Source organism: Streptomyces sp. NPDC046465 (assembly GCF_040646035.1).
In the GTDB taxonomy this organism is placed as follows: Bacteria; Actinomycetota; Actinomycetes; order Streptomycetales; family Streptomycetaceae; genus Streptomyces.
Genome location: NZ_JBEYZK010000028.1, coordinates 55713 through 113383, shown reverse-complemented (window position 1 = coordinate 113383; position 57671 = coordinate 55713). Strand labels below are relative to the sequence as shown.

45 protein-coding genes and 1 pseudogene (1 of these 46 only partly in view) are annotated in these 57671 nt (G+C 70.6%); 30 read left to right on the top strand and 16 right to left on the bottom strand.

Annotated elements, in window-relative coordinates; translation table 11 throughout:
- The 9 genes from ABZ953_RS33650 to ABZ953_RS33610 all read left to right on the top strand — a co-directional run.
- A protein-coding gene (locus tag ABZ953_RS33650; RefSeq protein ID WP_361732173.1) for a VOC family protein crosses the window boundary here: on the top strand, positions 1 to 173 show its end. 199 nt of this gene lie to the left of the window's left edge; only the last 173 of its 372 coding nucleotides appear in the window; the start codon falls outside the window, past its left edge; the stop codon is at positions 171 to 173.
- A gap of 46 nt (positions 174 to 219) precedes the next feature.
- Complete coding sequence (locus ABZ953_RS33645) at positions 220 to 1878, top strand: amidase (protein ID WP_361732170.1); 1659 nt, start codon at positions 220 to 222, stop codon at positions 1876 to 1878.
- Positions 1879 to 2270: 392 nt separating this feature from the next.
- Entirely contained in the window at positions 2271 to 2915 is a 645-nt protein-coding gene (locus ABZ953_RS33640) for a DUF4232 domain-containing protein (RefSeq protein ID WP_361732167.1), read from the top strand.
- Positions 2916 to 3077: 162 nt separating this feature from the next.
- A complete protein-coding gene (rph, locus tag ABZ953_RS33635; RefSeq protein WP_361732164.1) occupies positions 3078 to 5687 on the top strand; it encodes a rifamycin-inactivating phosphotransferase in 2610 nt (869 codons plus the stop codon).
- Positions 5688 to 6015: 328 nt separating this feature from the next.
- Positions 6016 to 6609, top strand: a complete 594-nt coding sequence (locus tag ABZ953_RS33630; protein WP_361732161.1) for a chemotaxis protein CheB — start codon at positions 6016 to 6018, stop codon at positions 6607 to 6609.
- A gap of 162 nt (positions 6610 to 6771) precedes the next feature.
- Positions 6772 to 7563, top strand: a complete 792-nt coding sequence (locus ABZ953_RS33625; protein WP_361732201.1) for a fused MFS/spermidine synthase — start codon at positions 6772 to 6774, stop codon at positions 7561 to 7563.
- Between the two features lie 308 nt (positions 7564 to 7871).
- Positions 7872 to 8318: a polyprenyl synthetase family protein gene (locus tag ABZ953_RS33620; RefSeq protein ID WP_361732159.1), complete on the top strand. Its 447-nt coding sequence runs from the start codon at positions 7872 to 7874 to the stop codon at positions 8316 to 8318.
- A complete protein-coding gene (locus ABZ953_RS33615) occupies positions 8239 to 8952 on the top strand; it encodes a polyprenyl synthetase family protein (RefSeq protein ID WP_361732156.1) in 714 nt (237 codons plus the stop codon). The genes ABZ953_RS33620 and ABZ953_RS33615 overlap by 80 nt, the downstream gene beginning before the upstream one ends.
- Positions 8949 to 9869 (top strand): UbiA family prenyltransferase, encoded by a 921-nt coding sequence (locus tag ABZ953_RS33610; protein WP_361732153.1) that lies wholly within the window; start codon positions 8949 to 8951, stop codon positions 9867 to 9869. Before ABZ953_RS33615 ends, ABZ953_RS33610 begins: the two co-directional genes overlap by 4 nt.
- A gap of 113 nt (positions 9870 to 9982) precedes the next feature.
- Here the strand turns inward: ABZ953_RS33610 and ABZ953_RS33605 are convergent, their stop codons facing one another.
- The 3 genes from ABZ953_RS33605 to ABZ953_RS33595 all read right to left on the bottom strand — a co-directional run bounded on the left by ABZ953_RS33605 (position 9983) and on the right by ABZ953_RS33595 (position 13416).
- On the bottom strand, positions 9983 to 11083 hold the full coding sequence (locus tag ABZ953_RS33605; protein ID WP_361732150.1) for a hypothetical protein: 1101 nt from the start codon (positions 11081 to 11083) through the stop codon (positions 9983 to 9985).
- A gap of 157 nt (positions 11084 to 11240) precedes the next feature.
- Positions 11241 to 12299, bottom strand: coding sequence for a hypothetical protein (locus tag ABZ953_RS33600; RefSeq protein WP_361732147.1), 1059 nt, complete (start codon positions 12297 to 12299; stop codon positions 11241 to 11243).
- A 61-nt stretch (positions 12300 to 12360) separates the two neighbouring features.
- Positions 12361 to 13416, bottom strand: a complete 1056-nt coding sequence (locus tag ABZ953_RS33595) for a hypothetical protein (RefSeq protein ID WP_361732144.1) — start codon at positions 13414 to 13416, stop codon at positions 12361 to 12363.
- Positions 13417 to 13512: 96 nt separating this feature from the next.
- Between ABZ953_RS33595 and ABZ953_RS33590 the strand changes: the two genes are divergently transcribed.
- The 4 genes from ABZ953_RS33590 (at position 13513) to ABZ953_RS33575 (ending at position 19201) form a co-directional block, all read left to right on the top strand.
- The gene (locus tag ABZ953_RS33590) at positions 13513 to 13956 is read left to right on the top strand and encodes a DUF4442 domain-containing protein (protein ID WP_361732198.1); all 444 of its coding nucleotides are present in this window, start codon (positions 13513 to 13515) and stop codon (positions 13954 to 13956) included.
- A gap of 284 nt (positions 13957 to 14240) precedes the next feature.
- Positions 14241 to 16763 (top strand): glycoside hydrolase family 3 N-terminal domain-containing protein, encoded by a 2523-nt coding sequence (locus tag ABZ953_RS33585; protein ID WP_361732141.1) that lies wholly within the window; start codon positions 14241 to 14243, stop codon positions 16761 to 16763.
- A gap of 5 nt (positions 16764 to 16768) precedes the next feature.
- On the top strand, positions 16769 to 18412 hold the full coding sequence (locus ABZ953_RS33580; protein ID WP_361732138.1) for a carboxylesterase family protein: 1644 nt from the start codon (positions 16769 to 16771) through the stop codon (positions 18410 to 18412).
- Between the two features lie 87 nt (positions 18413 to 18499).
- Positions 18500 to 19201: a DedA family protein gene (locus tag ABZ953_RS33575; RefSeq protein WP_361732136.1), complete on the top strand. Its 702-nt coding sequence runs from the start codon at positions 18500 to 18502 to the stop codon at positions 19199 to 19201.
- Positions 19202 to 19256: 55 nt separating this feature from the next.
- Here the strand turns inward: ABZ953_RS33575 and ABZ953_RS33570 are convergent, their stop codons facing one another.
- Positions 19257 to 19790: a gamma carbonic anhydrase family protein gene (locus tag ABZ953_RS33570; protein WP_361732133.1), complete on the bottom strand. Its 534-nt coding sequence runs from the start codon at positions 19788 to 19790 to the stop codon at positions 19257 to 19259.
- A 142-nt stretch (positions 19791 to 19932) separates the two neighbouring features.
- Here ABZ953_RS33570 and ABZ953_RS33565 point away from each other — a divergent pair, with 142 nt between their 5' ends.
- The 3 genes from ABZ953_RS33565 to ABZ953_RS33555 all read left to right on the top strand — a co-directional run bounded on the left by ABZ953_RS33565 (position 19933) and on the right by ABZ953_RS33555 (position 22037).
- Positions 19933 to 20670, top strand: coding sequence for an acyltransferase (locus ABZ953_RS33565; protein WP_361732130.1), 738 nt, complete (start codon positions 19933 to 19935; stop codon positions 20668 to 20670).
- A gap of 171 nt (positions 20671 to 20841) precedes the next feature.
- Positions 20842 to 21426 carry an XRE family transcriptional regulator gene (locus ABZ953_RS33560; RefSeq protein WP_361732128.1) on the top strand — a complete coding sequence of 195 codons (585 nt, stop codon included), beginning with the start codon at positions 20842 to 20844 and terminating at the stop codon, positions 21424 to 21426.
- Positions 21427 to 21470: 44 nt separating this feature from the next.
- Positions 21471 to 22037 carry a YbaK/EbsC family protein gene (locus ABZ953_RS33555; RefSeq protein WP_361732125.1) on the top strand — a complete coding sequence of 189 codons (567 nt, stop codon included), beginning with the start codon at positions 21471 to 21473 and terminating at the stop codon, positions 22035 to 22037.
- Between the two features lie 31 nt (positions 22038 to 22068).
- On the opposite strand, the gene ABZ953_RS33550 is transcribed toward ABZ953_RS33555, so the two are convergent.
- Together ABZ953_RS33550 and ABZ953_RS33545 are read right to left on the bottom strand one after the other, a co-directional pair.
- Positions 22069 to 23271 (bottom strand): CaiB/BaiF CoA-transferase family protein, encoded by a 1203-nt coding sequence (locus tag ABZ953_RS33550; RefSeq protein WP_361732122.1) that lies wholly within the window; start codon positions 23269 to 23271, stop codon positions 22069 to 22071.
- A gap of 79 nt (positions 23272 to 23350) precedes the next feature.
- The gene (locus tag ABZ953_RS33545) at positions 23351 to 24280 is read right to left on the bottom strand and encodes an alpha/beta hydrolase (RefSeq protein WP_361732119.1); all 930 of its coding nucleotides are present in this window, start codon (positions 24278 to 24280) and stop codon (positions 23351 to 23353) included.
- Between the two features lie 97 nt (positions 24281 to 24377).
- Between ABZ953_RS33545 and ABZ953_RS33540 the strand changes: the two genes are divergently transcribed.
- Complete coding sequence (locus tag ABZ953_RS33540) at positions 24378 to 24974, top strand: TetR/AcrR family transcriptional regulator (RefSeq protein ID WP_361732116.1); 597 nt, start codon at positions 24378 to 24380, stop codon at positions 24972 to 24974.
- A 67-nt stretch (positions 24975 to 25041) separates the two neighbouring features.
- Here ABZ953_RS33540 and ABZ953_RS33535 read toward each other — a convergent pair whose 3' ends face one another.
- Positions 25042 to 26067 carry a LacI family DNA-binding transcriptional regulator gene (locus ABZ953_RS33535; protein WP_361732113.1) on the bottom strand — a complete coding sequence of 342 codons (1026 nt, stop codon included), beginning with the start codon at positions 26065 to 26067 and terminating at the stop codon, positions 25042 to 25044.
- A 362-nt stretch (positions 26068 to 26429) separates the two neighbouring features.
- Between ABZ953_RS33535 and ABZ953_RS33530 the strand changes: the two genes are divergently transcribed.
- The 7 genes and pseudogenes from ABZ953_RS33530 to pulA all read left to right on the top strand — a co-directional run bounded on the left by ABZ953_RS33530 (position 26430) and on the right by pulA (position 36641).
- A complete protein-coding gene (locus tag ABZ953_RS33530) occupies positions 26430 to 27701 on the top strand; it encodes an extracellular solute-binding protein (RefSeq protein WP_361732110.1) in 1272 nt (423 codons plus the stop codon).
- 20 nt (positions 27702 to 27721) lie between these two features.
- Entirely contained in the window at positions 27722 to 28732 is a 1011-nt protein-coding gene (locus tag ABZ953_RS33525; protein WP_361732107.1) for a sugar ABC transporter permease, read from the top strand.
- A gap of 53 nt (positions 28733 to 28785) precedes the next feature.
- Entirely contained in the window at positions 28786 to 29643 is an 858-nt protein-coding gene (locus tag ABZ953_RS33520) for a carbohydrate ABC transporter permease (RefSeq protein WP_361732196.1), read from the top strand.
- Between the two features lie 42 nt (positions 29644 to 29685).
- A complete protein-coding gene (locus ABZ953_RS33515; RefSeq protein ID WP_361732104.1) occupies positions 29686 to 31335 on the top strand; it encodes a glycoside hydrolase family 13 protein in 1650 nt (549 codons plus the stop codon).
- Entirely contained in the window at positions 31332 to 32387 is a 1056-nt protein-coding gene (locus ABZ953_RS33510; protein ID WP_361732101.1) for a LacI family DNA-binding transcriptional regulator, read from the top strand. The genes ABZ953_RS33515 and ABZ953_RS33510 overlap by 4 nt, the downstream gene beginning before the upstream one ends.
- Before the next feature lie 98 nt (positions 32388 to 32485).
- A pseudogene (locus tag ABZ953_RS33505) lies at positions 32486 to 33883 on the top strand (alpha-amylase family protein); the annotation flags it as partial.
- Between the two features lie 43 nt (positions 33884 to 33926).
- Positions 33927 to 36641, top strand: a complete 2715-nt coding sequence (gene pulA / locus ABZ953_RS33500; protein WP_361732098.1) for a pullulanase-type alpha-1,6-glucosidase — start codon at positions 33927 to 33929, stop codon at positions 36639 to 36641.
- Between the two features lie 21 nt (positions 36642 to 36662).
- Here the strand turns inward: pulA and ABZ953_RS33495 are convergent, their stop codons facing one another.
- Both ABZ953_RS33495 and ABZ953_RS33490 read right to left on the bottom strand, forming a co-directional pair.
- Positions 36663 to 37715 carry a chitinase gene (locus ABZ953_RS33495; RefSeq protein WP_361732095.1) on the bottom strand — a complete coding sequence of 351 codons (1053 nt, stop codon included), beginning with the start codon at positions 37713 to 37715 and terminating at the stop codon, positions 36663 to 36665.
- Between the two features lie 159 nt (positions 37716 to 37874).
- On the bottom strand, positions 37875 to 38330 hold the full coding sequence (locus ABZ953_RS33490) for an Lrp/AsnC family transcriptional regulator (RefSeq protein ID WP_361732092.1): 456 nt from the start codon (positions 38328 to 38330) through the stop codon (positions 37875 to 37877).
- A gap of 140 nt (positions 38331 to 38470) precedes the next feature.
- Between ABZ953_RS33490 and ABZ953_RS33485 the strand changes: the two genes are divergently transcribed.
- Both ABZ953_RS33485 and aspA read left to right on the top strand, forming a co-directional pair.
- Positions 38471 to 39508: an asparaginase gene (locus tag ABZ953_RS33485; RefSeq protein ID WP_361732089.1), complete on the top strand. Its 1038-nt coding sequence runs from the start codon at positions 38471 to 38473 to the stop codon at positions 39506 to 39508.
- A gap of 123 nt (positions 39509 to 39631) precedes the next feature.
- Complete coding sequence (aspA, locus tag ABZ953_RS33480; protein WP_361732086.1) at positions 39632 to 41071, top strand: aspartate ammonia-lyase; 1440 nt, start codon at positions 39632 to 39634, stop codon at positions 41069 to 41071.
- Between the two features lie 76 nt (positions 41072 to 41147).
- Here aspA and ABZ953_RS33475 read toward each other — a convergent pair whose 3' ends face one another.
- The 5 genes from ABZ953_RS33475 to ABZ953_RS33455 form a co-directional block, all read right to left on the bottom strand.
- Complete coding sequence (locus ABZ953_RS33475) at positions 41148 to 41831, bottom strand: HAD family phosphatase (RefSeq protein ID WP_361732084.1); 684 nt, start codon at positions 41829 to 41831, stop codon at positions 41148 to 41150.
- Between the two features lie 26 nt (positions 41832 to 41857).
- Complete coding sequence (locus tag ABZ953_RS33470; RefSeq protein ID WP_361732081.1) at positions 41858 to 42340, bottom strand: Lrp/AsnC family transcriptional regulator; 483 nt, start codon at positions 42338 to 42340, stop codon at positions 41858 to 41860.
- Positions 42341 to 42452: 112 nt separating this feature from the next.
- Complete coding sequence (locus ABZ953_RS33465) at positions 42453 to 43799, bottom strand: ricin-type beta-trefoil lectin domain protein (protein WP_361732078.1); 1347 nt, start codon at positions 43797 to 43799, stop codon at positions 42453 to 42455.
- Between the two features lie 122 nt (positions 43800 to 43921).
- Positions 43922 to 44932, bottom strand: a complete 1011-nt coding sequence (locus ABZ953_RS33460) for a LacI family DNA-binding transcriptional regulator (RefSeq protein ID WP_361732075.1) — start codon at positions 44930 to 44932, stop codon at positions 43922 to 43924.
- Positions 44933 to 45082: 150 nt separating this feature from the next.
- Positions 45083 to 49432: a discoidin domain-containing protein gene (locus ABZ953_RS33455; RefSeq protein ID WP_361732072.1), complete on the bottom strand. Its 4350-nt coding sequence runs from the start codon at positions 49430 to 49432 to the stop codon at positions 45083 to 45085.
- Between the two features lie 409 nt (positions 49433 to 49841).
- Here ABZ953_RS33455 and ABZ953_RS33450 point away from each other — a divergent pair, with 409 nt between their 5' ends.
- The 4 genes from ABZ953_RS33450 to ABZ953_RS33435 all read left to right on the top strand — a co-directional run bounded on the left by ABZ953_RS33450 (position 49842) and on the right by ABZ953_RS33435 (position 54698).
- On the top strand, positions 49842 to 51209 hold the full coding sequence (locus tag ABZ953_RS33450; RefSeq protein WP_361732069.1) for an extracellular solute-binding protein: 1368 nt from the start codon (positions 49842 to 49844) through the stop codon (positions 51207 to 51209).
- Complete coding sequence (locus ABZ953_RS33445; RefSeq protein ID WP_361732066.1) at positions 51209 to 52159, top strand: sugar ABC transporter permease; 951 nt, start codon at positions 51209 to 51211, stop codon at positions 52157 to 52159. The genes ABZ953_RS33450 and ABZ953_RS33445 overlap by 1 nt, the downstream gene beginning before the upstream one ends.
- A gap of 4 nt (positions 52160 to 52163) precedes the next feature.
- A complete protein-coding gene (locus tag ABZ953_RS33440; protein WP_361732063.1) occupies positions 52164 to 53045 on the top strand; it encodes a carbohydrate ABC transporter permease in 882 nt (293 codons plus the stop codon).
- Positions 53046 to 53114: 69 nt separating this feature from the next.
- Positions 53115 to 54698 carry a glycoside hydrolase family 13 protein gene (locus tag ABZ953_RS33435; protein WP_361732060.1) on the top strand — a complete coding sequence of 528 codons (1584 nt, stop codon included), beginning with the start codon at positions 53115 to 53117 and terminating at the stop codon, positions 54696 to 54698.
- 14 nt (positions 54699 to 54712) lie between these two features.
- Here ABZ953_RS33435 and ABZ953_RS33430 read toward each other — a convergent pair whose 3' ends face one another.
- Complete coding sequence (locus tag ABZ953_RS33430; protein ID WP_361732057.1) at positions 54713 to 56233, bottom strand: MFS transporter; 1521 nt, start codon at positions 56231 to 56233, stop codon at positions 54713 to 54715.
- 111 nt (positions 56234 to 56344) lie between these two features.
- Complete coding sequence (locus ABZ953_RS33425) at positions 56345 to 57520, bottom strand: alpha-hydroxy-acid oxidizing protein (RefSeq protein WP_361732054.1); 1176 nt, start codon at positions 57518 to 57520, stop codon at positions 56345 to 56347.
- Positions 57521 to 57671: the final 151 nt, after the last annotated feature.

The window sequence follows — 57671 nt, the reverse complement described above, 5'->3', positions numbered from 1 at the left end:
AGCCCGGCCTCGGCGCGGTGATCTGGTTCAAGGCCTCTGACGCCCACGAGCTCCACGACCAGCTCGTCGCCGCCGGGATCAAGATCCTCACGCCCATGGCGGACAGCCCCTTCGGGCCGATGTTCTCCTTCGAGGGACCCGAGGGGTACCGGCTCACCGCGCACGGAGGCTGACACTCACTCTTGCGCCGGGTGCTGCCCGTGTAGTCCGCTGAGGCGCATGGGGAAGAGGAGCATTGCCGCAATGACCGCCGCCCTCGTCGCGGGGGCCCTTCTGACAGGCGTACCGCAGGCCGGTGCGCAAGCCGCCGAGCACGGCACCGAGCACGGCACCGACAGTTCGTCACCACCGCCCGGGGAAGCGCTCGCAGCCGGGATCGACCTCGACACGGTGACGATCCCGGAGTTGCAGGCGCGCATGGCGGACGGTTCGCTGACCGCGTCCGCGTTGACCCGGGCCTACCTGAAGCGGATCGAGAACGTCGATCCCAGGATTCACGCGGTGCTGCGCACCAGCCCGACCGCCCTGCGCCAGGCGGCAGCAAGCGATGTCAGGCACCGGCACGGCAAGACCCTCGGGCCGCTGGACGGCGTCCCCGTCCTGCTCAAGGACAACGTGGACACCCGTGACATGCCGACGACGGCGGGCTCCCTCGCGCTCGCCGGGAGCCCGCCCGGCGCCGACGCCGATCTCGTGACCCGGCTGCGCGAGGCGGGGGCGGTGATCCTCGGCAAGACGAACCTCTCCGAATGGGCCAACTTCCGCGCGGCGAAGCCGACATCGGGGTGGTCGGCAGTCGGCGGGCAGACCAACAACCCCTACGTCCTGGACCGGAATCCGTGCGGTTCTTCGGCCGGTTCCGCCGCCGCGCTCGCCGCGTCGCTGTCGCAAGTGGCGATCGGCACCGAGACGGACGGCTCCATCGTGTGCCCGGCAGGGATGAACGGCGTCGTCGGCCACAAGCCCAGCCTCGGCCTGGTCAGTCAGTCGGGCGTGGTGCCGATCTCCGCCGAGCAGGACACGGCCGGGCCCATGGCGCGCAACGTCATCGACACCGCGCTCACCTTTTCGGTGCTGAGCGGTTCCGAGGGCTCGCGCGGGCAAGGCCTCGCCGGTCAGCAAGGCCTCGCCGGTCCGCAAGACCTTGCGCAAGGCCTCCCCGTCCCGCAAGGCTCCCTCCGCGGGAAGCGGATCGGCCTGTGGCGCCTGCCCTCGCTCGGACCCGACGTGGACGCGGTGATGACCCGTACGGCGGAGAAGCTGCGCAAGGCCGGAGCCGTCGTCGTCGAGGTGACGCCCCCGTACCAGGCACGGCTCGCCGAACTTGAATTCCCCGCGCTGCTCAGCGAGTTCCACCGGGATATCGACGCCTATCTCGGCACGCGCAAAGCGCCCCACAGGCCCCGTGACCTCACCGAGTTGATCGAGTTCAACCGCGCCCACCCCGAGGTGCGGTCCTGCTTCGCCGGGCAGGAGCTGTTCGAGCAGGCCCTTGTCGCGCCGCCCACGACCGACCCCAAGTACCGGGAGATGCGTGCCGAGTTGAAGGACCTCTCCCGGCGCTCCATCGACGAGACCATGGCCACGCACCATCTGGACGCCATCGCCGCGCCCACGAACCCGCCCGCCTGGACGACCGACTGCGCGCGCGGCGACAACGACGTCATCCCGTCCTCCACACCGGCAGCCGTCGCCGGATACCCGTCCCTCTCGGTGCCCGCCGGGTCCGTGGGCGAGCTGCCGGTCGGCCTGCTCCTGATGGCCGGTGACCACCAGGACACCCGGCTCCTGTCCCTGGGGGCAGCGGTGGAGCACCGGTTGAAGGCCTGGCGTGCGCCGCGCTACCTGCCGACCGCCGGGCCCGGCACCTCACGGTGAACCTGCTTCGCCCGGCCGGGTGTTGAAGGGTCAAGGCTCGCCGGGTCACGGGTCTGCCCCAGCGGCTGACGGCCGCGAAAAGGTACGGAAACGGTGGGGGAGGGGCGCGGGAGGCGGGTGTGCGGGCGGAAAGTCCCCGGTGGCGGCGGGTGTGTCGGGCGCCGCGTGTGTAACAGGGATGCATTAGCGGGCGGTTGGGCGGAACGGTTCTCCGCATCGGACCGGTCCTGGTGTTCAGCAACGCTCGCTCGTACCGATGTTCGGCGAGCGTGGCCGATATCCCAGACCAATACTCCGGTACCCCTGGTACCCCCGGTACCCCTGGTACCCCCGGTACCCCCGGTACCCCCGATACCCCCGATACCCCCGAACCGAATACCGAGGACGAAACGATGCGCGTTCACAAGCTCACCTTCGCGGCAGCCCTCGCCGTTGCCGCGAGCCTCTCGCTCACGGCTTGCAACGGCGACGACACCACGGCACAGGGCGACGGGTCGTCCGCGTCCTCCGCGTCTTCCACGGGCGGCGGTTCGGGCTCCGGCGGTACGGAGCAGGGTGACGGCAAGGACTCCGACGGGCAGGCGCCTGCCGAGGCCGGTTCGAACGCGGGCGGCTCGGGCGGCAAGTGCGCCACCGACAGCCTGGACATCTCGGCGTCGGACAGCACCATCGACGGGGACGACAAGGGCTCCGTCGCGGTGGAGATGAAGAACGTCGGTGAGAAGGACTGCGTGGTGTCCGGGTTCGCCGGTGTCGACCTGAAGACCAGCGAGGGTGCGCTGTCCGCGGAGCGCAGCGGCCAGCCGGCCGAACGTACGGTCCTCAAGGCCGGCAAGTCGACCTTCTTCAACGTCAGCTACCCGATGAACGACTCCGGCGGCTCCGGCGTCAGCGTCTCCGCCCTCGTGGTGACCCCGCCCGGTGAGACGAAGTCGCTCTCCATGGAGTGGCCCAGCGACAAGACCCTGCCCGTCACGGACGGCTCCGGCTCCTCGGTGACGGTCGGTCCGATCGGCAGCGCCGGCCAGGGCGGCTGATCCGGACACCCCATGCCCCGGGGCGAGACAAGAGAAAAGGCAAGGAGAGCTCTCCTTGCCACTCTCAACTTATAGCGCACATGGGGGCTTGCCACAAGGCCCGGGGCTTGGCGCAGAATCGTCGGTCGTAGCCACCACCTGCGGAAATGGGGACGCGACGCGATGAGCGAGCGGTACGTACTTGACCTTGAAGAGGTCGACGAGCGACAGGTCGCGGTCGTCGGCGGCAAGGGCGCGCATCTCGGCGGACTGTCACGCATCGAAGGCGTCCGCGTGCCGGCCGGTTTCTGCGTGACGACCGACGCCTTCCAGCGGATCGTCGCGCAGGCGCCCTCCCTCGGCGAGCGGCTCGATCAGCTGTCGCGCCTCGACCCGGCCGACCGGGAGGCGATCCGTACGCTCAGCGCGGAGATCCGCCGGACGATCGAGGAGATCGCCGTCCCGGCCGATCTCACGGCGGTGATCACCGGCGCGCTCGGCCGGTTCGGCGAGGATGCCGCCTACGCCGTACGCTCCAGCGCGACGGCGGAGGACCAGCCGACGGCCTCCTTCGCCGGTCAGCAGGACACGTATCTCAACGTCGTCGGGCCCGCGGCGGTCCTCCGGCACATCAGCCGATGCTGGGCCTCGGTGTTCACCGAGCGCGCCGTGACCTACCGCCGGCGCAACGGCGTCGATCACCGTACGGTCCACATGGCCGTGGTCGTGCAGCGGATGGTCTTCCCGCACGCGTCCGGCATCCTATTCACCGCCGACCCCGTCACGGGCAACCGGAAGGTCGCCACCGTGGACGCCGGCTTCGGTCTCGGCGAGGCCCTCGTCTCCGGCCTGGTGAACCCGGACGTCTTCAAGGTGCGGGACGGCCGAGTCGTGGACAGGACGATCGCTGCCAAGGAGCGCGCCGTGCACGCGCTGCCCACCGGCGGCACGCGGGAAGTGACCGTCGACGCGCGGCGGCAGGAGCAGCCGGCGCTGACGGACGCCCAGGTCGTGGAGCTCGCGGGGCTCGGGCGGCGGATCGAGGCACACTTCGGCCGCCCGCAGGACATCGAGTGGGGTCTGGCCGACGACGGCTTCCAGATCGTCCAGAGCCGGCCGATCACCACCCTCTTCCCCCTCCCCGACCCTCCCGACCACGAGAACCACGTCTACGTCTCCGTCGGCCACCAGCAGATGATGACCGACCCCATGAAGCCCCTGGGGTTCTCCATGTGGCAGCTGACGGCCATGGTGGAGATGCACGAGGCCGGAGGGCGGCTGTTCGTCGACGTCACCCGGCGCCTGGCCTCGCCCGCGAGCCGCGCCGGTCTCCTGGACCTCATGGGGAAGGGCGATCCGCTGACCAGGGACGCGCTGGAGACCGTCATCGACCGCGGCGACTTCGTCCCGTCGCTCCCTGACGAGCTCCCCAGCGGTCCGCCGGCCGCCGGACCGGCCGCCGGACCACCCGCCCCGATCGAGACCGATCCGGCCGTCGTCACGGAGCTGATCAAGCGCAGCGAAGCATCCGTCGCCGCACTGGAGCGCGACATCCGGACGGCATCGGGGCCGGCCCTGTTCGACTTCCTCCTGGAGGCCTTCGAGGAGCACAAGCGCGTCCTCAGCGACCCGTTGAGCTTCCAGGCGCTCATGGCGGGGATGGAAGCCACGTGGTGGCTCAACGACAAGCTGCGGGAGTGGCTGGGCGAGAAGAACGTGGCGGACACGCTCACCCTGTCCGCCCCCGACAACATCACGTCGGAGATGGGCCTCGCGCTGCTCGACGTCGCGGACGTGGTCCGGGCGCATCCGGAGGTCGTCGCGTTTCTGCAGGGTGTCGAGGGCGGGGACTTCCTCGACGAGCTGGCGAAGGCCGCGGGCGGCACCGAGGCGCGTGACGCCATCGAGGCCTATCTCGACCGGTACGGCATGCGCTGCGTCGGCGAGATCGACATCACCAGGCCACGGTGGCGCGAGCGGCCCGCGACGCTCGTACCCGCGATCCTCGACAACGTCAGGAACTTCGAGCCCGGCGCCGCCCGGCTGCGCTTCGAGCGAGGGCGGCGGAAGGCGGAGCAGAAGGAGCAGGACGTGCTGTCACGTCTGCGGGCCCTGCCGGACGGAGAACTGAAGGCCGAAGAGACCAAGCGGATGATCGACCGGGTCAGAACCTTCATCGGGTACCGGGAGTATCCGAAGTACGGCATCGTCAGCCGCTATTCCGTCTACAAGCAGGCCCTGTTGGCGGAGGCCGAACGCCTGGTGCGGGCCGGTGTCCTCGTCGAGAAGGAGGACATTTTCTACCTCACGTTCCAGGAACTCCACGATGCCGCGCGCACGCACCAGGTGGACGACCGGCTCATTCAGCGGCGCAAGGACGACTTCCGGTCGTACCGGTCGCTCACTCCGCCCCGGGTGCTCACCTCGGACGGCGAGGCCCTCAGCGGGGCGTACCGCCGCGACGACGCGCCGGCCGGCGCCCTGATCGGCCTGCCCGTCTCCGCCGGGACCGTCGAGGGACGGGCCCGCGTCATCCTCGACATCGGGGAGGCCGACCTCGAAGCCGGCGACATCCTGGTCACCACGTTCACGGACCCCAGCTGGTCGCCGTTGTTCGTCGGCATCGCGGGCCTGGTGACCGAAGTGGGCGGCCTGATGACCCATGGCGCGGTGATCGCCAGGGAGTACGGCCTGCCGGCCGTCGTGGGCGTGGCGGGGGCCACCCGGCTGATCAGGGACGGCCAGCGGATCCGCGTGCACGGAACCGACGGGTACGTCGAGATCCTGTCGTGACCGCCTCCCTGAACCGCAGTCCTTTTCCGCGATTGTTCCGGCGGTGCCCCCGATCCATCGGATGATCTCGGCCGACGGCGGGCAGCTTTCGTCGAGCGGTTCTGCCGTCGGCCGGGTGCTCCGTCCGCACGTCCTCGTCGTCGGCAACGGAACGCTGTCGCTGCCCCAACTGCGTACCCGCCTGAGGGACTTGGACTCCGCCCTGGCCGTCGGGGACACGGCCCCCGTGCCGCCGCGGCTCTCAAGGGGGTGGGCGGCGCGGCGGGGCGGGTGTCGCGGTGCTCGTCGGGTGCGGAGTGGATCGTCCGGAAAGGGATACTCTCCGGGCGTGAGTATCGACTCTTCCTCAGCGCCCGGCGACGGTTGTGTCCTGCTGGCGGCATCCGCCGGTGGGGTCGAGGGGCTGGGAGTGCTGCTGGGCGGACTGCAGGCCGGGCTTGCGGCACCCGTGCTGGTGGCGCAGCACCTCCGCCGGGGCCGCGAGACGCGGATCGTCGCGGTGCTGTCCTCGTCGACGGCTCTTGACATCAAGCTGGCAGAGGACGGTGAGGTTGCGCGTGCGGGGGTCGTCTACATCGCTCCGCCCGACCGGCATCTGTGTGTGCGGCCGGACCGGAAGCTGGCGTTGACGGAGGAGGCGCCGGTGAACTTCGCCCGCCCGGCAGCGGACCCGCTGTTCGAGTCCGCTGCCAAGGCCTACGGGGCGGGGTGCGTCGCCTGTGTGCTCACCGGGACCGACGGCGACGGCACCCGGGGCGTGAAAGCCGTGAAGGCGCGGAACGGCACCGTCATCGTGCAGGACCCGGAGACGGCCGATTTCCACAGCATGCCCCGTTCGGCGATCAGGACCGGCCTGGTCGACCTCGTGCTGCCCCTGCCGGAGATCGCCCCGGCCATCGCCCGGACGGTGCGCCACGGGTGAGGCCGCGTCGACTGCCCGCGCAGGGCGCCGCACCGGCCCAGGGCCCGGCACAATGGGCGTGTGGACGAGTATGAGTTCGAGGGCGGGGCCGGGGCGGATGCCGACGGTGAGGTCGAGGCGGTCGCGGTGATCAGGGAGGTCGATCACGGGACCGCCAAGCTGATGCCCGACGTCGACCGGCCGCGCGCCTGGCTGCTCACGGTCGACGGTGCGCCCCAGTCGTACGTCGACCTGGACGAACCCACCCACCTGGAGTTCGAGTACGCGCGCAGGCTCGCCCACGTCCTGGACACCGCGGCCGAACCGGGCGACCCCCTCGACGTCATCCACCTCGGCGGGGGAGCGCTCACCCTGCCCCGCTATGTCGCCGCCACCCGGCCCGGCTCCCGGCAGCAGGTGGTCGAGGCGGACCGGGGCCTGCTGCGACTGGTCGCGGAGCAGCTGCCGTTGGCCGAGGGGAGCGGGGTCGGCGTGCACGGCGCGGACGCCCTGGAGTGGCTGGAGGCGGCGCCGGACGGCAGTGCCGATGTCGTCGTCGCCGATGTCTTCGGTGGCTCCCGCGTCCCCGCGCACCTCACCACACTCGCCTACGCGCGCGCCGCCGACCGGGTCCTCCGCCCGGGCGGGTACTACCTCGCGAACCTCGCCGACGGCGCGCCCTTCAGGTTCCTCCGTTCCCAACTGGCCACGTTCGCCCAGGTGTTCACGGATCTCGCGCTGATCGCCGAGCCGTCCGTACTGCGCGGGCGGCGCTTCGGGAACGCGGTACTGATCGCCGCGCACGTCCCCCTCGACATCGGAGCGCTGGCCCGCCGCACGGCCTCCGACGCCTTTCCCGCCCGGGTCGAGCACGGCGACGGGCTGCGCCGCCTCATCGGTGACGCACGGCCGGTACGCGACGAGGACGCGGTGGCCTCACCCGAGCCGCCCGACGGCGCCTTCTCCATCGGGTGACGGCTCGGCGGCCCGGCGAGGGTGCGGCGGCTGTGGTTGTCGAGTCGGATGCTCCGTGCTTCCCGCAAGGTCGGGTGCACGCCTGCGCGAGATCATGAACGCGAACTTCTGACTTCACGGAGCACGCGCAATGAGCCGGTTGTGCGAGATGCACGCTGGCGCAGTAGTGACGTTCACGATGACCTCTGGTCGGTGGCGCGCTTCAGTGCGCCCTGTGGGCCGGGCGAATCGTGCCGTGTTCGAGGGGACAGGCAAGCTGAGCAAGTCTGCGAGTGTGCCCGCCGGTTCGCCGGCCGTAGGAGGACCTGTTGTCCGAGATCTCCGTCCCCCTCCCCGCCCCGGTGCTCGACCCTGCCTGTGTGCGAAGCGCCGTCGATGAGCGCCTGGCCACCTTCCTGGACGCCAAGGCGCGTATGGCGGCCGCGCAGGGCTTCCCCGCAGAGGTCACCGACGTTCTGCGGGATCTGGTCCTTGGGGGCGGCAAACGGATCCGCCCGGTGCTGTGCGTGGCCGGCTGGAACGCGTCCGGGGGGTGCGGTGATGAGCGCCCGGTGCTGCGGGTGGCCGCGTCGCTGGAGATGTTCCACGCCTTCGCCCTCGTTCACGACGACGTCATGGATCGCAGCGCCACCCGCCGTGGTCGGCCGAGTGCCCACGAGGCCATCGCCGCCCGCCATGTGGGTCGCCCCGGAGCGGCGCGGCTGCGTGGACGCGGCCGTGCTCCTCGGGGATCTGGCCCTGGCGTGGTCCGATGAACTGCTGCACACGGCCGGGCTGGGGGCGGACCGGTTCGCTGCGGCGACGGTGGTGCTGGACGGGATGCGCACGGAGCTGCTGTACGGGCAGTACCTCGACCTGCTCGTCTCCGGTCGGCCGAGCGCCGACCTGGACGCGGCTCTTCGTATCGCCCGGTACAAGAGCGCGAAGTACACCGTGGAGCGTCCGTTGCAGCTGGGGGCGGTGCTGGCCGGAGCGGACGCCGGTGTGTGCGCGGCTCTGAGCGCGTTCGGCCTGCCGCTGGGCGAGGCTTTCCAGCTGCGCGACGACCTCCTTGGGGTCTTCGGCGCGCCGGCGGCCACCGGTAAATCGAACCTGGACGACCTCCGCACGGGCAAGCCCACCGCTCTGGTCGCCTTGGCCCTCACCTATGCCACCGCGTCCCAGCGCCGCACCCTGCACGCGCTCCTCGGTGATCCGGCCCTGGACGAGGAGGACGCCGCCGTGATTCGCGATCTCCTCGTCGTCACCGGCGCCCGCACGGCCGTCGAAGACCTGATCCGGACCCGCCACACCCAGGCCCTGGCCGCACTCGACGATGCTGCTCTCCCGCTCGCCGCGACCACCGCCCTGCGCGAGTTCGCCGACGCCGCGGCGATGAGGAGCGCATGATGGGCACCAGCGGCCGACACTCCACCCTCCTGCCGCCACCGCACGGACTCGTCGCCGGGGTGGGCCGTGAACTGAGGGCGACCGGCCTGCTGCTGGCTGACAACGCCATCGCCGCTGCCCTGCCCGGCCTGCTGTTCACCATGGCCGCCTGCGCCCACGTCGGCATCACCGGCTGGTCCCTGGTACCGCCCCTGGCGACCAGCACCGTGCTGTTCGCCTTCTACAACTACGTCTCCGACGCCGCCAACCAGGCCGTCGGCGTGGTCGAGGACATGGTGAACAAGCCCCACCGGCCGGTGCCGCGCGGACTGTTCACCCCACGAGGACTGCTGGTGCGCTTCTGGTGCGCCATGGCGCTCTACACTCTGCTCGGCTGTCTGACCGGCACCCTGCTCTGGGTACTGCTGTGGCAGGTCAGCGTCGTCGTCCTCAACCTCCTCGCACGACCCCGCGACTACCTGTGGGTCAAGCCCCTCTGCATGCTCAGCGGCACCGTCGCCCAGCTCGCCGGTGCCTGGCAGCTGGCCGCCCCCCTGGAGGATGTCGCGTGGTCCTGGATCCTGGTCCCCGCGGTCGGATTCATCCTGCCGCTCGCGTTCGAGGACGTACGCGACATGGGCGGCGACGCCCAACTCGGCCGCCGCACTTTCGCCCTCCTCGTCGGCCACTGGCCGGTGCGCGTTTGGTTCGCCCTCATCGTGGCCGCCCTCCCCCTCCCCGTGTACACCTTCATGCTGGCCCCCAGCCCCACCGATGGGCCCGTGGTCGCCGCCTGCACCGTGGTGATCACGGCGTTGATGTGGACGGCGGTCGCCCGCAGCCTCCTCCTGCGCGATGTGCGCGCCGACCGCGTCACCTACCGGCTCTACACCCTGACCTACGCCGCCACCATCGCCTGCGGGCCGGTGCTGCTCTAGGCAGCGCACCGGCGCCACGCACGCACTCCGACGGGCTCAATCCCTCTCACGAGCCCGATGGAACAAGAGGATGAAGCGTCGTCTCAGGACTCGTCGTCTCAGGACTTGACGTCTCAGGACTCGTCGGTCGCCGCCTCGCTCCACCGGACCGTGTTCAGGATCTTCTTCACCGTGGCGTCGGAGACTTCCTCCTTGACGCCCTTGGCGCCGTACAGCGTCCAGGCCACGTACTCACCGGCCTCGTTCTTGAAGCCGAACGTGGTGGCCTTGCCCTCGGAGTCGCACTTGGCCGAGGTGGCCGCGCCGGACGTCGTCGACGTCGCGAGGCTGCCCTTGATGCCGGACGCGGTGGTGTAGTCCTCGACCTTGCTGATCGTGATCTTCTTCTTGTCGGCCTTCGTCTGCTCGGTGTAGCCGCCGAAGACCCACCAGGCCGAGTCGTTGCGCGCGACGTCCTTGGTGTCCTTGGCGCCGTTCTGGCCCTTCGTGCCGACCGCGGCGAGCGACGTGTCGTCGGGCTCGCCGTCCTTGTCGTCGTCGGACGTGCACCACTTCTCTTTGTAGACCGCGGGCGAGGACATGATGATGATCGACTTCGCGCCGTCCTCCTTGCGGTCGTCGAAGCCGATGAGGGTGTCCGGCGTCTCGACCTTCCAGTCGGGCGGCACGTCGAAGGCGGTGCCCCACTTGGGGTTCACGACGACCTGCCAGCCGTCGACCGTCGGCTTGTCCTCGCCGCCCTCGCCCCGCGCGTTCCCGTCGTCGCTGGGCTTCGGGCTCGGCTTCTTGGTGGCGGACTTCGAGGGGGCCGGCGCCGCCGTACCCGCCTCGTCGTCCTTGTCACCGCCGAGGATCAGGAAGCCGGTGACGCCGGCGGCAGCCACCACGGCGAGCGCGGCCACGATGGCGGTGATCTTCGTCTTGTTGCCGCCGCCACCGCCCTGGCCGCCACCGTTCTGCTGCGGCGGCATGGGCGGGGGTGTCGGGGCCGCCCACTGCGGCTGCTCGGGCTGCGAGAACGCGCCCGAGTGCTGCTGCTGGTAGCCCCCCGCAGGCTGCTGCTGATGTCCCGGTTGCTGCTGCTGGTACCCCGACTGCTGGTATCCCGGCTGCTGATACGGGTTCGGCTGCTGGTACCCCGGCTGCTGGTACGGGTTCTGACTCTGGTCCTGCGGGTTCTGCTCGCCCCCGGGCGGCTGCTGTTCTGGCCACATGGCGAGTAACCATAGATGGGCCACGGGGCGGCGTGCCACGGCCGATCACTCGCGGCGCCATCTGCGCGACTGACGTAACGGGGCAAGTCGGTCAAACGGCGCGGTTTTTCACCGCGCGGCCGCACTCTTCACCAGTACTCGACGTGGCCTGGCCGCGTCAGGGGCTCGTCGGCTCCTCCACTGTGCGTACCGTGCTGAGGATTTTCATCACCGTCTTCTCGGGCAGTTCGTCCGCCACGCCCGTGGCGCCGTAGAGGTTCCACGAGACGTACTCACCGGCCGCGTTCTTGAAGCCGAAGGTGATCGCTTTTCCGTCGGTGGCGCACTTGCCCCGCTGGGGCGTGTTCTTGGAGCCGGCCCGCGCGATGCTGCCCTTGATGCCGGATGTGGTGGTGTACGGCTGGGCCTTGCTGTCGTTCGTGTAGCTCTTCTTGTCAGGCTGGGTGTAGACGCCGTAGATCCACCAGCCGACCTGGTTGACCGCGACCTCGTCGCTGTTCTTCGCGCCGTTGGCGCCCTTGGTGCCCACGGCGGCGAGCTCGTGGTCCTCGGTCCTGCCGTCCTTGTTCTCGTCGTCGACGCACCAGTCGGGCCGCAGGTACGCGGGCGCCGACATGGTCATCAGCGGCTTGCCGGTCTTGTTGTCCTCGAGGGCGATCGCCGAGCCGGGGTTCTGCACTTCCCACTCCGGCGGCACGTCGAAGGCGGTGCCCCACTTCGGGTTCACCACGACGTGCCAGCCCTTGATGGTCGGCTTCGGATCGCCGTCCGTGCCGCGCCCGCCGTCGCCGTCGGAGCTGCCGCCGCCCTCGTCACCGTCGCTGTCCGCGGTCGGGTCCGGCTTCCGGGAGCCCGCCCCGGCGGGAGGGCCGGCCTCGGAGTTCTTGTCGTCCTTGTCGCCGAGCAGCAGGAAGCCGGTCACCGCGGCCGCCACGACCACGGCGCCGGCCGTCGCCATCGCGATGACCTTGGTCTTGCCGTTCCCGCCCCCGCCCCGGCCCCCGTCACCGTTGTCGCCGGGTCCGGGGATCCGCGGTGCGCCCGCGGGCTGCTGGTAGGGGTTGGGCGCCTGGTATCCCGGCTGCTGATACGGGTTGGGCTGCTGGTACCCCGGTTGCTGCTGCCACGGCTGCTGGTAACCCGGCTGCCCGTACGGGCTCTGACTCTGGTCCTGCGGGTTCCGCTCGCCCCCGGGCTGCTGCTGTCCTGGCCACATGGCGGGACACGATACGGGTGCCGGTCCTACGAGATCACAACCGCCCCGGCCGGAGCCCCGCTCAGTTCTCGGAGGCCTTGTACTCGCGCACCGTCGAGAGCATCTTCCGCACGGTGGCGTCCGGGAGTTCGCCCGCGACGTCCTTGGCGCCGTGGAAGGACCAGGACATGAACCTTCCCTCGGAGTTCTTGAAGGAGAACACCGTCGCCTTGCCGTCGGAGTCGCATTTGCCCTGCTTCTCGACACCGGACGAACTCGCGTGCACCAGGCTGCCCTTGAGGCCCGACTTGGTGGTGTACGTCTCGGTCGGCTCGGTGGTGACCTTCTTCATGTCGGGCTGCGTGTACGAGCCGTAGACCCAGCCGGTCGCGTCGTGCCGCGCGGCAGCCTCGGTGCTCTTGGCGTCGCGGTTGCCCCGGGTGCCCGCGGCCGCCAGGAAGGTGTAGTCCTTCGTGCCGTCCCGGTCCTCGTCGCTCGCGCACCACTTCTCCTTGAAGTAGGCGGGGGCGGCGTACGCGGCGAGGAACGGCGCCGTATCGTCCTCGGCGTCCTCCTCCTTCACGACTCCGCCGGCCCAGTCCCGCGACTCCAGGGACCACGTGGCGGGCGCGTCGAACGCGAGGCCGAGCTTGGGGTTCACGACGACCTTCCAGCCGGCCACGACCGGCTCGGGCATGCCGTCGCCGGTACGGGGATTGGCGTCGTCCTCGGAGCCGCTCGGTGCAGGGGAGACGGCGGCACTCCCGGTCGGGTCGGGCTTCGCGGTGTCGTCCTTGTCGCCGCCGAGGAGGAGGGCGCCGGTGACGCCCGCGGCCACTACGACCGCGCCAGCCGCGACGAGGGCGACCAGCTTGGTGCGATTGCCGTTGCCGCCGCCATTGCCATCGCTACTGCCATTGCCGCTGCCGCTGTGCGGCGGTTCGGGCGGGGCTCCTTGCGGCCCTGCGGGCATGGTCGGCGCGTTCCAGGGGGCCTGCTGCCCGTACGGGTTGGTCTGCTGGTATCCGGGCTGCCGGTACGGGTTCTCGCCCTCATGGCCGGCGTGGTTCCGGCCCTGTCCGGACCCCTGGCCCCGCTGATTCCGCTCGCCCCCGGGCTGCTGCTCTCCTTGCCACATGGGCGTCAACGATAGGTGACGGTGATCCATGCCAAGACAGGTCCTGGCCAAGAAACGCTACTCGTGGGTAACATCACGGGCATGAGCGCAGACCAGATGTCGATCGGCGAGATGCTCGCCGCCACGGTTCCGATGGCCAGGACCCTGAAGCTGGAGTTCCGGGAGACCGCGCCCGACAGGGCCGTGGTGGCCCTGCCCGACCAGGGCGAGTACCACAACCACGTCGGCGGCCCGCACGCCGGCGCCATGTTCACGCTGGGCGAGTCCGCGAGCGGCGCCATCGTCCTCGCCGCGTTCGGGTCGGAGCTGTCGCGGGCCGTACCGCTCGCCGTCAGTGCGGAGATCGCGTACAAGAAGCTGGCCATGGGACCCGTGACGGCCACGGCGACCCTCGGTCGCCCGGTCGCCGACGTGATCGCCGAACTGGACGCGGGTGAGCGCCCCGAGTTCCCGGTCGCGATCGAGATCCAGCGCGGGGACGGCGCCGTCACCGGCGAGATGACGGTGGTGTGGACACTGCGGCCCAACAACCCGAGCTGAACCCGGGCCCGGTCGGCCCGGGTTCACCCCACAGGCGCGCGCAGGCCCGCGGCCGTGTCCGACGACACGGCCGCGGGCCTTTCGTCTGTGCTTCTTGTTCACCTTATTGACACGAGTCATCTGCGGTCATAGTTTTCCCGCCGCCACACGTGGTGCCTAACGGGGTGTCAAGTCGGTTCTGTCGCATAGTGCGTTCAAAGACCGAACGGCGACCTGTCGTTGGCACGTGTACACGCTTCACACAGTTGTGTTCGCGCACCAGGCACAGAAGGAAGTGACGGCTCATGTCCGATTCCGTGTCCCACTCCGTGTCCGACTCCGTGTCCCGCTCCGTGTCCCGGCGGTCGGCCCTCAGGCTGGTCGGCGGTGCGATCGCCGTGGCAGCCGCGGCCACCGCCGGTGTGGCGGTGCCCTCCCACGCGGCGGCCCGCGCCAGACAGGGCCCCGGCGCGGGCCCGCGCGTCGAATCCCTCATCGGCAAGCTCACGCTCGACGAGAAGATCTCCCTGCTGCACGGCGCCACCGACCCCAAGAGCCTCGGCCAGGCGGGATACGTCCCCGGCGTGCCCCGCCTGAAGATCCCGCCGCTGCGGCTCGCCGACGGCCCCGCGGGCGTCCGCGTCACGGCCCGCGCCACCGCCCTGCCGGCCCCCGTCCTGCTCGCCTCGGCCTTCGACCCCGCACTCGCCCGCCGTTACGGCCAGGTCATCGGCCGCGAGGGACGCGCCCTGCGGCAGGACGTGCTGCTCTCGCCCATGGTCAACCTCATCCGCACCCCGTACGCGGGCCGCAACTTCGAGACCTTCGGCGAGGACCCGCTGCTCGCCGCCGACCTGGTGGCCGCCGAGATCAAGGGCATCCAGGGCGAGGGCCTCATCGCGACCGTCAAGCACTTCGCCCTGAACAACCAGGAGAAGGACCGCATGTCCATCGACGTGCGGGCCGACGAACGGACCATGCACGAGACGGAACTGCGCGGCTTCGAGGCGGCCGTCGCCGCGGGCACCGGCGCCGTCATGGGCGCCTACAACAAGGTCAACGGCACCTTCGCCTGCGAGAACAAGACGCTGCTCGGCGACATCCTGCGCGACCAATGGGGCTTCGATGGCTGGGTGATGACCGACTGGTTCGCCCAGCACAGCACCGCCGCCGCGCTCGCCGCCGGGCTCGACATGGAGATGCCCGACGACGCCTACTTCGGAGCCGCCCTGAAGAAGGCCGTCAGGAACGGCAGCGTTCCCGAGGCGCAGGTCGACCGTTCGGTGCGCCGCATCCTCGGCGTCATGGACCGGTTCGGACTGCTCGGCAAGAGCGTGCCGCCGCGGCCCGGACGCGACCCGAAGGCCGGGGCGGCGGTCGCCCTCGAGGTCGCCAAGGCGGGCGCCACGCTGCTGCGCAACGCACACAGGACCCTGCCGCTGACCGGCCGCGCCGCCCGCGACATCGCCGTCATCGGGCCCACCGGGCGCTACCCGTTCGTCAGCGGAGGCGGCAGCGCCCACGTCGTCCCCGACCGTGCGGACAGCCCGCTCGACGCCATCAGGGCACGGGCGGGCCACGGCGCCGACGTCACGTACGCCCTGGGCGAGGACCTCTACGGCAAGGCCGTCCCGCGCCGCGCGCTCAGCCCCGGCTTCGACCCGGAGGGCCAGCGGGTCGCCGCCGGGAAGGAGTGGACGTACGAAGGGACGCTGACGCCCGCGGAGCCGGACGAATGGACGCTCGTCATCCACTACTCGGGCGAGCGGCCCAAGGTGGAACTGGACGGCACCGAGCTCTATCCGACGCTGCCCGGCGTCGGCGAGTACTTCTCCGGAGGCCTCGTCTCCACCGCGCCCGACGGGCTGAACGTGCGCCGCGCCACGCTGCGCCTCACCGCTGCCGGGCACCGGCTGAGGATCAAGGCGAAGGGCGGCGAGAAGGGGCAGACGTTCCGGCTCCGCCGCGTCACCGGCGCCACCCGCGCGGCGGACGTCGACCGGGCGGTCCGGGCCGCGCGCGGCGCGCACAGCGTGATCCTCTTCGCCTACGAGGACGCGACCGAGGGCCAGGACCGCACGAGCGTCGCGCTCCCCGGCCACCAGGAGCACCTCATCCGGGCGGTGACCGCCGCCAACCCGCGCACCACCGTCGTCCTGAACACCTCGTCGGCCACCTCGATGCCGTGGCTCGAGCGCACCGCCGCCGTGCTGCAGATGTACTACCCCGGCCAGGAGGGCGCGGCCGGCACCGCCGCCGTCCTGTTCGGCGACTGCGATCCCGGCGGGCGGCTCACCCAGTCCTTCCCGGTGGACGACGACCACCATCCGATGGCGGGCGACCCGCGCCGCTACCCCGGTGTCGACGGCGTCGAGGAGTACTCGGAGGGCATCCACGTCGGCTACCGCTGGTACGACGCCGAAGGAGTGCGACCGCTCTTCCCCTTCGGGCACGGCCTCTCGTACACGACCTTCGACTACCGGGATCCGGCCGTGCGGCGGTCGGGGCGGGGGCTCGACGTGAGCTTCACCGTGCGCAACACCGGTAGGCGCGACGGCGTCACCGTCGCGCAGGTCTACCTCGGCCCCTCGCCCGATCTGGAGCTGGCCCAGGCCGAGCGGGCACTGGGCGGCTACCGGCGGATCGCGCTGCGCGCGGGGGAGCGGCGGCGCGTCACCGTCCACGTCGACGGGCGTGCGCTGTCGGCGTGGGACGTCGAGCGCCATGGATGGGTGCGCGGAACCGGTCGCCGTACCCTCCAAGTGGGCACGTCCGCAGGCGACTTGATTCTTTCCGCGACCACCGTCGTCAAGGGGGCCGGATCATGAGGGGCATGCGACGCCTCGCATCGGTCGGCGCCGCCTTGATGGCGGCGGCCGCGGCCGCCCTCGTGCCGGTGCCGGCCGAGGCCCATGGGCGAGGTCCGAGCGCCGGGGACGGCACGCTGGTGCGTACCGACGCCGGATGGATCCGGGGCGAGTCCACCGCCGAGGGCCGCCAGTTCCTCGGCGTTGCCTACGCGCGGCAGCCCGTCGGACGGCTTCGCTGGCAGGAGCCGCGGCCCGCGACAGCATGGCATGGGGTGCGCCGGGCGACCGCTTTCGGCAACCGGTGTGTGCAGAGCGCGAGTTGGGACCCGGGGTACGAGAAACCCACCCACACCGAGGACTGCCTCGACCTCAACGTCTACACGCCCAGGGGCCGTGCCGCGCACCGCCCCGTGCTGGTGTGGCTGCACGGCGGCGGGCTGACCGCGGGCGCGGGGCGGGACATCGTGCCCGACACCTTCGCCCGCCGGACCGGAACCGTCGTCGTGACCGTCAACTACCGCCTGGGAGCGATGGGGTTCCTCGCCGCCGCGGGCCTCGACGGCGAGGCCTCCGACGGTGTGTCCGGCAACTACGGGCTGCTCGACCAGCAGGCCGCGCTGCGCTGGGTGCGCGCCAACATCGGCCGGTTCGGCGGCGACGCGGGCCGCGTCACCATCGCGGGCGAGTCCGCGGGCGGCCGGTCCGTCTGCACCCTGCTCGCCTCGCCGACCGCCCGCGGCCTGTACCGCGCGGGCATCGTGGAGAGCGGCGCGTACGGCGACTGCGCGGGCCGGGAGCGACGGCGGGCGGCCGCCGACGGCGCGGCATTCGCGAAGAAGGCGGGCTGCCCGGACCCGAAGACGGCCCTCGCCTGTCTGCGCGGCAAGTCGGCCGAGGACATCCTCGCCGCACAGGGCGGCTTCGACTGGGGTCCCGTCGTGGGCGGCGCGTTCCTGCCGGTGCAGCCCATGGAGGCGTACGAGAAGGGGAGTGCGGCCGACGTACCCGTGCTGAACGGGGCCAACAGCGACGAAGGCCGCCTGTTCGCCTTCGGGCAGTTCGACGGGAAGGGCAGGCCACTGACCGCCGAGCGGTACCCGGCGGCGCTCACCGAGGAGTTCGGGCCCGAACTCGGCCGCCGTGTGCTGCGGACCTATCCGCTCACGGAGTACGCCTCGCCCACGCACGCGTACGGCGCGGCGGTCGGCGACCGGATGTTCGCCTGCACGGCGCTGCGCATGGACACGGCGCTGCGCATGGACACGGCGCTTGCGGACGGATCAGTCCGTCGCCGCGGTCCCGTCTACGCCTACGAGTTCGCGGACCGCACCTCGCCGCCCTTCGCGTCGCTGCGGGAGCTGGACACCGACTTCGACTTCGGCGCGACGCACGTCAACGAAGTGCAGTACCTCTTCAAGCACTTCGGCCTGACCTCGCCGTTCAACACCGAACAGCGGGCGCTCGCCCGGCAGATGGTCCAGTACTGGGGCTCCTTCGTCCGCACCGGGGTGCCGCGCGCGGAGGGCGGGCCCACCGCGCCGGACCAGCGGACCCGGCCGGGCCAGGTGCTGTCCCTGCGGACCGCGTCGGCGGGCGGGAGCGCGATCAGCACGACGGTCCACGACGAGCACCGGTGCGGCCTCTGGGACGCCGTTCCGGCCGAGTGAGGCGGTCCGGGTAGGCTGCCCGGCGTGCGCGACCGTGGGGGGAGCGCACGCCGGGCATACACACTTGGACAACGGGAGGAACCGGCGTTGCACGTTCAGGAGTGGCTGGAGCACGTACCAGCCGTCAGCATCTATGCGCTGGTGGGCCTCGTCATCGGACTGGAGAGCCTGGGCATCCCGCTGCCCGGTGAGATCGTCCTGGTCTCCGCGGCGCTCCTGTCCTCCCAGCACGGGGACCTCAACCCGGTGATCCTCGGGGCGTGCGCCACCGTGGGCGCCATCATCGGCGACTCCATCGGGTACGCCATCGGGCGCAAGGGCGGCCGACCACTCCTGGCCTGGCTGGAACGGAAGTTCCCCAAGCACTTCAGCGCCGCCCATGTGGCGAGCGCCGAGCGCTCCTTCCAGAAGTGGGGCATGTGGGCGGTCTTCTTCGGCCGCTTCGTCGCGCTGCTCCGCATCTTCGCCGGGCCGCTCGCGGGCGTCCTGCGCATGCCGTACTGGAAGTTCCTGATCGCCAACGTGCTCGGCGGCATCATCTGGGCGGGCGGCACCACCGCCGTCATCTACTACATCGGCGTCGTCGCCGAGGACTGGCTCAAGCGCTTCTCGTACGTGGGGCTCGGCATCGCCGTGCTCATCGGCGTCGGCTCGATGCTGCTCGTCAAGCGCCGGGCGAAGAAGGCGGCGGCGGAGCTGGCAGCCGCGGACGCCACGGACGGCACCGAAGGCACCGAAGGCGCCGGGACGTCGGCGGCCGAGCCGCGGCCCGTCGCCGCCACTGACTGAAGTGCCACCGACTGACGTGCCACCGACTGAAGTGTCCGGTCGCTGAACCGCCGGGTCAGCCCGCCGCGTGCGCGTCGCGGTGGGCTTTGGCCAGCTCCACGTACATCGTGCCGTTGAGGCTGATCCCCGCGCGCTCCTCCTCGGTGAGCGGCCTGCGCACCTTGGCGGGCACGCCCGCGACGAGCGATCCCGACGGCACCTCCATGCCCTGCGGCACGAGGGCCTGTGCGGCCACCAGGGACCCGGCGCCGATCACCGCGCCGTTGAGCACGGTCGCGCCCATGCCGATCAGGCAGTCGTCCTCGACGGTGCAGCCGTGCAGGACGGCGTTGTGGCCGACGGAGACGCGCTCGCCGATCGTGATGGGGAAGCCCGGGTCGACGTGGAGGCTGCAGTTGTCCTGGATGTTGCTGTCGGCGCCCACGACGATGGGTCCGCAGTCGGCCCGCAGCACCGCGCCGTACCAGGCGCTCGCCCCGGCGTGCAGCGTCACCTCGCCGAGCACCACGGACGTCGGCGCGGTGAAGGCGTCCCTATCGATCTTCGGGTCCTTGCCGCCGATGCCGGTGATGAGTGCCTCGTGGCCCATCGACTCGCTCCCTCGTCCGTACGTCCGTGTGGCGTCGCGCCTGACGGCACCGTACGGGACGCGGTGGCGCCCGCCACCGCGTGGGGCGAAGATCACAGGCCGGTGGCGCGTGGGGCCTTGCGGCACTGAGTAACGTGGGCGGGTGCCGAAGAACAGGAACACGTTCTCATCGCTTGCCGCCGGGCCCCGCCGCCTTGCGCAGCGCGCCGTCCACGCGGGCTGGGATTGGGTGCAGCGCACCGGCGCGGTGACCGCCGCGCACCCCGGGAAGCTGCGGTTCGGCGCGATCGGCGAGGGCACGCGGCTAGCCTTCCCGCAGGGCACCGTGTTCGGGGAGCCGTGGATCACCGTCGGCGACCACTGCATCGTCGGCCAGCACGTCACGCTCACCGCGGGCATGATGCCCGACCTCGACCTCGGCCCCGACCCGATCCTGCGCATCGGCAACGGTGTGGTGCTCGGCCGCGGCAGCCACGTCATCGCGGACACGACGGTCTCGATCGGCGACGACTGCTACTTCGGCCCCTATGTGTACGTGACGTCCACCAACCACTCGTACGACGACCCGCACACGCCCATCGGCAAGCAGTGGCCCCGCATGGACCCGGTGGAGATCGGCTCCGGCTGCTGGATCGGGACGGGCGCGGTGATCCTGCCGGGGGCCCGTATCGGCCGCAATGTAGTGGTCGCCGCGGGCGCGGTCGTCCGGGGCGAGGTCCCCGACCACGCGGTGGTGGCGGGAGCGCCCGCCCGGGTCGTGCGCACCTGGGACGCCGACCAGGGATGGCAGCCGCCGCTGCGCACCCCCGCGCCGGTGCCGATTCCCGACGGCGTGACGCCGGAACAGCTGATCGCGCTCGGGGAGTTGGGGGAGGGCTGACGCGGGTGGGGGCGCGGGACCGCGCAGTACGGTGTGGTGAACCATCCCTCTATCCCTGCCGTCTACCTCTGTACGTCTATACCTCTGTACCTCTGTCCTCTGTACCTCTGTCCTCTGCACCTCTGTCATCTGCACCTCTGTACCTCTGTCATCGGCAATCTGGACGGAAATGTGTCGGACCTCGATCAGCTGACCCAGTCGCTCGCACGCAGCCTCAAGCGGAGGCGCAACGAGAGGGGCTTCACCCTCGACGCCCTGGCGGCCCGCGCGGGCGTGAGCCGCGGCATGATCATCCAGATCGAGCAGGCCAGGACCAACCCGAGCGTGGGCATCACGGTGAAACTCGCGGACGCCCTGGGCATCAGCATCACCACCCTTCTCGACTACGAACAGGGCTCGCAGGTCCGGCTCGTGCCGCCGGAGCAGGCGGTGCGCATGTGGTCCACCGACGCGGGAAGCAGCACCACACTGCTCGTCGGGACCGAGGCGCGCGGCCCCTTCGAGCTGTGGTCCTGGCATCTGCACCCGGGGGAGGGCAGCGACTCCGACGCACATCCGCCCGGCACCGTCGAGCTGCTGCACGTCACGCGCGGCGAGCTGACGCTGCTCGTGGACGGCGCCGAGCACGCCCTGCCGGCCGGTACGTCCGTGACCTTCGAGGCCGACGTGGCGCACGGCTACCACAACAAGGGTGCCGAGCCCGTCGAGATGACGATGTCGATCTCGGTGCCGCCGGCCCACGCTCCCTCCCACTGAGGGCCCGCGGCAAGACGCCCCGCGGCGGCTGTTAGCGTGCCGCCATGCGCGCTCCCCTGGGAAACTTCGACGTCGTAAGCCCCGCTCCCGAAGCCCTCGATCTGCTCGTACCGGCCGTCGCGGACGCCGTGCGCGGCTGGGACGGGCCCGTCCCGGCCGACGAGCTGATCCACGTCGACACGGAACCGGAGTGGGCCGACACCGCCACCTTCCTGGAGCACTACGGCCCCGAACTCCTCAGCCTCTCCGCCAACTGCGTCGTCGTGGCGGGCAAGCGCGGCGGCGAGACCACCCTCGCCGCGTGCGTCGTCCCGTCCGGGACGCGCGTCGACGTGAACGGCGTCGTGCGCCGCCAACTCGGCGCGCGCAAGGCATCGTTCGCGCCGATGGACACGGCCACGGGTGAGACGGGCATGGAGTACGGCGGCATCACGCCGATCGGGCTGCCCGCCGCGTGGCCGCTGCTCGTCGACGCCGTCGTGGCCGGTCTGCCGCACGTCCTGGTGGGCAGCGGCAGTCGGCGCGGCAAGCTCATCGTGCCGGGCAAGGTGTTCGCGGGGCTGCCGAACGCGGTCGTTTTGGAGGGGCTCGGTGTGGCGGCCGAGGGCTGACGCGCGTCGGAGGGCAGCTCGTCGAGGGCGCTCACCGGCAGACCCCGTCCTCGTACAGCCGGGCGATGGCGTCCGGTGTGCGGCCGAGCTCGGTGAGGATCGCGTCCGTGTGCTCGCCCGCCGCGGGCACGGGGTCCATGCGCGGAGCGACCCCGGAGAGGGTGGCCGGGGGCAGCAGGGCCTGTACGGGTTCCCGGGTGCCTGGCACCTGGATGTCCTGCCAGCGGCCGCGCTCGGTGAGGACGGGGTGGGCCAGGAACTCGTGGACCGAGTTGACCCCGGCGTTGGCGATGCCCGTCCGGTCGAGCAGCTTCATCGCCTGTTCGCCGTCGAGCTCGGAGAAGCGTACGGAGATGAGCGCGTCGAGCGCCTCACGGTGGGCGACGCGGTCGGACCCGGTGGCGAACCGCGGATCGTCCGTCAGCTCGGGGCGGCCGAGGAACTCGCGGCACAGCGCCGCCCATTCGCGCTCGTTCTGCACCGAGAGCAGCACGTCCTTCCCGTCGGACGCGGTGTACGGGCCGTACGGCGCCACCGTCGCATGGCGCGCGCCGACGCGCGGCGGCTGGCTGCCGCCGTAGCGCGTGTAGTACGCGGGCTGGCTCATCCACTCGGCGAGCGCGTCGAAGAGGGACACCTCGACGGTGGGCGCGCGGCCCGTCGTCGCCCGGGTGAACAGCGCCGACAGGATGCCGCTGTACGCGTACATCCCGCCCGCGATGTCGGCCACCGAGATGCCCACGCGCACCGCCTCGTCCGGGGTGCCGGTGAGCTGGAGGAGCCCGGTCTGGCACTGCACGAGCAGGTCGTACGCCTTGCGGTCCGCCCAGGGCCCGTCCGTGCCGTATCCGCTGACGGTGCAGGGGATGAGGGACGGATGGCGTTTCTGCAGCTCCTCGGCGCCCAGGCCCATGCGGGCGGTGGCGCCGGGTGCGAGGTTCTGCACGAACACATCGGCGTCCGCGAGCAGTTCGTCGAGGATCTGCCGTCCGTCCGCCGACTTGAGGTCGAGCGTGAGCGACTCCTTGGACCGGTTGAGCCAGACGAAATAGCTGGCCTGGCCGTGCACGCTCGTGTCGTAACGACGGGCGAAGTCCCCGCCGCCGGGACGCTCGACCTTGATGATCCGGGCGCCGAGGTCGGCGAGCTGCCGGGTGGCGAAGGGCGCGGCGACGGCCTGCTCAAGGCTGACGACGGTGATGCCGGCGAGGGGGAGGGGCTGGGGTGGGGGCATGCGGCGTTTGTACGGCCCGGGGTGGGGGCGGGTCAATGAAGGGGCGTACGGCGGCCTGGCCGCCGCGGCCCGAGCGGCGTCAGCTGCCGTCGGCGATGAAGTCGGTCAGCGCGGCGGCGACGGCGTCGGGCTGCTCGTCGGGGATGAAGTGCCCGGCGCCGGGCACGATGACTCCGGTCATGTGGTCGGCCCATGGGCTGATGGAGGCCGCCATGTCCGGGATGGAGCCGTGGCTGCTGGATATTCCGAGGACGGGCACGGTCAGGTGCTGCCGCTCGAGCGCCCGGTGGTTCCTGCGCGCCGACTCGGCGGCGTCCCGGTAGTAGGCGAGGGAGGCGCGGAGGCCGCCGTCGGCGGCGAGGGCCGCCGCGTAGTGGTCGACGTCGGCGTCGTCGAACGTGCCGGGATCGAGGGCCTTCGCCTTCAGGAACCAGTCGACGTACTCCCGTTCGCGGCCGGCGAGCAGGGTCTCGGGCAGGTCGGGCACGAGGTGGAACGCGAAGTGCCAGGTCTTCCACGCCCGGGCCGGGTCGGTGGGAATCTGTTCCGGCAGTGTGATGCCGGGGATTCCGGCGTCGAGCAGGGCGAGCCCGCGCAGTTGGCTCTCGTGGTTGAGGGCGAGGGAGAAGGCGACCCAGGCGCCGATGTCGTGGGCGGCCAGCCAGTAGGCCGGTACTCCGAGTGCCTTGACGGCGGCGTGGATGTGGGCGGCGACCGTGTGGGTGTCGTAGCCGCGCTCCGGGCGGTCGGAGTGGCCCTGGCCCGGCAGGTCGATCGCGATGACGCGGAACCGGTCGGCGAGGCTGGGCATGACCTTTCGCCAGGCCCGCCAGGTTTGCGGGAACCCGGCGAGCAGGACGACAGCCGGGCCGGCCGGTCGGCCGCCTTCGACCGCATGAAGGCGGATGCCGTCCGCGTCGACCCAGCGGTGGGTGAATCCGGCCAGGTCATGCAGGGGCAGGGCGTGCAGGGGCAGGTCGCGGACGGGGCCGCTTTCGGAGGCGGTCATGCCCGAAGGCTAACGCATCTTGAACCGATCAGTTCAAGATAGAGTGTGGCGGGGGCAGCATCCAGAACACCGACACACACCCGCAAGGAAGTGCCACGTGGCAGGCAAGAAGCGGTTCGACGTGGACACGGTGCTCGACGCCGCGATGATCCAGTTCTGGCGCGCCGGTTACGCCGACACCTCCGTCGACGACTTGTCCCGGGCGACCGGCCTGAACCGCAGCTCGATCTACTCCTCGCTCGGCGACAAGGACGCCCTGTTCCTGCGCTGCCTGGATCGCTACGCCGCGCGCTACGGCGACAAGTACGACGCCGCCCTGTCGTGTGCGGCCTCCGACCCCCTTGCGGCCGTCCGCGCGTTCTTCGACGTCACCCTCGGGCGCATCGCCGATCCCGAACTGCCCGACGGCTGCCTGATCGCCCAGTCGGCCATGGCCATTCCCGTGCTGAGCCCGGCCGTCGCGGCGCACGCCAGGCAGGCGCTCGGCTTCCAGCGCCTGCGCCTGCGTGCCGCGCTGAAGGCCGGTCGCATGGCCGACCAGGGCGCCGAGGCCTTCGCTCTCCACGCGGCGGCCGTGAATCAGTCCCTCGCCGTCATGAGCAGAGCCGGGGCGAGCCCGGCACAGCTCCTGGCCGTCGTGGGGGTGACGGTGGACGCGCTCTCACAGGCGTTGCGCGCGGAACCAGGTTCTTGAACGCGCGCAACCAAGCTCTTAAAGGTGAGGGCAGCCGCTCACTGCTCTTAAAGGTGAGGGCAGCCGCTCACTGCGGTGTGAGCCGCCCTGACCCCGTCGAGCCGCGCACCACCAGCTCCGGCATGAAGACGAACTCGCCGTGCGGGGCGGGTGTTCCGCCGATTTCTTCGAGCAGGGCGCGGACCGCCGCCTGGCCCATCGCCTGGACGGGCTGGCGGATCGTGGTCAGGGGCGGGTCGGTGAACGCGATGAGCGGGGAGTCGTCGAAGCCGACCACGGAGATGTCCCGGGGGACGCTCAGGCCCAGGTCGCGGGCGGCCCGGACGGCGCCCAGGGCCATCATGTCGCTGGCGCACACGAGGGCCGTGCAGCCGCGGTTGATGAGGGTGGTGGCCGCGGCCTGGCCGCCCTCCAGGGTGTAGAGGGAGTGCTGGACGAGCTCGTCCGACTCCTCGTCCGTGAGGCCGAGGCGCTCGAGCAGTCCCAGGCGGAAGCCCTCGATCTTGCGGACCACGGGCACGAACCGCTTGGGGCCGACCGCGAGGCCGATCCGGGTGTGGCCGAGCGAGGTCAGATGAGTGACGGCGAGGCGCACGGCGGCGCGGTCGTCGGTGGAGACGAAGGGGGCCGCCACCTCGGGGGAGAAGCCGTTGACCAGTACGTAGGGGACGTCCTGGCCGCGCAGTGCCGCGTAGCGCGACATGTCGGCCGTCGTGTCGGCGTGCAGGCCGGAGACGAAGATGATGCCGTCGACCCCGCGGTCCACCAGCATCTCGGTGAGTTCGTCCTCGGTGGAGCCGCCCGGTGTCTGCGTGGCGAGCACCGGTGTGTAGCCCTGGCGGGTCAGCGCCTGCGCGATGACCTGGGCGAAGGCGGGGAAGATCGGGTTGTCCAGCTCGGGTGTGATGAGGCCGACGAGTCCCGCGCTGCGTCGGCGCAGCCGCACGGGCCGTTCGTATCCGAGGACGTCGAGGGCGGCGAGCACCGCCTCGCGGGTGGCCGCGGCCACCCCGGGCTTGCCGTTGAGGACGCGGCTCACGGTGGCTTCACTGACCCCCGCGTGGGCTGCGATGTCGACAAGCCGTGCAGTCATGGCACTGGACTGTACCTGTCGGCGCGGGGATTGCACACTGCCGTTGAAAGCTTGCGGAAAGAGCTGTCTTGCAAGAGCCTTGCAGCCGCCTGCAACGCCCCCGCGAGGACTGGTCGTTACCGCCCGCACCCTGCCGACCGGCCGGGAAGCCGCAGCCCACAGCGCTGTCAAGCGCGGCAGTGGCAACGGTAAGGACACGCAGAAGTAACGATCGCCGGGGCTTGCAGAAATTTTCCGCAAGGTCTTTCGGCGCCTTTCCAACGCTGTTACGTTCCTGGCAACCCGGCGCCGCCATCCAGAGCGGCCAGCAGGAGGCACCTCCTCGTCTCCCCTTGATTCCGGGATCAGTTGAAGGAGTTCACATGCGGCGTGGCATTGCGGCCACCGGGCTGATCGCGGCCCTGGCCCTGACAGCGGCAGCGTGCGGGGGCGACGACGAAGGCGGCGGCGGCAGCAAGGGCGGGAAGCTCTCCGGCACCGTCACCTTCTGGGACACCTCGAACGACGCCGAGAAGGGCGCGTACGAGAAGATCGCCAAGGGCTTCGAGAAGCTGCACCCGGACGTCGAGGTCGACTATGTGAACGTCCCGTTCGGCGAGGCCAACGCCAAGTTCAAGAACGCCGCGGGCGGCAACTCCGGTGCCCCCGACGTGATGCGCACCGAGGTCGCCTGGACCCAGGACTTCGCCTCGCTCGGCTACCTCGCCCCGCTCGACGGCACCGTCGCGCTCGACAAGCCGGACGACTACCTCCCGCAGGCCGCGGCGAGCACGAAGTTCAAGGGCAAGACCTACGCCGCGCCGCAGACCATCGATACCCTCGCGCTCTTCTACAACAAGAAGATGCTCAAGGCCGCCGGGGTCGACGTGCCGAAGTCCTTCGACGAGGTGAAGTCCGCCGCGAAGAAGATCAGGTCGAAGTCCGGCAGGACGGGCCTCTACCTGCGCGGCGACGACCCGTACTACTACCTCCCGTACCTCTACGGAGAGGGCGGCGACCTCCTGGACACCAAGAGCAAGAAGGTCACCGTCGACGACCCCGAGGGCGCCAAGGCGTTCTCGGTGATGAAGGACCTGGTCGACTCCAAGTCCGCGGTCACCGACGCGAGCGACGGCTACAACAACCAGCTCAACGCCTTCAAGGACGGCGACGTCGCGATGGCGCTCGACGGCCCGTGGTCCATCGAAGGCGCCCTGAAGGGCAAGGAGTTCAAGGCCGACAAGGGCAACCTCGGTGTCGCCCCGGCCCCGGCGGGCAGCGCGCGCCAGGGTGCTCCGCAGGGCGGCTGGAACCTCGCCGCGTACGCCGGTTCCGGGAACCTCGACGCCTCGTACGCGTTCATCAAGTACATGAGCTCCGCCAAGGTGCAGCAGCAGACCACCGAGCAGCTGAGCCTGCTGCCGACCCGCACCTCCGTCTACGACGTGAAGTCCGTCAAGGACAACCAGATGGTGCAGTTCTTCAAGCCCGCCGTGGCCAAGTCCGTGCAGCGGCCGTGGATCCCGGAGGCCAACGCGCTCTTCGAGCCGATCCGCCTGCAGCTGGAGAAGGTGCTGAGCGGCAAGTCCTCGCCCGAACAGGGCGCCAAGGGCATCGGTGACGCCTACCGCAAGCTCCTCAAGGGCTACAAGTAAGAGGAAGGGCAGACCGACCCATGGCTGTCGAGACCGGCCGGTCGGTGGCGAAGGCCGCGGATGCCAGGAGCATCCGCGGCCGCGGCCACCGCCCCGCCAAGAACCCGGGACGGCTGCGCAGGGCGCTGGCCACCCACTGGTACGCGTGGGCCATGGTCGCCCCCGTGGTGATCGTGATCGGCGTGATCGTCGGCTACCCCCTGGTGCGGGGCCTGTACCTGTCCACGACGAACGCCGACGAGGCGAACGTCGAGCGGCACATCGGCGTCAACGACATCCCGGCCACGTACAAGGCCGTCGGTCTCGACAACTACGCGTCGATCCTGTCCGACGGCGTCTTCTGGGACCGCCTCACCTGGACCGTGGTGTGGACCGTCTCCTGCGTCGCCCTCTCCTTCGTGCTCGGGCTCGCGCTCGCCACGATGCTCAACCGCAAGCTGGCGGGGCGCTCCTTCTACCGGATGGCGCTGATCCTGCCGTGGGCGGTGCCGGCCTTCGTCTCGGTCTTCACCTGGCGGCTGCTCTTCAACGAGAAGAAGGGCATCCTCAACAAGATCCTCGAAGGCGGCGGCATCGACGCGGTCCCGTGGCTCAACGACCCCACCTGGGCGAAGCTCTCGGTGATCACCGTCAACGTCTGGCTCGGCGTGCCGTTCATGCTCGTGGCCATGCTCGGCGGCCTGCAGTCCATCCCGGGCGAGCTGTACGAGGCGGCCGAGATGGACGGCGCCGGCGCCTGGCAGCGCTTCCGGCACATCACGCTGCCGGGGCTGCGCTCCGTCGCCAGTACGGTGATCCTGATCAGCGGCATCTGGACGTTCAACATGTTCCCGGTGATCTTCCTGCTGACCAGGGGCGGACCGGGAGACGCCACCGAGATCCTGGTGACGTACGCCTACCGGCTCTCGTTCGTCGTCAGCCCCCGCGACTTCGCGGGCTCCGCGGCCTGGGGCGTGCTCATCCTGGCCCTCCTGTCGATCATCGCGGTGGCCTACCGCCGCGCGCTCCGCAAGCAGGGAGAGGTGTGGTGACCACCGTGCCGACCGAAACCGAGAAGCCGACCGAAACCGAGCAGCCGACCGGAATGGGCGACAAGAAGAAGCGCGGGCCCAGGGGGCGCGACGAGCGCGGGCCACTGGCCTCGGTCGCCCTGCACCTCACCCTGCTGCTTGCCAGTGCGATCGCCGTGGGGCCTCCGCTGTGGCTCCTGGTCACCTCGTTCAAGCCGGAGAGCGAGGCCTTCTCCACCGACCTGGTGAAGGACTTCACCTTCGGCAACTACGACCACGTCCTGAACGACACCGAGTTCCCGAACTGGCTCCTCAACTCCGTGATCGTGGTGGGCCTGACGACGGTGATCGGCGTCTTCATCGCCGCCACCACCGGGTACGCGGTGAGCCGTTTCAAGTTCCCCGGCATGCGGCCGCTGATGTGGCTGCTCCTGATCACCCAGATGTTCCCGGTCGCGGTGCTCATCGTGCCGCTGTACAACCTCCTCGCCAACCTGGGCCTGCTCAACCAGCCCATCGGCCTCGTCGTCACGTATCTGACGATCGCCGTGCCGTTCTGCGCCTGGATGATGAAGGGGTACTTCGACACCATCCCCGTCGAGATCGACGAGGCGGGCCGGGTGGACGGGCTCAACCCGTTCGGCACCTTCTGGCGGCTCATCGTGCCGCTCGCCAAGCCGGGCCTCGCCGTCACCGGGTTCTACAGCTTCATCACCGGCTGGGCCGAGGTCGCCTACGCCTCCGCCTTCATGACCGGCGAGGAGAACCTCACGCTCGCCGGCGGGCTGCAGACCTTCGTCAACCAGTACACCAGCGACTGGGGTTCGCTCACGGCGGCCGCCGTCATCGTCGCGGTGCCCGCCGCGATCATCTTCGGCTTCGCCCAGCGCCACCTCGTCTCCGGCCTGACGGCGGGCGCGACGAAGTCCTGAGGCGTTCCGCCGCCCCCACCACACACGATCCCCAGGGAAGACATGACCCAGCATCTCGCTGCCCCTGCCGCCCCCACCACCGACACCCACCCGGACTGGTGGCGCGGCGCGGTGATCTACCAGGTGTATCCGCGCAGCTTCGCCGACGGCAACGGCGACGGCATGGGCGACCTGGCAGGCATCCGCAGCCGGCTGCCGTACCTCAGGGACCTCGGCGTCGACGCCGTCTGGCTCAGCCCGTTCTACGCATCCCCGCAGGCCGACGCCGGTTACGACGTCGCCGACTACCGGGCCATCGACCCCGTGTTCGGCAACCTCCTGGACGCCGACGCGGTCATCCGCGACGCCCACGAGCTGGGCCTGCGCATCATCGTGGACCTGGTGCCCAACCACTCCTCCGACCGCCACGACTGGTTCCGGCGCGCGCTGGACGAGGGGCCGGGGTCCCCGCTGCGGGAGCGCTACCACTTCCGCCCCGGCAAGGGCGCCGACGGTCAACTCCCCCCCAATGACTGGGAGTCCATCTTCGGCGGGCCCGCCTGGACCAGGGTGCCCGACGGCGAGTGGTACCTGCACCTCTTCGCGCCCGAGCAGCCCGACTTCAACTGGGACCACCCCGCCGTCCAGGACGAGTTCCGCTCCATCCTGCGCTTCTGGCTCGACATGGGCGTCGACGGCTTCCGCGTCGACGTGGCGCACGGCCTGGTCAAGGAGGCGGGCCTCCCCGACATCGGCAGCCGCGACCAGCTCAAGCTGCTCGGCAACGATGTCATGCCGTTCTTCGACCAGGACGGCGTGCACGAGATCTACCGCAGCTGGCGGCGGGTCCTCGAGGAGTACGAGGGTGCCCGCATCCTCGTCGCGGAGGCGTGGACCCCGACCGTCGAACGCTCCGCCCACTACGTGCGTCCCGACGAGATGCACCAGGCCTTCAACTTCCAGTACCTCGGCACCTCGTGGGACGCCGCCGAGCTGCGCCAGGTCATCGACGCGTCGCTGGCCGCGATGCGTCCCGTGGGCGCGCCCGCCACCTGGGTGCTCTCCAACCACGACGTGACCCGGCACGCCACGCGCCTCGCCAACCCGCCCGGCCTGGGCACTCAGCTGCGGACGGCGGGCGACCGTGCCCTCGGCCTGCGCCGCGCCCGCGCCGCGACCCTCCTGATGCTCGCCCTGCCCGGCTCCGCGTACGTGTACCAGGGCGAGGAGCTCGGCCTGCCCGACGTCACCGACCTGCCCGACGAGGCCCGCCAGGACCCGTCGTTCATCCGCGCCGAGGGGCAGGACGGCTTCAGGGACGGCTGCCGGGTGCCGATTCCGTGGACCACCGACGGGTCGTCGTACGGCTTCGGGACGGGCGGCAGCTGGCTGCCGCAGCCCGCCGACTGGGGCAAGCTGAGTGTGCAGGCGCAGACCGGTGACCCGGGCTCGACCCTGGAGCTGTACCGCAGCGCGCTCGCCGTGCGCCGCGCGGAGCCGGGGCTCGGCGCGGGCGGGGCGATCGAGTGGCTGGACGCCCCCGAAGGCGTGCTCGTGTTCGCCCGGCCGGGCTTCGTGTGCACGGTCAACACCACCGCCGAGGCCGTACGGATCCCGGCCCCCGGCAGTGTCCTGCTCGCCGTCGAGGAGACGGAGGTCGTCGAAGGGACCGTGCGGCTGCCCGCCGACACCACCGTCTGGTGGGCGGTGTGACGCTCCCTGCCACGCCGCGGGACGCCCACCGGGGCGGCCCGCGGCTCCTGGACATCGCGGCCCAGGCGGGCGTCAGCGAGGCCACCGCGAGCCGGGTGCTCAACGGCAAGGCGGGGGTGGCGACGGGCACCCGGCGCCGGGTCCTCGCCGCCCTCGACGTCCTCGGCTACGAGCGACCCACCCGGCTCAAGCGCCGCAGCGCCGGTCTGGTCGGCCTGGTCATCCCCGAGCTCACCAACCCGATCTTCCCCGCCTTCGCGCAGGTCATCGAGCAGGTCCTGGCCGGGCACGGCTACACCCCGATGCTCTGTACGCAGATGCCGGGCGGCGCCACCGAGGACGAGCTGGTCGAGCAGTTGGAGGACCGCGGCGTCAGCGGCATCATCTTCCTGTCGGGGCTGCACGCCGACCTCACGGCCGACCCCGCGCGCTACCGCGAACTGGCCCACCGCAACGTTCCGTTCGTCCTCGTCAACGGCTACAACGAGGGCATCCCCGGCTCCTTCGTGTCGCCCGACGACCGCTCGGCCGCGCGGATGGCGGTGCGCCACCTCGTCGACCTGGGACACGAGCGGATCGGCCTGGCCATCGGCCCGACCCGGTACGTTCCCTCGCTGCGCAAGGCGGAGGGGTTCACCGCGGCGCTGCACAGCATGCTCGGTGTGGCGCCGGAGGACGCCGAACGGCTCGTGCGGCGCACCCTGTTCACCGTCGAGGGCGGGCAGGCCGCGGCCGGGGCCCTGCTCGACCTGGGATGCACGGCGATGGTCTGCGGCAGCGACCTGATGGCGCTCGGCGCCGTGCGGACGGTGCGCGAGCGCGGCCTCACCGTGCCCGGCGACGTCTCCGTGGTCGGCTTCGACGACTCGCAGCTCATCGCCTTCACCGACCCACCGCTGACCACCGTCCGCCAGCCCGTGCAGGCGATGGCGGCCGCCGCGGTGGGCGCCCTCCTTGAAGAGATCGCCGGAAACCCGGTGCAGCGCACGGAGTTCGTGTTCCAGCCCGAGCTGGTGGTGCGTGGGTCCACCGGGGTGTGTCCAGAGGGTTGACCCCGCGTGGGGGGCGCCATACGGTCCAACCCGCAACAACTTGTGCTGTCTTGCTGCAAGCACTTGCTGCAGGTTCCCCCAACGCGCAGGAGGTACTCATGACCGGCCGGATCGTCAAGCGCCGCAAGCTCGTCGCGACCGCGGTCGCCCTGGTGGCGGGGGTGGCGGGCAGCCTCGTCGCCGGAGCCCCCGGCGCCCAGGCCGCCCCGCCCGGCGCCAAGGACGTCACCGCCGTCCTCTTCGAGTGGAACTTCGCGTCGGTGGCCAGGGCCTGTACGGACCGACTCGGCCCGGACGGCTACGGATACGTCCAGGTGTCGCCACCCCAGGAGCGCGTCAAGGGTGACGCCTGGTGGGCCGCGTACCAGCCCGTCAGCTACCGGATCGGCACCCGGCTGGGCGACCGCGCCGCGTTCAGGAACATGGTCGGCACCTGTCACTCCGCCGGGGTCAAGGTCGTCGCCGACGCCGTGATCAACCACATGACGAACGCCTCAGGGACCGGCTCCGCGGGCTCGTCCTTCTCCAAGTACGACTACCCCGGCACGTACTCGGTCGCCGACATGGACGACTGCAAGAGCGACATCAGCAACTACCGGGATCGCTGGAACGTCCAGCACTGCGAACTGGGCGGCCTGGCCGACCTCGACACCGGCGAGGAGTACGTGCGCGGCCGCATCGCCACGTACCTGAACGACCTCCTCTCGCTCGGTGTGGACGGCTTCCGCGTCGACGCGGCCAAGCACATGCCCGTCGACGACCTGAAGAACATCAAGTCGCGGCTGAGCAACCCCGGCGTCTACTGGAAGCAGGAGACCCTGTACGGCGCGGGCGAGGCGGTCTCCCCGAGCGAGTACACCGGCACCGGCGATCCCCAGGAGTTCCGTTACGCCTGGGACCTCAAGCGCGTCTTCAACAACGAGAAGCTCTCCTACCTCAAGAACTTCGGCGAAGGCTGGGGGTACATGCCGAGCGGCACGTCCTCGGTCTTCGTCACCAACCACGACACCGAGCGCCACGGCCAGACCCTCAGCTACAAGGACGGCGCCAACTACACCCTCGCGCACGTCTTCATGCTGGCCTGGCCCTACGGGTCCCCCGACGTCCACTCCGGCTACGAATTCAGCAATACCGACGCCGGATCGCCCAACGGGGGCCAGGTGAAGGGCTGTTACAGCGACGGCTGGAAGTGCCAGCACGCCTGGCCGGAGATCCGCAGCATGGTCAAGTTCCGCAATGCCGCGGGCCGTTCGGCGGTCACCAACTGGTGGGACAACGGCAACAACACCATAGCTTTCGGCCGCGGCGACAAAGCGTACGTCGTCATCAACCACGAGGGCTCCGCCGTCGACCGCACCTTCCAGACCTCCCTCACGGGCGGCACGTACTGCGACGTGCAGAGCGGAAGGAAGGTCACCGTGGACGGCTCGGGCCGGTTCACCGCCTCGGTCGCCCCGAATACCGCCCTCGCGCTGCACACCGGCGCCAAGGGCTGCTGACCCGCCCCTTCAGATTCCCTCGCCCCAAGGAGAATGTCCCGTGACCGGCTCCCCGCGCCGCACCGCCGTGACCGTGGCGGTCGCCCTGCTCGCCGCCACCGTGCCCCTGACCACGGCGGCGGCCCTGCCGCCCGCCCCGGCGCGGTCCGCGGCGGCGGGGCAAGCCGACGTCCCGGACCTTGCGGCATCGCGGGCCCAGTGGATCGACCGGAACACCCTCGCCTGGGACACTGGCACGGAGGGCACGCACACACTTCTGTACGCGCCCCACGGCGGCCTCACCGTCAAGGACGGCGACATCGGCGGGACGGCCCACCGACTGCGCCTCACCCCGGCGGGCGGCGGCCTCACCGACACCCAGAAGGCCAAGTACCCGCACCTCAAGGACTACGCCGCCTTCACCGTCGCCCCCCGGGACCGCGCCCGGATCCGCGCGGCCCTCACCGGCCAGCTCGTCGCCGCAGCGCGCTCCGCCGACGGCACTTTGCGCGCCGCCACCGGCGTGCAGACCCAAGGCGTCCTCGACGACCTGTACGGCTCCGCCGCCACCCGGGCCACCCTGGGCCCGCGGTTCGAGCACGGCCGCACCACCCTCTCCGTCTGGGCCCCCACCGCGCAGCGCGTCTCCCTCGACATCGGCGGCCGCACCGTCCCGATGCACCGCGACCGCGCTTCCGGGGTCTGGTCGGTGACCGGCCCGGGGAGCTGGTCGGGCAAGGCCTACCGGTACGTCGTCAAGGTGTGGGCGCCGAGCGTCCGTAGGGTCGTCACCAACCAGGTCACCGACCCCTACTCGACCGCCCTCACCAGCGACTCCGCGCGCAGCCTCGCCGTCGACCTCGGTGACCCGGCGCTCGCGCCCGAGGGATGGTCCACGCTCCGCAAGCCGAGGGCGACCCCGCTGCGCGACGCGCAGATCCAGGAGCTGCACATCCGCGACTTCTCCGTCGAGGACCGCACGTCGGCCCACCGCGGCACGTACCTCGCGTTCACCGACAGGAATTCCGACGGCATGCGGCACCTGCGCCGTCTCGCCCGCGCCGGGACGTCGTACGTGCACCTGCTGCCCGCCTTCGACTTCGGCACCGTCCCCGAGCGCGCGTCCGACCGGCCCGCCCCCGACTGCGACCTGCCGTCGTACGCCCCCGACTCCGAAGAACAGCAGGCTTGCGTCTCCAGGGGTGCCGCCAAGGACGCGTACAACTGGGGCTACGACCCGCTGCACTACACCGTCCCGGAAGGCTCGTACGCGAGCGACCCCGAGGGCACCGGCCGCACGGTCGAGTTCCGCAGGATGGTGCAGGGTCTGAACGGCTCGGGCCTGCGCACGGTGATGGACGTCGTCTACAACCACACCGTCGCGAGCGGCCAGGCCGACAAGTCCGTCCTCGACAAGATCGTGCCCGGCTACTACCAGCGCCTCGCGGCCGACGGCACGGTCGCCACCTCCACCTGCTGCGCCAACACGGCCCCCGAGAACGCCATGATGGGCAAGCTCGTCGTCGACTCGATCGTCACCTGGGCTAGGGAGTACAAGGTCGACGGCTTCCGCTTCGACCTGATGGGCCACCATCCCAAGGCGAACATCCTCGCCGTCCGCAGAGCCCTCGACGCGCTGACCGTGAAGAAGGACGGCGTCGACGGGAAGAGCATCGTCCTGTACGGCGAGGGGTGGAACTTCGGCGAGGTCGCCGACGACGCCCGTTTCGTGCAGGCCACGCAGAAGAACATGGCGGGCACCGGCGTCGCGACCTTCTCCGACCGGTCCCGCGACGCGCTGCGCGGCGGCGGTCCCTTCGACGGCGACCCGGGCGTGCAGGGCTTCGCCACCGGCCTGTACACCGACCCCAACTCATCGAAGGCGAACGGCACCCCGGCCGAACAGAAGGCCCGCCTCCTCCACTACCAGGACCTCATCAAGGTCGGCCTGACGGGCAACCTCGCGGGCTTCCGCTTCACCGACTCGGCGGGCCGCGAGGTCAGGGGTTCCGAGGTCGACTACAACGGGGCGCCCGCCGGATACGCGGCGGCCCCCGGCGACGCCGTCTCCTACGCGGACGCGCACGACAACGAATCGCTGTACGACGCGCTCGTCTTCAAACTGCCCCGCGGCACGACGGCGGCCGACCGCGCCCGTATGCAGGTCCTCGCGATGGCGACCGCCTCCCTCTCCCAGGGCCCGGCGCTCTCCCAGGCCGGCACGGACCTGCTGCGCTCGAAGTCCCTCGACCGGAACTCCTTCGACAGCGGTGACTGGTTCAACGCGATCCACTGGAACTGCCGGGCGGGCAACGGCTTCGGCCGCGGGTTGCCCCCGGCCGCGGACAACAAGGACAAGTGGCCTTATGCCAAGCCCTTGTTGGCGTCCTCGGGAATCTCGGCCCCCGGTTGTGCGGAGATCAACGGCGCGTCGGCCGCGTACCAGGACCTGCTGAAAATACGGACGACCGAGCCCGCGTTCTCGCTGGCGACGGGCGGGCAGGTCCAGTCGGCGCTCTCCTTCCCGCTGTCCGGCACCGCGGCCGAGACGCCGGGTGTCATCACCATGAGGCTGGGCGACCTCGTGGTCGTGTTCAACGCGTCCCCGCGGGAGCAGCGGCAGCGCGTCGCCTCCGTCGAGGCGACGCGCTATGCCCTGCACGGGGTGCAGGCCTCCGGCGCCGACCGGACCGTCAAGTCGGCGACGTATGAGCGGAGTTCGGGCACCTTCACCGTCCCCGCGCGAACGGTGGCTGTCTTCAAGGCCGACCGGTGAGCCGTCAGCCGGGGAGAGCCGTCAGCCGGTGAGCCGCTTGAAGTTGTCCCCGAAGGTCCAGCCCTTCGACCCGTCCCAGTTGATGGACCAGGTCATCAGGCCCTTCAGGGCGCCGCTGTAGCGGTTCCAGGCCTGGGACACCAGGCTCGGGGACATGTAGCCGCCGCCGGCGCCCGGCTGGGCGGGGAGGCCGGGGACCTGCTTGTCGTAGGGGACCTTGATGGTGGTGCCCTGGATGACCAGGCCCTTGTTGAGGCAGTCGGTCTGGGCGGTGAAGCCCTGGACGGTGCCCGCGGAGTAGGAGTCGCCGGAGCAGCCGTACATGCTGCCGTTGTAGTACTGCATGTTGAGCCACCACAGGCGGCCGTTGTCGGCGTACTTCTTGACGATGGGCAGGTAGGCGCCCCAGATCGAGCCGTACACGACGCTGCCGCCGGTGACGTACGCCGTCTCGGGGGCCATGGTCAGGCCGAAGTTCGCGGGCATCTTCGCCAGCACGCCGTCGATGATGCGGATGAGGTTGGACTGCGAGGCGGAGAGCTGGTTGATGTTGCCGCTGCCCACGAGGCCGGTCTCGATGTCGATGTCGATGCCGTCGAAGTTGTACTTCTTGAGGATCGGCACGATCGTCTCGACGAAGCGGTCGGCGACGCTGCTCGAACTGAGGTCGATCCCGGCCGCGGCCCCGCCGATGGACATGAGGATGGTGGCGCCGTCCGCCTTGGCCTGGCACATCTCGGCGGGGGTGGCGACCTTCACCGTCGCGTCCATCCCGTCCTCCCACAGGACGGTGCCGTCCGAGCGGATCACGGGGAACGCCGCGTTGATCACGTTGTAGCCGTGCTGCTTCATGCGGCTGTCGGTGATGGGGGTCCAGCCGAAGGGCGGGTGCACGCCGTTGGACGCGCCGTCCCAGTTCTCCCAGTATCCCTGGAGCACCTTGCCCGCGGGCTTCGACTTGACCGCGCAGGTGTCGGCGCGGGGCGCGGCGGGGGCCGCGGCGGCGGCCGGTAGTTGGGCGACACAGGCCAGCGCGATGGCCGACCCCAGCAGGCGTAACGTCCGACCGAACACGCTGGGCTCCTTGGCTGCGAGGGGGGAGGGGAGGAGGGGAGGGGACGGGGGAGGAGGAGACGTGCGGGGTGCGAGGCGTCACGCTAGGCAGGTCCGGACCAGCCGTCAATAGGTCTGTACCAAAGGGGGGTTGGAGGCTCGGTGGTGCGTGCGTGGCCGTCAGCCGTCCACCGGAAGTCCTTGCGGTTCCTTGATCCGCTTCATGATGATCTGGGAGTTGACCTCGGTGACGCCCGCGAGCGCCGTGAGCCGCTCGATCCAGAGGCGCTCGTACGCCGCCAGGTCCGCGACGGCGATGCGCAGCAGGCAGCCGGGGCTCCCGAACAGGCGATACGCCTCGATGACGTCCGGGATGCCCTCAAGGGCGGCCTCGAACGCCTCGACCGTCTCGCGGTCGCGCCGCACCTCGATGGAGACAAGGACCTCGAACCCCCGGCCGACCGCCTCCGGGGCGACGACCGCGCGGTACCCCTGGATCACGCCGTCCAGTTCCAGCTGGCGCACCCGCCGCATGCAGGGCGACGGGCTGAGGCCGACCCGCGCGGCGAGCTCCTGATTGGTCAGGCGGCCGTCGTTCTGTAGTTCGCGCAAGATATTGCGGTCGATCTCGTCCATGGCGCAATTATCCACCACTTGTATGCCTAGCACGCCGGATCTTGGCAAACACATTGCGTAATGTTCGACCTATCCTTGCGTGGGACCGTCCACCGCTCGGGGGGCCCGTGGTCCGCAGGATTCCTGGGAGGTACGCAGACGTGGAAGCACAGGCGCGACGGGTCGTCGTCATCAGCACCGGCGGGACGATCGCGAGCCGCTGGCAGGGGACCGGCTTCGCCGCCGACGCCCCCGGCCGCGAGGTGCTCGCCACCGCCTCCATACCCCACGGCATAGCCTCCGAGGTCATCGACCTGTTCAACGTGAACAGCCCGCGCCTCACCTCCGCCCAGCAGCTCACCCTGCTGCGCACCGTGCGCGAGGTGTTCGCCGACCCCGGCGTCGACGGCATCGTCGTCACCCACGGCACGGACACCCTCGAAGAGTCCGCGTACCTGCTCGACCTGCACCACGACGACCCCCGCCCGGTCGTCTTCACCGGCGCCCAGAAGCCGCTCGGCGCCGAGGATGGCGACGGGCCCGGCAACCTCTACGACGCGCTGCTCACCGCCGCCACCGTCCGTGACCTCGGCGTCCTGGTCGTCTTCGACGGCAAGGTGCACGCCGCGCGCGGCACCGTGAAGACCCAGACCCTCGCGGCCGACGCCTTCGCCGACCCTTCCGGGCCGCCCGTCGGCAAGGTGGGCTTCGGCAAGGTCTCGATACTGCACCGCCCGGCACGCCCCGAGCCGCTGCCCCTGCCCGCCGCCGTCCCGACCGGATCCCTGCCGCGCATCGACATGGTCATGCACCACGTCGACGCCGACCCGCTGTTCCTGGAGACCGCGGTCGAGGCGGGCGCCCAGGGCATCGTGCTCGTCGCCACCGGCGCGGGCAACGCCACGCCCGAGTTCGTCACCGCCGTCACGGCCGCCATCGAGCGCGGCGTCGTGGTCGCCCTGACCACCCGCGTACAGGGCGGTCCCGTCACCGAGATCTACACGCACGGCGGCGCCGTCGACCTCTCGGCCGCGGGCGCGGTTCTGGCCGGTACGCTGCGCGCGGGTCAGGCACGCACCGCCCTGCTCGCCGCTCTTCTCTCCGCCACCGGACCGGCCGAGCGCACGGCTCAGCTGCGGCGCATCGTCGGGGAGCCCGCACCTTCCGTCACGGGCGGCGCCGCCGGCCGGGCGGCCTGAGGCTCCCGCCTCGAAGGACCGGTCAGAGGACCGATCAGAAGTCTGCGGACCGGCTGTGGCCGGTCGCGCAGTTCCCCGCGCCCCGTCATGGGGCGCCCCGCGCCGGAAGAGAACAGCAGCACCATGAGCCCCGCCCCCGCCCCCGTCCTCACCTCCACCCCTGCCCTGCGCCGCGAGCACGACCTGCTCGGTGACCGGGACGTCCCCGCCGACGCCTACTGGGGCATCCACTCCCTGCGTGCCACGGAGAACTTCCCCATCACGGGCATCCCCATCTCCGTGTACCCGCAGCTGATCAACGCGCTCGCCGCCGTCAAGGAGGCCGCCGCCCGCGCCAACGAGGAGCTGGGGCTGCTCCCGAAGGCCAAGGCCGACGCGATCGCCGCGGCCTGCCGGGAGATCCGCGAGGGACGCCTGCACGACCAGTTCGTCGTCGACGTCATCCAGGGCGGCGCGGGCACCTCCACCAACATGAACGCCAACGAGGTCGTCGCCAACCGGGCGCTGGAGCTCCTCGGCCACCCCAAGGGCGCGTACGAACACCTGCACCCCAACGAGGACGTCAACCTCAGCCAGTCCACCAACGACGTCTACCCGACCGCCGTGAAGGTCGCGACGATCAGCGCGGTGCACGGGCTGCTGCGCGCGATGTCGATCGTGCAGGACGCGTTCGCGGCGAAGGCGCTGGAGTTCCGTGACGTCCTGAAGATGGGGCGTACGCAGCTCCAGGACGCCGTGCCGATGACGCTCGGCCAGGAGTTCTCCGCGTACGCGGTGATGCTCGACGAGGACCGCATGCGGCTCGCCGAAGCCGTCGAGCTGATCCACGAGATCAACCTCGGTGCCACCGCCATCGGCACGGGCCTCAACGCCCCCGCGGGGTACGCCGAGACGGCCCGCCGCCACCTCGCCGAGATCACCGGCATGCCCCTGGTGACCGCCGCCAACCTGGTCGAGGCGACGCAGGACTGCGGGGCCTTCGTGCATCTGTCCGGCGTTCTGAAGCGGATCGCGGTCAAGCTCTCCAAGAGCTGCAACGACTTGCGGCTGCTTTCGTCGGGGCCGCGCGCGGGGTTCAACGAGATCAACCTGCCGCCGGTGCAGGCCGGTTCGAGCATCATGCCGGGCAAGGTCAACCCGGTCATTCCCGAGGTCGTCAACCAGGTCGCCTTCGAGGTGATCGGCAACGACGTCACCATCACCATGGCGGCGGAGGCGGGCCAGCTGCAGCTCAACGCCTTCGAGCCGATCATCCTGCACTCGCTGGCGAAGAGCATCACCTCGCTGCGGGCGGCCTGCGAAACGCTCGCCTCGCGGTGTGTGGCGGGCATCACCGCCAACACGGAGGTGCTGCGCCACTCCGTGGAGACGTCCATCGGCCTGGTCACCGCGCTCAACCCGCACATCGGCTACACGGCAGCCACGGAAATCGCGCGGGAGGCGCTCAGTACGGGGCGGGGCGTCGCCGAACTCGTCCTGGAGAAGGGGCTGTTGCCGCCGGATCGGCTCGCCGAGCTGCTGACCCCCGAGCGGGTGGCCGGGGCGGGTGGCCGGGGCGCGTGAGCGGTTCCGCGCGTGCCTGACGAGGCCGTCCCTGACGGGGCCGTGCCTGACGGGGCCGTCCCTGACGAGGCCATCCCTAACGGGGCGTCAGTACGTCCAGTGCCGCCTGCGCCGTGAACTCGGCCTGCCCGCCCCGGAAGAGCAGTTCCGCCTTCGTGAACGCCGGGTCGTCGGCGTGGGCGGCCACGTAGGGGATCGCCACACAGCGCATCCCGGCCGCGTGCGCCGCCAGCGCGCCCGGTGCCGCGTCCTCGAAGACGACGCAGTCCGCGGGCTCCGCGCCGAGCAGCGCGGCTGCCGCGAGGAACACGTCGGGCGCGGGCTTGCCGCGCGGGACCTCTTCCGCGGAGACGAACGTGGTCAGCCGGGCGGCCAGGCCCGTGCCGGTCAGGATGGCCTCGATGGCCGCGCGGGAGGACCCGGACGCCACGGCCATCGGCACCCCCGCGTCGTGCAGGTGCTCGACGAGCCCCCGCATCTCCGGGTAGACGGGGGTCGCCGCGCGGGCCAGCGCCAGATAGCGGCGGTCGAGGTCGGCGAGGAGCTCGGCCACCGGCGCCTCGATCCCGTACTCCCGCTTCCACAGCGCGAGCGTCTCGTGGGAGCTGATGCCGACGTACTGCTCGTTGTCGGCCCAGGTGTACTCACGGCCCGTGAGGTCGGCGAGCAGGGCCCGCGAGGCTTCGTAATAGTTGGGCTCGCTGTCCACGAGGGTGCCGTCGAGGTCGAAGACGACCGAGGTCCTGCCGAAGGTGCTCATGGCCTCCAGCATGCCAAACGGCCTGGTCATCCCGGTCCGGCGGCCGACCTGCCCACCGACTCGACCAGCGGGAGCAGCCGGTGCGGCACCCGCTCCCGCAGCGCCATCTCGGTCCGGGTGCGCACCACGCCCGGCAGATTGATCAACTGCTGGACGACGTCTTCGAGGTGGCCGTTGTCCCGGGCCGCGACCCGGGTGAGCAGATCGCCGCTGCCCGTGATCGAATGCGCCTCGATGATCTCGGGCACGGCGGCCAGCGCGTCCCCCACCTCGTCCAGATGCCCCTGCGTGACCTCGATGTGCACGAACGCGAGCACGGGGTGACCGAGCGCCGCGGGGGAGAGGAACGGCCCGGTACCGGTGATCACACCGTCGCGCTCCATGCGGTCGAGCCGGGCCTGCAGGGTGCCGCGGGCGATACCGAGCACGCGCGCGTACTCGCGCAGACTGGTGCGTGGCTGCTCCAGGAGCAGCCGCAGGATCCGGGTGTCGAGTGCGTCGACGGTCATGGCGCGAGGTTCTCCCAGGTGAGCGGGGCCGATCGCAGGCGACTGTAGCCGCTGCTCGTCCGGGCGGGGCGGCAGTTCCCCGGGCGTGTGCCGTCCCCGCCCGACGGTCGTGCTACTTGGGGGTGACCCAGACCTGTCGCTTGTTCGTGTTCGCCGAGTGCAGTTGGATCTTCGTGCTGTTGGCGGTGGAGCCGCCCGTCACGTCGAGGACCTTGCCGGAGGCTACGTGCGCGATCTGGCCCTTCGCGTTCACCGACCAGCGCTGGGACGCGCCGCCGTGGCAGTCGGAGAGGGTGATCTTGTTGCCGTTGGTGCTGAGGTTGCGGTAGTTGTCCAGGCACTTGCCGAGCGCCCGGAACGTGCCGTCCTTCTGCAGGATCCACGACTGCGCCACACCGCCGTTGCAGGCGTAGAGCTGGATCTGCGTGCCGTTGGCCGCCTTGCCGCCCTTGACGTCGAGGCACTTGCTGCCGATGCCGGTCACCTTGCCCTGCGGGGGGAGGGCCGCGCCGCCGCCGCGCGCCAGGTAGCGCAGGCCCTGCATGTCGAACTGCTGGACATAGGTGCCCGCGCGCTTGTCCTGGTAGGCGGTGGTCGGCGTGCACATCACCGGGAACTCGCCGGAGTCCGTGCCCTTGACGCAGTCGCCGCGCGTCGCGCTGCGGTTGGCGTGCGTGAGGCCCATCGTGTGCCCGAGCTCGTGGCTGATGTGGTTGCGCATGTACGTTTCGCCCATGGAGGGCGCGGGCTTGCCGTCGGCGGTGAAGAACTCGTCGTCGATGTACGCGTGCCCGCTGGTCACCGTGTCGGGGACGGACGCGGAGTAGAGGCCACAGCTCAAGTTCTTGCTGCCGGATCCGTCACGGACGATCTTCCAGCCCGTGGAGCCGCCGTCCGCGGGCGGCACGCACGGACGCTTCAGCAGTCCGACGATGATCTCGCCCTTGGGCCTCACGTAGTCCCAGCCGACCGGGGCGGTGTCCACGGTGATGGGCAGGTTCGTCACGCGGTGCAGCTCCGCCGCCGACCGCTTCACGTAGGGGGCCAGCCAGTCCGCGGCCCTCTTGTCGTAGAACTTGATGGTGTAGCCGGTGCCGAGGTACTTGGACTGGCCGCCCGACTTCCAGCCCTCGCCGTGCGGGGCTGCGGCGGCGGCCCGCCTCGACGAGGCCGCGGAGGGCGCGGAGGGTGCGGACGGCGCCGGGGGAGCCGTCTTCAGGCTCATGACCCCGTTCTCGAACGCCGTGCCGTCCGCGCCGGAGGAACCGAAGTCGTCCGTCTCGGCGTGGGCCGCGGGGGCCGCGGCCGCCTGCGTGGTCTGCGGCTCCTTGCCGTCGGTGTCGTCGGTGCCGAACGCGGCCGGCGACAGCTGTATCCCCGCCACGACGGCCGCCGCCGCACCCACCGCGGCCATCGTGATGCGGCGCTTGCGCGCGCCGCGCTTCCGTATGGAACTCAAGTCCCCGTTGTCCTCTCACTGAACAGCAATGTGCCGAACAGATGATAGGGGCGAAGTGCCGGGGTCGCTGTGCCAGTTGGGGTCCGGAGAGGCCCGTGGCGGCTGTGGAGGCGGCGGCGGGTTCAGCCTGCCGACAGCTGCGCGGTCGACCCGCGTACGACGAGTTCGGGCTCGAAGAGCAGCTCGCCGGGGTGGGCCTGATTGCCCTGGATCTGGGTGCAGAGCAGGTCGACCGCCGCGCGGCCCATCGCCTCGATGGGCTGGCGCACCGTCGACAGGGGCGGCTCCGTACACGTCATGAACGCCGAGTCGTCGTACCCGACGACCGAGACGTCGGTGGGGACGGAGAGACCTCGGCGGCGGGCCGCCCTGATGGCGCCCAGCGCGAGCGGGTCGCTCCCACAGACGATGCCGGTGACTCCGCGCCCCAGCAGGCGCGTGGCGGCGGCCTGGCCGCCCTCCAACGAGAAGATCGACCGCTCCACGAACTCGTCGGCCAGTCGCATGCCCGCCGCTTTCGCGACGAGCCGCGCGGCTTCGAGCTTGCGACGGGACGGGACGTGGTCGGGCGGGCCGAGCAGCAGACCGATCCGCTCGTGCCCCAGCGAGGCGAGATGGCGCCAGGCCTGTTCGACGGCGACGGCGTCGTCGCACGCGACGCAGGGGAAGTCGAGGCCCTCGATCGACGCGTTGATGAGGACGACCGGGATCTTCCGCTCCGCCAGCTGGTGGTAGTGGTCGTGGGGGGCGTCGGCCTCCGAGAAGAAGCCGCCCGCGAAGACGACGCCGGAGACCTGCTGCTGGAGCAGGAGCTCCACGTAGTCGGCCTCGGAGACGCCGCCCCTGGTCTGGGTGCAGAGCACGGGCGTGAGCCCCTGCTGGGCCAGGGCGCCGCCGATGACCTCGGCGAACGCGGGGAATATCGGGTTCTGCAGCTCCGGAAGGACGAGGCCGACGAGCCGGGCGCGCTCGCCGCGCAGTTGCGTCGGCCGCTCGTAACCGAGGACGTCGAGCGCCGTCAGCACGGACTGTCGTGTCGCTGCGGAGACTCCGGGCTTGTCGTTGAGGACACGGCTGACCGTGGCCTCGCTCACCCCCACCTTCTTCGCAACTTGAGCAAGTCGTCGCGTCATATGCGCAACCATATAGCAAGCCCCGCAAGCCAGTTACGGTCCTGTGCGCCACTTTCTTCAGTGAGTTGTTGAGGTGTTGCGGACGGACTGTGCGGAGGGGAGGGGGCGGGGAGGGAGCGCCTCCTGCTTACCCCCTCCCCTCCGCTTCGGTCAGGGCTCGATGTTCAGCTTGAAGGTGGACGTGGTGTTCTTGATGTCCTGCGCGTTGTCGTTCAACTTCAGGTTGTGGATGGTGGCTTCGCCCACGGCGGGGCCCTGCCCGGCCTCGGGCATCTCATTGGCCCAGACGCCGAAGCCCGACTTGTGGTCGAAGGCGTCGCCGCTCTTGTGGGCGCCCGTGATGGTGATGTCCCGCAGGATCGTGTCCTTGACGGGGAACTGCGGTTGCCCGCCCACGTAGTTCGTCTGGAACATGATCCCGTGGTACGTCGGGTCTGTGATGTCGACGTTGTTGATGCGTATCCCCTGGAACACCTTCGAGGCGGAGAACAGCCAGATCCCCGGGAAGGTCTGGCCGTTCCAGAAGTGGCCGCCCGCCCGCTCGACGGAGACGTTCTCGAAGGTCGTGGGATCGGTGCCGAAGCCGTTCATCGGATAGCCGAAGTCCAGGGAGCTGATGGTGATCCCGGAGTAGACCAGGGTGTCGGCGATGCGGATGTTGCGGAAGGTGTTGTTGTAGCCGCCGTAGACGGCGACACCCGCCGCGCGCCAGGTCAGCAACGAGGTCAGGTTCTCGTAGACGTTGTTCTTCATGTCCGCGCCACCGGCGTCGATGGCCGAGAACAGGGCGAAGCTGTCGTCGCCCGTCGCCCGTGCCTCGTTGTTCGCGACGAGGTTGTCCGTGCTGCCGTTGGTCATGTTGATGCCGTCGGCGAACATGTCGCGGATCCGTGAGTTCTTGATGGTCATGCGGTCCGTGTTGGCGCCCCAGTACAGACACACCATGTGTTCGTTCCAGATGTCGTCGATGGTGATGTCGGAGACGTTCTGGAAGTCGAAGACCTTTCCGGGGCCGTCGATGCGCGACGTGTAGTTGCCGAAGTAGGCGAAGCCCGAGAAGGACGAGCCCTTCGCGTCGGCGTCGGCGCGGAACCCGATGTCGGTGTTCTGCTGCGCGGCGGGTGCGTGGAAGCGGGTGTACCAGGGCCCGGCGCCCGTGACCTGCACGGACTTGCCGTAGACCTGGAACTTGCTGCTCGTCTCGTAGTCACCGGGCGGCAGGTACACGCCGGTCAGCTTCCCGGTGGCGTCCATCCGGACCTTGTCCAGGGCGTTCTGCACGTCCTGGTGCGAGAACCCGGCGGGGACGACGTACGCGCCCGGGTCCGGGTTCGCCTTCGGCGCGGTCTTCTCCAGGTCGACGAAGTCGATAGCGTACCGGGAGGTGTTGGCGCCGTCCTTCTGGAGCTTGATCTTGCTGCCGGCCGGGACGGTCTCGCCGAGCAGGAGGTGCGCCTCGTCGTAGATGTGCCGGGCCGGGCCGTCCCCGGGCGAGTTGCCGGGCGAGGCCTCCGCGCCGTACAGCCAGGCGTACTTGGAGGTGAGGTCGATGGCCTTGCGGAAAACACCGTCGACGTACACGTTCAAGGTCGCGTCGGTCCCTCCGCCGCCCGGTGCGTCCGGGATGGAGAAGCGGGTGACCAGGGTGTTCGTGGGCCGGTCGGCCGTGAACTCCACCGAGGATCCGGTCGAGTCGAGCGTGACGGCCCTGCGGCCCGAGGCCTCGCCCGCCAGGTCGCCGATGGTGCGGTTGGGGCCGACGACCTTGGCGCCGCCCGCGAGTGCTCCGTCCTCCGCCTCGTACGTGTCGTACGGCATGGCGGCGCCGCGGCCTACGAAGAGCGGCCGGGTGCTGGTGTTGTTCTCGCGTTTCGCCGGGATCTCGTTGGCGTCGTCGGCGAGGACGACCTTGACCGTGTAGCGGCCGTTGGCGGCGGTCCACGCGCCGAGCTTGACCGGGGCGGTGGTGTCGCCCGCGCCGATGACCCCGTTGTACGTGCCGGTCAGGGTCTTGACCGTGTCGCCCTTGGCGTTCTGCAGGGTCAGCGCGATGCCGTGGGCGCCGGACGCGGAGGCCTGCGTGCCCTGGTTCTTGATCGCGACGCTGAAGGCGGCCTCCTTGCCGCCCGCGGGCGCGCTCGGTGTCCAGCTCACCGGCGAAGCGACCAGGTCGGAGCTCTGCACCGGCTTGACGGTCAGCGGTGTCGGACTGGTGCGCGTGTTGTTCCCCTCGTCCTGCTCGATGACCTTGTCCGCCTCGTCGACGGTCGCGGCGAACGCGTACGAGCCCGCGTCGCGCGCCGGGACCTTGACGCTCACGGTCGCCGATTCGCCCGCGCCGAGAGCGCTCACCGGCGCCGTGCCGGCCTTGTCGCCGCCGAGCCGGAACGTGACGTCGCTTGCGCCGGACGCCTCCTTGCCGCCGTTGTGCACGGTCGCGCCGAGGGTCAGCTCGTCGGACTCGTCCGGGGCTTCGGGGGAGTACGTCAGCTTGCTGATCTCCAGGTCGGGGTTGGGCGCGGGCACGCCCATGACCTGGAACTCGGCGACCTGCCCGGCGCTCGACCCGCTGTTCGCGGTGAACTTCAACCGGACGTCGGCGACCCGTGCGGAGACCGGGACGGTGACGGTGTTCTGGTTGCCGGAGGGGCTGAAGGAGTACTCCTTGGCCTCCTTGAGCGTGGTGAACTCCGTGGCCTTCTGCTCGCGGCCGAGGACTTCCACCGTCTGAGTGCGCGGGCCCCAGGCGGGGTCCGGATTCAGCTTCACGACGACCGCGTCGACGTCCGCATTGGCCCGCAGCTTCACGGTCAGCGTGTTCGGGTAGCTTCCGGCGGCGCCCTCCCAATAGGTCGACGTACGACCGTCGTTGGCGTTCTCCGCGACATAGGTGTGGATCACCGACGACGCGGTGATCGGCTTGCCCTCGGCCAGGTTCGTGCCGTCGTTCGCTCCCGGGCGGGTCACGGTGTTGCTGAAGGCCGATACGTTCCCCGCCGCGTCACGGGCGCGCACCGCGTAGGAGACCGTGGCACCGGCCGCCCGCTGATCGGTGTACGTCGTGACGTCACCGCCGAGGGTCTTGAGCAGCTTGCCGTCGGCGTAGACGTCGTACGCCGTGACCTTCACGTTGTCCGTGGAGGCGCCCCAGACCAGCTTGATCTCGCCGCCGGAGGGCTGGGTGAAGGAGAGGTTCGAGGGCGCGGTGGGGGCCTGGGTGTCACCCGAACTGCCCTTGCGGACAACAGAGTTGCTGTTCGGTGAGGCGTTGCCCGCCGCGTCGCGGGCCCGGACGTAGTAGGTGACGGTGGCGCTCGCGGGCTGCGTGTCCGTGTACGTGCGCACATCACCGGCGACGCTGGTGCGCAGCTCCCCGTCCGCGTACACGTCGTAGGCGGTCACGCCCTTGTCGTCGGTGGCCGCGTCCCAGGTCAGCTTGGGCCGGCCGGGGTCGGGCTCGGTGAGGGTCAGGTTCCTGGGCGCGGTGGGCGCCTCGTTGTCGCCGCTCGCGGGGCCGTAGATCTCCAGCTCGGACAACTGCCCCGCGTTCCGGCCGGTGTTGGCGCTGATCAGGACGCGCACGTACCGAGTGCTGGTGGTGTCGAAGGAGAGCGTGGCGGAGTGATCCGTCGTGTCGCTGAAGGCGTAGTCCTTCGACGCGGTCAGGTCGGTGAAGTCCGTGCCGTTGCCGCTGCCCTGGAGCTTCAGGGTCTGGCTGCGGGCGGCCCAGCCGACGGGCACGCGCAGCACCACCTGGTTGACGCGCGCCGACGCGCCGAGGTCGGCCTGGATCCACTGCGGCAGCTTGCCGTTCTCGCTCTCCCAGTAGGTGTCGCGATTGCCGTCGTTGGCGTGGGCGGCGACGTACTCCTCGGTGTGGCCGGAGGCCTTGAGGGTCTTGCCCCGCGCCAGGTTCTGCGAGGTGTCGTCCGCCGCGTGCACCTGCACCCCGCCGAGCTGGGCGGCGGGCCAGCCGGTGTTGGCGGTGATGTGCAGGCGCACGAAGCGGGTCTGCGCGGCGGGGAAGCGGACCGTCACCGTATTGCCGCTGCCGGGCTCGAAGGAGTGCGCGGCCGAGGCGGCCAGGGTGCTGAAGCCGGTGCCGTCCGGGCTGCCCTGGACGGCGAGGGTCTGCTTGCGGGCCTCCCAGGCCGGGGGCAGTTCGAGGACCACCTCGTCGACGCGTGCGGTGCGGCCGAGGTCCACCTGCACCCACTGCGGCAGGTCGCTGCCCGAACTCTCCCAGTAGGTGGCCGAGTTGCCGTCGGTGATGTTCGCCGCGCCGTACTCGGCCTTGCTGCTGCTCGACTTGGTGGGCTTGCCCGCCGCCAGGTCCGGTCCACCGGCGGCGGTGGCGGTGGCGGCCAGGGCGGGCAGGCCCAGCAGGAGCAGGGTGGCGGCGAGGGCGGCGGCGAAGTACCGCCGTCTCCGGCCGGCCGGCCGTTCCCTTCGGGGTCTTCGTGTCGTCGTTCTGCCCTGAGCGGGCCAGCTGCGGCTCATGGGTCTCACAACTCCCTCACGTGGGTCGACGCGCAAGATTTGGCGCGGAGAAGTTGGAGAGTTGCAGAGAACTGTCAATCTGACTACAGCCGGAGCGGAAGTTGTGACCGTGCGGCTCCGGTCCCCCTGTCAGGGCTGGTAGAGCCATGTGACGCCGTATCGAGGAGGGGTGGCGCACGGATCCTCCCGGCCCGGATCGCAGGGCCAACTGCCCCTGACAGCAGGGGCGATCAGGATTTTGCAATATATGCGCGAGATATTGTGCTGGTCTGTCGCCGGTGGTTGAGTGTGCGCCGCACCCGACAGCCACAGCACCGCGGCGGACCGGCCGTGCCCGACAGGGCCGCCCACGCGCCGCCGACCCGGCGCGCCCTCGCGCCGTGCAGCACGACCCGGAGGGGGTCCCCCGATGTCATCCATGAGCGGCCGTACGCTCGCACTCGCCACCGTCACCGTTCTCGCGCTGGTCGCGACGTCCGCCTGCGGCACCAGCAGCGACGAATCCGACGCGGACTCGGGAGGCAGGGTGAAGCTCGACGTCAACGGGCAGCCGCCCAAGACCCAGGCCTTCGAGCGCAAGCTCTTCGACCAGCACGTGGCACGGTTCGAGAAGGCCAACCCGGACATCGACATCGTGCCGCACGAGGGCTTCATGGACCCGAAGACCTTCAACGCCAAGCTGGCGGGCGGCAAGTTGGAGGACGTCTTCTACGTCTACTTCACCGACACCCGGTCCCTGATCGAGAAGAAGCAGGCTGCGGACATCACCGACGCCATCAAGGACATGCCGGGCCGCGGGGACATCCAGGACCCCCTGATGAAGATCTTCCAGGACGGGCAAGGCCGCCAGTACGGCCTGCCGACGTCGAACTACTCGATGGGCCTCGTCTACAACCGCGCGCTCTTCGAGAAGGCGGGCCTCGACCCCGACAAGGCGCCGAAGACCTGGGCGGACGTCCGCGAAGCGGCCAAGAAGATCGCCGGTCTCGGCGACAACCACGTCGGATACGCCGACTTCTCCAAGAACAACCAGGGCGGCTGGCACTTCACCGCCGAGCTCTACTCCCGCGGCGGCCGGGTCGCCCAGGAGAGCGGGGGCGAGTGGAAGGCGGCATTCAACACCGCCGAGGGCAAGGCGACCCTCCAGGACCTGCACGACATGCGCTGGAAGGACGACTCGATGGGCAGCAAGCAGCTGCTCCAGGTCGAGGACGTCCAGCGGATGATGGGGTCGGGCAAGCTCGGCATGTATGTCTCGGCGGCCGACAACATCACCGTCGTCGCCAAACAGTTCGGCGGGAAGTACGAGGACTACGCACTCGCCCCGGTGCCGGACGCGAAGGCCACCCTGCTTGGCGGCGAGGGCTACATGTTCAACGCCAAGGCGTCCCCGGCGAAGATCAAGGCCGGCGTCAAGTGGGTCCAGTGGCGCTACCTCAACCCCGGCCTCATCGAGAAGAACGTCGAGGACTACGCCGGGGCCAAGCTCCCGGTCGGCATCCCGATGCCCATGGTCCCCGACATCTTCGAGGGCCCGGCCCGCGACCGGATCGAGAAGGCCAAGCAGGACAACGCCAACATGCCGACCGGCAACTACCAGGCCTTCATGGACGCCGCACCGAAGGTGCCCGGCGTGATCGAACCGCCCAAGGCCCAAGAGGTGTACGCGGTCCTCGACTCCGTGATGCAGGCCGTCCTCACCAAGAAGGACGCCGACATCGACGCCCTCCTCGACAGTGCCGAGGACAAGGTCGACGCGATCTACGACGCCTCCTGATGAGCATGTCGCTGAAGAGCCCGCCCCGGGACACGGCCGCGCCCCCGCCGCCACCCGCCACCCGGCGGCCGCTCGCGGCCCGGCGCCGCGCCCTGCGCGAGCACCTGACGGCGTACGGGTTCCTCTGCGCCGCCGTGGTGATCTTCGCGCTGTTCTCGTGGTGGCCGATCGTCCGGAACGTGCTCCTCGGCTTCCAGCACGTCAATTTCGCCACCGGGAACACCTGGGCCGGCTTCGCCAACTTCGAGAAGCTGTTCAACGATCCGCTGTTCCTCACCGCCTGGAAGAACACCGGCCTCTTCACCCTGTACGCGCTGCTGCTCGGCTTCGCCGTGCCGTTCCTGACGGCGGTGCTCCTCAACGAGTTCCGGCACGCGCGGGCGTACTTCAGAGTCCTGGTCTACCTGCCGGTGATGCTGCCGCCCGTGGTCGTGGCCCTGATGTGGAAGTGGTTCTACGACCCGGGCCCCGGCCTCCTCAACGAGATCCTCCGCACCCTGCACCTGCCGACCTCGGCCTGGCTGGACTCCTCGTCCACCTCACTGATCTCCCTGGTCATCGTCTCCACCTGGGCGAACATGGGCACCACGACCCTGATCTACCTCGCCGCGCTGCAGACCATCCCGGGCGAGCTGTACGAGGCGGCCGAGCTGGACGGCGCCAACGTGTGGCAGCGTCTGCGCCACGTCACCGTCCCGCAGACCCGGTTCGTGCTCCTCGTCCTGCTGCTGCTCCAGATCGTCGCGACGATGCAAGTGTTCACCGAGCCGTACGTGATGACCGGCGGCGGCCCCGAGGACTCCACGGTGACCGTCATGTTCCTCGTCTACCGGTACGCCTTCGTCTACAACGACTTCGGCACCGCCAGCGCGCTCAGCCTGCTGCTCCTGCTCGTCCTCGCCGCCTTCTCCGCCCTCTATCTGCGGGTCACCCGCGCCGCCAAGGAGTGACCGCATGTCCGCCTCGACGCGCACGCTCGTACGCCCCGCCGTCCTGCGGACCCGCAAGGGGCGACTCGTCTACTGGTCGCTGCTCGCCGTCACGCTCGTCCTGTTCACGCTGGCCTTCGTCGTGCCGCTGTACTGGGCGGCGACCGGCGCCATGAAGTCCTCCACGGAGCTGGCGCAGTCCCCGCCCACCTACGTACCGAAATCCTGGCACCCGGAGAACTACACCAAGGCGTGGCGGGAGATGGACCTGGCGGACTACTTCCTGAACACCGTCGTCCTGGCCGGTGGTGCCTGGCTGGTCCAGCTGGCGGTGCAGGTGCCCGCCGCGTACGCGCTGTCGAAGCTGCGCCCCCGGTTCGGGAACGTGGTCCTCGCGATGATGCTGCTGACCCTGATGATGCCCGCCACCGCGCTCCTCGTGCCGGTCTACCTCACCGTCGTCGACGTACCCCTGTTCAACCGCAACCTGATCAACAGCCCCAGCGCGGTCTGGCTCCCGGCCGCCGCCAACGCCTTCAACATCTACATCCTGAAGAACTTCTTCGACCGGATCCCCGACGAGATCCTCGACGCGGCGAAGATGGACGGCGCGGGACCGCTGACGACCATGTGGCGCGTGGTCCTCCCGCTGTCCCGGCCGATCCTCGCGGTGGTCTCCATCCTCTCCATCGTCACGGCCTGGAAGGACTTCCTCTGGCCGCTCCTGGTGCTGCCGGACCCCGCCGAGCAACCGCTGAGCGTGTTCCTCCAGCGGGTGGCACAGGACACGCCGCTCAACTCGCTGGTCGCGGGGCTCGTGATGGCCTCACTGCCGCTGATCGCGCTCTTCCTCGTCTTCCAGCGCCAGATCGTCGCCGGTCTGGGCGCCGGGAGCCTCAAGGGCTGAGCGACGCCCGCCCCCGGCATCCACCCCCGCCCACAGGTCCGTACGCGTCTCGTACGAAAGGACACTCATTTGTCCAGCACGGAGTGGTGGCGCAGCGCTGCCATCTATCAGGTGTACGTACGCTCCTTCGCCGACGGGAACGGCGACGGCACCGGCGATCTCGCCGGCGTCCGCGCCCGCCTGCCCTACCTGGCCGAACTGGGCGTGGACGCGCTGTGGTTCACCCCGTGGTACCTGTCGCCGCTCGCGGACGGCGGCTACGACGTCGCCGACTACCGCGCCATCGACCCGGCCTTCGGCACCCTCGGCGAGGCCGAGAAGCTGATGACCGAGGCCCAGGAGCTGGGGCTGCGGTGCATCGTGGACATCGTCCCGAACCACGTCTCCGACCAGCACACGTGGTTCAGGGCGGCCCTCGCGGCGGGCCCCGGCTCCCCGGAGCGCGAGCTGTTCCACTTCCGGCCGTACTCCGAACAACCGCCCAACGACTGGGTCGGCGAGTTCGGCGGGGTGCCGTGGTCCCGCGCCCCGGACGGCGAGTGGTACCTCCACCTCTTCGCCCCCGAGCAGCCCGACCTCAACTGGAGCCACCCGAAGGTCCGCCGGGAGCACGAGGAGGTGCTGCGGTTCTGGTTCGAGCGCGGCGCGGCCGGCGTACGGATCGATTCCGCGGCGCTCCTCGCCAAGGCCGACGGGCTGCCCCCGATGGACCACGCCCGCCCGCACCCCTTCCACGACCGGCCCGAGCTGCACGAGATCTACCGCTCCTGGCGGCGGATCGCCGACGCGTACGGCGCCGCGCTGATCGGCGAGATCTGGCTGCCCGACGCGGAGCGGTTCGCCCGCTATCTGCGCCCCGACGAGCTGCACACCGCGTTCAACTTCGACTTCCTCTCCCGCCCCTGGGACCCGGCGCAGCTGTGGGAGTCGATCGATCTCACCCTGACCACCCACGCCCCGGTCGGCGCCCCCGCCACCTGGGTCCTCGCCAACCACGACGTCACCCGCACGGTCACCCGCTACGGACGGGCCGATGACACCGGCTTCGCCTTCGAACGCAAGCGCTTCGGAGTACCCACCGATCTGGCCCTCGGCACCCGCCGGGCCCGGGCCGCGGCCCTGCTCACCCTGGCCCTGCCCGGCTCCGTCTACCTCTACCAGGGCGAGGAGTTGGGGCTCCCGGAGGTGGAGATCCCCCGGGAGCTCGTCCAGGACCCGATGCACGCCCGCTCCGGCGGACTCGACCCCGGCAGGGACGGCTGCCGGGTGCCGCTGCCCTGGGACGGTGCCCCGGCCCCGAGCTGGCTGCCCGTACCGCCCGACTGGGCCGGACGCGCCGCCGAACGGCAGGCGCGGGACCCGGACTCGATGCTCTCCCTGTACCGGACGGCACTGCGGCAGAGGCGCTGCCTGGGGGACGCCGGGCCGCTGCGCAGGCTGCGCACGGACGAGCCCGGGGTGCTCTGCTTCGCCCGCGCCTCAGCGGACGACGGCCGGGCCGGGGCCGCCTGGATCACGCTGGTCAACTTCGGTCCTGACGACGTGGCGCTGCCGCCCGACGCCGAACTCCTGCTGGCCAGCGGCCCCTTGTCACCGCGGGGAATGCTGCCGCCGGACACCGCGGTCTGGCTGCGGGTCAAGGACAGGCTCTGAGCCGGTGCGTCCCCTCAGTGGGCGTTCTCCGTCGGGCGCAGGCTCTTGGGGATCTTCGCCCAGGTGAGCGCCGCGGCCACCAGCGGCAGCGCGGCCGCCATCAGGAACGTCGGCGTCATCCCCGAGGTGAACGCGTCGGAGGCCCGCGTCAGCAGGGCGCTTCCGGCCGGGCCCGTGAGCTCGGAGGCCACCCGTGCCGCCTCGCCGATCGAGTCGCTCACGGCGGCGGTGGTGTCGGCGGGGAGGCCCAGCTCGGGCAGGTTCACGCGGTAGAGCGCGGTGGCGACGCTGCCGAGGATCGCCACGCCCATCGCGGCGCCGAGCTCGTAACAGGTCTCCTCGACGGCCGCGGCACCGCTGACGTCCTCGGCCGGGGTGGCGGCCATCAGCGTCACGGACGCCGCGGTCGTCGCGACGCCGACCCCGCAGCCGAGCACCCCGAGCGCCACGGCGACCTCGCCGTACCCTAGCGGTCCCGACAGCTGCAGCAGCCACGGCAGGGCGAGTCCCGCCGTCATCAGCACCAGACCGCCGCCCATGACGTGCCGGATCGGCAGCCGGTGCATCAGCGCCGGGGTGACCAGCGAGGTGAGGACCAGGCCCAGCGGCGCGGGCAGCAGCCGGATGCCGGCCTCCAGCGGGGTGTAGCCCTGGCCGTACTGGAACCACTGGGTGATCAGGAACAGCGCCGAGCCCAGCGCGATCATGCCGAGGAAGATCGAGGCGGCGGCGATGGCGAAGGGCCGGGAAACGAAGAGACGTACCCGCAGGAGCGGGTGTTCGAGGCGCAGCTGGCGGCGGACGAAGACCGTGAGCGCCACGGCGGCGAGCACGAGGAGCGCCCAGGCCACCGGGTCGGCGGGCCCGCCCTTGCCGAGCTGCTTGATGCCGCCCGCGAGGGCGAGCATGCCGACGACGGACTGGCCGACGCCCCACCAGTCCCAGCGGCCCGCCCGGGGCTGGTGGGACTCGGGCAGGATCCACAGGCCGAGTGCGATGATCACCAGCGCGACCGGGATGTTGATCAGGAACGCGGAGTGCCAGCCGTCGTGCTGGACCAGCAGGCCGCCGACGACCGGGCCGAGCGCCATGCCGCCGCCGAAGACGGCCGACCACACGGCGTAGGCGAGGGCGCGCTCGCGGGCGTCGGTGAAGACCCTGCGCAGGATCGACAGGGTGGCCGGCATGATCGCCGCGCCGCCCGCGCCGAGCAGCGCCCGGGCGGCGATGACCTGCCAGGCTGCGGTCGCGAAGACGGCGAGCAGCGAGGCGAGGGCGAAGACGCCGAAGCCGATCAGGAGCAGCCGCTTGCGCCCCCACCGGTCGCCGAGCGCACCCGCCGTCACGAGGAGACCGGAGAGCACCAGGGCGTAGCTGTCGATGATCCACAGCTGCTGCACGGAGCTGGGCCGCAGATCGGCGACCAGGGACGGGAAGGCGACGTTCAGGATCGTGGTGTCCATGGCGATCAGCAGGAGGCTGCCGGAGAGGATCGCGAGGACGGCCCAACGCCGTGGATCACGAGGCGGGGTCATGTGGTGTAACACCTCAATTTCGAATGAGACACAAATGTCTCACATGAAACGTGAAGGTGTCTACCAGAGGCATCCAGTGAAGATCTACTGGGCCTCCGTGGCCTGCTCGGCTCACCCCACGCGCTGGAGTGCCTCCGGCGTGAGATCCGCGAGGCTCGGGTAGCCGTCGACGGCCATCAGCAGATCGGCCTCGGCGAGGAGCGAGCGCAGGACGTGGGTGACGCCGTCGGCCCCGCCGATCCCGAGGCCGTACGCGTACGGGCGGCCGACGCCGACGGCGGTGGCACCCAGTGCGACGGCCTTCACGATGTCCGCGCCGCCGCGCACTCCCGAGTCGAAGAGGACGGGCAGTCCGTCGGCGGCCTCGACGACCGCGGGAAGCACGTCGAGCGCGGGGAGCCCGCCGTTGGCCTGGCGCCCGCCGTGGTTGGAGCAGTAGATGCCGTCCACGCCGCCGTCCCTGGCCCGCCGCACGTCCTCGGGGTGGCACAGGCCCTTCACGATCAGCGGCAGTGACGTCAAGGAGCGCAGCCACGGAAGGTCATCCCAGGTCAGCGGGTTGCCGAAGACCTGCACCCACTTCAGGACCGCGGACTGCATGTCCTGTTCTGGCGCGGCGGGCAGCTGGGCGCGGAAGACCGGATCGCTCGTGTAGTTGGCCAGGCAGTGGCCGCGCAGCTGCGGGAAGTTGGCGGTGCTCAGGTCGCGGGGGCGCCAGCCCGTGATCCAGGTGTCCAGGGTGACGACGATCGCCTTGAACCCGGACTTCTCCGCCCTGCGCACCAGACTCTCGGCGAGTGCCCGGTCGGTCGGCGTGTACAGCTGGAAGAAGCCGGGAGTCCCGCCGAGCTCGGCGGCGACGGACTCCATCGGGTCGGCGGACAGGGTGGACGCGATCATGGGGACACCGGTCCGCGCGGCCGCCCGCGCGGTCGCCAGATCGCCGTGCCCGTCCTGCGCGCAGATGCCGAGGACCCCGATGGGCGCCATGAACAGGGGCGAGGGCAGCGTCATGCCGAACAGGTCGACGGACAGATCGCGTTGCGAGGCCCCGACGAACATGCGCGGTATCAGCCCCCAGCGCTCGAACGCGGTGACGTTCGCGCGCTGCGTCAGTTCGTCGCCCGCGCCACCGGCGACGTACGAGACGACGGAAGGGGCCATCGCGGCCTGCGCCCGCGACTCCAACTCCTCGTACGACATCGGGTACGTGGGAACGACGCCGCGCAGCCCGTCGAGGTAGATCTCGTCCTGATAGTCCTTGTAGGGGCGGGGCGTCGGGTTCATGAAAGTCGCCTTTCCCGGCGTGGATATGACACAGGCTCCAAGGGTCGCCCAGTGTCGTTCGATGTTGACGTCAGGGTCAATGGACGACAAGGGAAGCGTCGGCGGGCGGATTGGCGATCACGCTGCGAGGGCATCACCGTGGGGCAGGACC

Excerpts from the sequence above, each read along its gene's own strand:
- ABZ953_RS33570 (WP_361732133.1), bottom strand. The coding sequence starts at position 19,790 with ATGGGCCACGAGGCACTCATCACCGGCATCGGCGGCAAGGACCCGAAG.
- ABZ953_RS33555 (WP_361732125.1), top strand. The coding sequence starts at position 21,471 with ATGCGCGCTCCCCTGGGAAACTTCGACGTCGTAAGCCCCGCTCCCGAA.
- ABZ953_RS33475 (WP_361732084.1), bottom strand. The coding sequence starts at position 41,831 with ATGAGCACCTTCGGCAGGACCTCGGTCGTCTTCGACCTCGACGGCACC.
- ABZ953_RS33625 (WP_361732201.1), top strand. The coding sequence starts at position 6,772 with ATGCCCGACGTCGACCGGCCGCGCGCCTGGCTGCTCACGGTCGACGGT.
- ABZ953_RS33530 (WP_361732110.1), top strand. The coding sequence starts at position 26,430 with ATGCGGCGTGGCATTGCGGCCACCGGGCTGATCGCGGCCCTGGCCCTG.
- ABZ953_RS33615 (WP_361732156.1), top strand. The coding sequence starts at position 8,239 with ATGTGGGTCGCCCCGGAGCGGCGCGGCTGCGTGGACGCGGCCGTGCTC.
- ABZ953_RS33605 (WP_361732150.1), bottom strand. The coding sequence starts at position 11,083 with ATGTGGCCAGAACAGCAGCCGCCCGGGGGCGAGCAGAACCCGCAGGAC.
- ABZ953_RS33450 (WP_361732069.1), top strand. The coding sequence starts at position 49,842 with ATGTCATCCATGAGCGGCCGTACGCTCGCACTCGCCACCGTCACCGTT.
- ABZ953_RS33640 (WP_361732167.1), top strand. The coding sequence starts at position 2,271 with ATGCGCGTTCACAAGCTCACCTTCGCGGCAGCCCTCGCCGTTGCCGCG.
- ABZ953_RS33545 (WP_361732119.1), bottom strand. The coding sequence starts at position 24,280 with ATGACCGCCTCCGAAAGCGGCCCCGTCCGCGACCTGCCCCTGCACGCC.
- ABZ953_RS33535 (WP_361732113.1), bottom strand. The coding sequence starts at position 26,067 with ATGACTGCACGGCTTGTCGACATCGCAGCCCACGCGGGGGTCAGTGAA.
- ABZ953_RS33520 (WP_361732196.1), top strand. The coding sequence starts at position 28,786 with ATGGGCGACAAGAAGAAGCGCGGGCCCAGGGGGCGCGACGAGCGCGGG.
- ABZ953_RS33425 (WP_361732054.1), bottom strand. The coding sequence starts at position 57,520 with ATGAACCCGACGCCCCGCCCCTACAAGGACTATCAGGACGAGATCTAC.
- aspA (WP_361732086.1), top strand. The coding sequence starts at position 39,632 with ATGAGCCCCGCCCCCGCCCCCGTCCTCACCTCCACCCCTGCCCTGCGC.
- ABZ953_RS33460 (WP_361732075.1), bottom strand. The coding sequence starts at position 44,932 with ATGACGCGACGACTTGCTCAAGTTGCGAAGAAGGTGGGGGTGAGCGAG.
- ABZ953_RS33600 (WP_361732147.1), bottom strand. The coding sequence starts at position 12,299 with ATGTGGCCAGGACAGCAGCAGCCCGGGGGCGAGCGGAACCCGCAGGAC.
- ABZ953_RS33455 (WP_361732072.1), bottom strand. The coding sequence starts at position 49,432 with ATGAGCCGCAGCTGGCCCGCTCAGGGCAGAACGACGACACGAAGACCC.
- ABZ953_RS33585 (WP_361732141.1), top strand. The coding sequence starts at position 14,241 with ATGTCCGATTCCGTGTCCCACTCCGTGTCCGACTCCGTGTCCCGCTCC.
- ABZ953_RS33490 (WP_361732092.1), bottom strand. The coding sequence starts at position 38,330 with ATGGACGAGATCGACCGCAATATCTTGCGCGAACTACAGAACGACGGC.
- ABZ953_RS33580 (WP_361732138.1), top strand. The coding sequence starts at position 16,769 with ATGCGACGCCTCGCATCGGTCGGCGCCGCCTTGATGGCGGCGGCCGCG.
- ABZ953_RS33445 (WP_361732066.1), top strand. The coding sequence starts at position 51,209 with ATGAGCATGTCGCTGAAGAGCCCGCCCCGGGACACGGCCGCGCCCCCG.
- ABZ953_RS33595 (WP_361732144.1), bottom strand. The coding sequence starts at position 13,416 with ATGTGGCAAGGAGAGCAGCAGCCCGGGGGCGAGCGGAATCAGCGGGGC.
- ABZ953_RS33525 (WP_361732107.1), top strand. The coding sequence starts at position 27,722 with ATGGCTGTCGAGACCGGCCGGTCGGTGGCGAAGGCCGCGGATGCCAGG.
- ABZ953_RS33470 (WP_361732081.1), bottom strand. The coding sequence starts at position 42,340 with ATGACCGTCGACGCACTCGACACCCGGATCCTGCGGCTGCTCCTGGAG.
- ABZ953_RS33610 (WP_361732153.1), top strand. The coding sequence starts at position 8,949 with ATGATGGGCACCAGCGGCCGACACTCCACCCTCCTGCCGCCACCGCAC.
- ABZ953_RS33645 (WP_361732170.1), top strand. The coding sequence starts at position 220 with ATGGGGAAGAGGAGCATTGCCGCAATGACCGCCGCCCTCGTCGCGGGG.
- ABZ953_RS33590 (WP_361732198.1), top strand. The coding sequence starts at position 13,513 with ATGTCGATCGGCGAGATGCTCGCCGCCACGGTTCCGATGGCCAGGACC.
- ABZ953_RS33515 (WP_361732104.1), top strand. The coding sequence starts at position 29,686 with ATGACCCAGCATCTCGCTGCCCCTGCCGCCCCCACCACCGACACCCAC.
- ABZ953_RS33440 (WP_361732063.1), top strand. The coding sequence starts at position 52,164 with ATGTCCGCCTCGACGCGCACGCTCGTACGCCCCGCCGTCCTGCGGACC.
- ABZ953_RS33550 (WP_361732122.1), bottom strand. The coding sequence starts at position 23,271 with ATGCCCCCACCCCAGCCCCTCCCCCTCGCCGGCATCACCGTCGTCAGC.
- rph (WP_361732164.1), top strand. The coding sequence starts at position 3,078 with ATGAGCGAGCGGTACGTACTTGACCTTGAAGAGGTCGACGAGCGACAG.
- ABZ953_RS33430 (WP_361732057.1), bottom strand. The coding sequence starts at position 56,233 with ATGACCCCGCCTCGTGATCCACGGCGTTGGGCCGTCCTCGCGATCCTC.